At 67.8% G+C, this 55034-nt stretch carries 56 protein-coding genes and 1 tRNA gene (2 of these 57 running past the window's edge); 21 read left to right on the top strand and 36 right to left on the bottom strand.

What is annotated here, in order from left to right:
* The 3 genes from AC1HFW_RS02005 to metE form a co-directional block, all read right to left on the bottom strand.
* On the bottom strand, window positions 1-591 hold the 5' portion of the coding sequence (locus AC1HFW_RS02005; protein ID WP_035360118.1) for a DUF2889 domain-containing protein. It extends 12 nt beyond the left edge of the window; only the first 591 of its 603 coding nucleotides appear in the window; it begins with the start codon at window positions 589-591; the stop codon falls past the left edge of the window.
* Window positions 592-733: 142 nt separating this feature from the next.
* Window positions 734-4705, bottom strand: coding sequence for a Pls/PosA family non-ribosomal peptide synthetase (locus AC1HFW_RS02000; RefSeq protein WP_479281599.1), 3972 nt, complete (start codon window positions 4703-4705; stop codon window positions 734-736).
* A 187-nt stretch (window positions 4706-4892) separates the two neighbouring features.
* Window positions 4893-7190 (bottom strand): 5-methyltetrahydropteroyltriglutamate--homocysteine S-methyltransferase, encoded by a 2298-nt coding sequence (gene metE, locus AC1HFW_RS01995; RefSeq protein ID WP_479281598.1) that lies wholly within the window; start codon window positions 7188-7190, stop codon window positions 4893-4895.
* Between the two features lie 194 nt (window positions 7191-7384).
* On the opposite strand from metE, the gene AC1HFW_RS01990 reads away from it, so the two are divergent.
* Entirely contained in the window at window positions 7385-8302 is a 918-nt protein-coding gene (locus AC1HFW_RS01990; RefSeq protein ID WP_054433345.1) for a LysR family transcriptional regulator, read from the top strand.
* A gap of 83 nt (window positions 8303-8385) precedes the next feature.
* Here the strand turns inward: AC1HFW_RS01990 and recX are convergent, their stop codons facing one another.
* Both recX and recA read right to left on the bottom strand, forming a co-directional pair.
* Window positions 8386-9138 (bottom strand): recombination regulator RecX, encoded by a 753-nt coding sequence (gene recX / locus AC1HFW_RS01985; protein WP_241075818.1) that lies wholly within the window; start codon window positions 9136-9138, stop codon window positions 8386-8388.
* 99 nt (window positions 9139-9237) lie between these two features.
* Window positions 9238-10302, bottom strand: coding sequence for a recombinase RecA (recA, locus tag AC1HFW_RS01980; protein ID WP_006393746.1), 1065 nt, complete (start codon window positions 10300-10302; stop codon window positions 9238-9240).
* Window positions 10303-10674: 372 nt separating this feature from the next.
* Between recA and AC1HFW_RS01975 the strand changes: the two genes are divergently transcribed.
* The 3 genes from AC1HFW_RS01975 (at window position 10675) to AC1HFW_RS01965 (ending at window position 14831) form a co-directional block, all read left to right on the top strand.
* A complete protein-coding gene (locus AC1HFW_RS01975) occupies window positions 10675-11364 on the top strand; it encodes a response regulator transcription factor (protein WP_006393745.1) in 690 nt (229 codons plus the stop codon).
* 115 nt (window positions 11365-11479) lie between these two features.
* Window positions 11480-12856: a sensor histidine kinase N-terminal domain-containing protein gene (locus AC1HFW_RS01970; protein ID WP_479286446.1), complete on the top strand. Its 1377-nt coding sequence runs from the start codon at window positions 11480-11482 to the stop codon at window positions 12854-12856.
* A 313-nt stretch (window positions 12857-13169) separates the two neighbouring features.
* A complete protein-coding gene (locus AC1HFW_RS01965) occupies window positions 13170-14831 on the top strand; it encodes an MFS transporter (protein ID WP_061072049.1) in 1662 nt (553 codons plus the stop codon).
* Between the two features lie 387 nt (window positions 14832-15218).
* On the opposite strand, the gene AC1HFW_RS01960 is transcribed toward AC1HFW_RS01965, so the two are convergent.
* Complete coding sequence (locus tag AC1HFW_RS01960; protein ID WP_006388393.1) at window positions 15219-15428, bottom strand: hypothetical protein; 210 nt, start codon at window positions 15426-15428, stop codon at window positions 15219-15221.
* A gap of 151 nt (window positions 15429-15579) precedes the next feature.
* Between AC1HFW_RS01960 and AC1HFW_RS01955 the strand changes: the two genes are divergently transcribed.
* Window positions 15580-16479 (top strand): recombination-associated protein RdgC, encoded by a 900-nt coding sequence (locus AC1HFW_RS01955; protein ID WP_006393742.1) that lies wholly within the window; start codon window positions 15580-15582, stop codon window positions 16477-16479.
* Between the two features lie 81 nt (window positions 16480-16560).
* On the opposite strand, the gene AC1HFW_RS01950 is transcribed toward AC1HFW_RS01955, so the two are convergent.
* The 5 genes from AC1HFW_RS01950 to AC1HFW_RS01930 all read right to left on the bottom strand — a co-directional run bounded on the left by AC1HFW_RS01950 (window position 16561) and on the right by AC1HFW_RS01930 (window position 20600).
* Window positions 16561-17973, bottom strand: coding sequence for a diguanylate cyclase (locus AC1HFW_RS01950; protein WP_061072050.1), 1413 nt, complete (start codon window positions 17971-17973; stop codon window positions 16561-16563).
* A gap of 131 nt (window positions 17974-18104) precedes the next feature.
* Window positions 18105-19397, bottom strand: a complete 1293-nt coding sequence (locus tag AC1HFW_RS01945; RefSeq protein WP_006393740.1) for an aspartate carbamoyltransferase — start codon at window positions 19395-19397, stop codon at window positions 18105-18107.
* A 100-nt stretch (window positions 19398-19497) separates the two neighbouring features.
* Entirely contained in the window at window positions 19498-19911 is a 414-nt protein-coding gene (locus AC1HFW_RS01940; protein ID WP_061072051.1) for a hypothetical protein, read from the bottom strand.
* Window positions 19912-20337 carry a BPTD_2524 family lipoprotein gene (locus AC1HFW_RS01935; RefSeq protein WP_006393738.1) on the bottom strand — a complete coding sequence of 142 codons (426 nt, stop codon included), beginning with the start codon at window positions 20335-20337 and terminating at the stop codon, window positions 19912-19914.
* A 131-nt stretch (window positions 20338-20468) separates the two neighbouring features.
* Entirely contained in the window at window positions 20469-20600 is a 132-nt protein-coding gene (locus AC1HFW_RS01930) for an entericidin A/B family lipoprotein (RefSeq protein ID WP_006388387.1), read from the bottom strand.
* Between the two features lie 124 nt (window positions 20601-20724).
* Between AC1HFW_RS01930 and AC1HFW_RS01925 the strand changes: the two genes are divergently transcribed.
* Together AC1HFW_RS01925 and AC1HFW_RS01920 are read left to right on the top strand one after the other, a co-directional pair.
* Window positions 20725-21084, top strand: a complete 360-nt coding sequence (locus AC1HFW_RS01925; RefSeq protein WP_006393737.1) for a hypothetical protein — start codon at window positions 20725-20727, stop codon at window positions 21082-21084.
* A gap of 60 nt (window positions 21085-21144) precedes the next feature.
* Entirely contained in the window at window positions 21145-21546 is a 402-nt protein-coding gene (locus AC1HFW_RS01920; protein ID WP_006393736.1) for a hypothetical protein, read from the top strand.
* Here AC1HFW_RS01920 and AC1HFW_RS01915 read toward each other — a convergent pair.
* Together AC1HFW_RS01915 and AC1HFW_RS01910 are read right to left on the bottom strand one after the other, a co-directional pair.
* Window positions 21528-22838 (bottom strand): TIGR03862 family flavoprotein, encoded by a 1311-nt coding sequence (locus tag AC1HFW_RS01915; RefSeq protein ID WP_479281597.1) that lies wholly within the window; start codon window positions 22836-22838, stop codon window positions 21528-21530. The genes AC1HFW_RS01920 and AC1HFW_RS01915 overlap by 19 nt on opposite strands.
* Window positions 22839-23057: 219 nt before the next feature.
* Complete coding sequence (locus AC1HFW_RS01910; protein WP_006393734.1) at window positions 23058-23402, bottom strand: hypothetical protein; 345 nt, start codon at window positions 23400-23402, stop codon at window positions 23058-23060.
* Between the two features lie 321 nt (window positions 23403-23723).
* Here AC1HFW_RS01910 and AC1HFW_RS01905 point away from each other — a divergent pair, with 321 nt between their 5' ends.
* Window positions 23724-24059 (top strand): hypothetical protein, encoded by a 336-nt coding sequence (locus AC1HFW_RS01905; protein ID WP_006393733.1) that lies wholly within the window; start codon window positions 23724-23726, stop codon window positions 24057-24059.
* Window positions 24047-24547, top strand: coding sequence for a hypothetical protein (locus AC1HFW_RS01900; RefSeq protein WP_146075466.1), 501 nt, complete (start codon window positions 24047-24049; stop codon window positions 24545-24547). Before AC1HFW_RS01905 ends, AC1HFW_RS01900 begins: the two co-directional genes overlap by 13 nt.
* A gap of 129 nt (window positions 24548-24676) precedes the next feature.
* On the opposite strand, the gene AC1HFW_RS01895 is transcribed toward AC1HFW_RS01900, so the two are convergent.
* Window positions 24677-24753 (bottom strand) — tRNA-Met (locus tag AC1HFW_RS01895).
* A gap of 20 nt (window positions 24754-24773) precedes the next feature.
* Complete coding sequence (locus tag AC1HFW_RS01890; protein WP_479281596.1) at window positions 24774-25154, bottom strand: hypothetical protein; 381 nt, start codon at window positions 25152-25154, stop codon at window positions 24774-24776.
* Between the two features lie 169 nt (window positions 25155-25323).
* On the opposite strand from AC1HFW_RS01890, the gene AC1HFW_RS01885 reads away from it, so the two are divergent.
* On the top strand, window positions 25324-26763 hold the full coding sequence (locus AC1HFW_RS01885; RefSeq protein WP_006393730.1) for an aminotransferase-like domain-containing protein: 1440 nt from the start codon (window positions 25324-25326) through the stop codon (window positions 26761-26763).
* The gene (locus AC1HFW_RS01880) at window positions 26760-27323 is read left to right on the top strand and encodes a DedA family protein (RefSeq protein ID WP_006393729.1); all 564 of its coding nucleotides are present in this window, start codon (window positions 26760-26762) and stop codon (window positions 27321-27323) included. The genes AC1HFW_RS01885 and AC1HFW_RS01880 overlap by 4 nt, the downstream gene beginning before the upstream one ends.
* 12 nt (window positions 27324-27335) lie before the next feature.
* Here the strand turns inward: AC1HFW_RS01880 and AC1HFW_RS01875 are convergent, their stop codons facing one another.
* Together AC1HFW_RS01875 and AC1HFW_RS01870 are read right to left on the bottom strand one after the other, a co-directional pair.
* Entirely contained in the window at window positions 27336-27590 is a 255-nt protein-coding gene (locus AC1HFW_RS01875) for a hypothetical protein (protein WP_006393728.1), read from the bottom strand.
* 214 nt (window positions 27591-27804) lie between these two features.
* Window positions 27805-28050 (bottom strand): hypothetical protein, encoded by a 246-nt coding sequence (locus AC1HFW_RS01870; protein ID WP_006393727.1) that lies wholly within the window; start codon window positions 28048-28050, stop codon window positions 27805-27807.
* Window positions 28051-28170: 120 nt separating this feature from the next.
* On the opposite strand from AC1HFW_RS01870, the gene AC1HFW_RS01865 reads away from it, so the two are divergent.
* The 5 genes from AC1HFW_RS01865 (at window position 28171) to AC1HFW_RS01845 (ending at window position 31777) form a co-directional block, all read left to right on the top strand.
* The gene (locus tag AC1HFW_RS01865; protein WP_479281595.1) at window positions 28171-28782 is read left to right on the top strand and encodes a hypothetical protein; all 612 of its coding nucleotides are present in this window, start codon (window positions 28171-28173) and stop codon (window positions 28780-28782) included.
* 45 nt (window positions 28783-28827) lie between these two features.
* A complete protein-coding gene (locus AC1HFW_RS01860; protein WP_006393724.1) occupies window positions 28828-29286 on the top strand; it encodes an Lrp/AsnC family transcriptional regulator in 459 nt (152 codons plus the stop codon).
* A 77-nt stretch (window positions 29287-29363) separates the two neighbouring features.
* Window positions 29364-29672, top strand: coding sequence for a hypothetical protein (locus AC1HFW_RS01855; RefSeq protein ID WP_006393722.1), 309 nt, complete (start codon window positions 29364-29366; stop codon window positions 29670-29672).
* Between the two features lie 14 nt (window positions 29673-29686).
* Window positions 29687-30667, top strand: coding sequence for a 4-hydroxythreonine-4-phosphate dehydrogenase PdxA (pdxA, locus tag AC1HFW_RS01850; protein ID WP_081105054.1), 981 nt, complete (start codon window positions 29687-29689; stop codon window positions 30665-30667).
* Between the two features lie 132 nt (window positions 30668-30799).
* Window positions 30800-31777 carry a bile acid:sodium symporter family protein gene (locus tag AC1HFW_RS01845; RefSeq protein WP_006393720.1) on the top strand — a complete coding sequence of 326 codons (978 nt, stop codon included), beginning with the start codon at window positions 30800-30802 and terminating at the stop codon, window positions 31775-31777.
* A 67-nt stretch (window positions 31778-31844) separates the two neighbouring features.
* On the opposite strand, the gene AC1HFW_RS01840 is transcribed toward AC1HFW_RS01845, so the two are convergent.
* The 12 genes from AC1HFW_RS01840 to AC1HFW_RS01785 all read right to left on the bottom strand — a co-directional run bounded on the left by AC1HFW_RS01840 (window position 31845) and on the right by AC1HFW_RS01785 (window position 41999).
* Complete coding sequence (locus tag AC1HFW_RS01840) at window positions 31845-33227, bottom strand: replicative DNA helicase (protein WP_479281594.1); 1383 nt, start codon at window positions 33225-33227, stop codon at window positions 31845-31847.
* The gene (locus AC1HFW_RS01835; RefSeq protein ID WP_035360115.1) at window positions 33224-34063 is read right to left on the bottom strand and encodes an RIO1 family regulatory kinase/ATPase domain-containing protein; all 840 of its coding nucleotides are present in this window, start codon (window positions 34061-34063) and stop codon (window positions 33224-33226) included. The genes AC1HFW_RS01840 and AC1HFW_RS01835 overlap by 4 nt, the downstream gene beginning before the upstream one ends.
* A 153-nt stretch (window positions 34064-34216) precedes the next feature.
* Window positions 34217-34672 carry a 50S ribosomal protein L9 gene (gene rplI / locus AC1HFW_RS01830; protein WP_054433364.1) on the bottom strand — a complete coding sequence of 152 codons (456 nt, stop codon included), beginning with the start codon at window positions 34670-34672 and terminating at the stop codon, window positions 34217-34219.
* Between the two features lie 14 nt (window positions 34673-34686).
* Window positions 34687-34959 carry a 30S ribosomal protein S18 gene (gene rpsR / locus AC1HFW_RS01825; protein ID WP_006218308.1) on the bottom strand — a complete coding sequence of 91 codons (273 nt, stop codon included), beginning with the start codon at window positions 34957-34959 and terminating at the stop codon, window positions 34687-34689.
* A gap of 106 nt (window positions 34960-35065) precedes the next feature.
* The gene (gene priB, locus AC1HFW_RS01820; RefSeq protein ID WP_479281593.1) at window positions 35066-35389 is read right to left on the bottom strand and encodes a primosomal replication protein N; all 324 of its coding nucleotides are present in this window, start codon (window positions 35387-35389) and stop codon (window positions 35066-35068) included.
* 52 nt (window positions 35390-35441) lie between these two features.
* Window positions 35442-35816 (bottom strand): 30S ribosomal protein S6, encoded by a 375-nt coding sequence (gene rpsF, locus AC1HFW_RS01815; RefSeq protein ID WP_006393715.1) that lies wholly within the window; start codon window positions 35814-35816, stop codon window positions 35442-35444.
* A gap of 234 nt (window positions 35817-36050) precedes the next feature.
* Window positions 36051-36965 (bottom strand): DUF817 domain-containing protein, encoded by a 915-nt coding sequence (locus AC1HFW_RS01810; protein ID WP_116521241.1) that lies wholly within the window; start codon window positions 36963-36965, stop codon window positions 36051-36053.
* Window positions 36966-36972: 7 nt separating this feature from the next.
* Complete coding sequence (folE2, locus tag AC1HFW_RS01805) at window positions 36973-37770, bottom strand: GTP cyclohydrolase FolE2 (RefSeq protein WP_479281592.1); 798 nt, start codon at window positions 37768-37770, stop codon at window positions 36973-36975.
* Window positions 37771-37960: 190 nt separating this feature from the next.
* On the bottom strand, window positions 37961-39823 hold the full coding sequence (gene dxs / locus AC1HFW_RS01800; RefSeq protein ID WP_479281591.1) for a 1-deoxy-D-xylulose-5-phosphate synthase: 1863 nt from the start codon (window positions 39821-39823) through the stop codon (window positions 37961-37963).
* 53 nt (window positions 39824-39876) lie between these two features.
* Window positions 39877-40788 carry a polyprenyl synthetase family protein gene (locus AC1HFW_RS01795; RefSeq protein WP_061072057.1) on the bottom strand — a complete coding sequence of 304 codons (912 nt, stop codon included), beginning with the start codon at window positions 40786-40788 and terminating at the stop codon, window positions 39877-39879.
* Between the two features lie 7 nt (window positions 40789-40795).
* Window positions 40796-41062, bottom strand: a complete 267-nt coding sequence (locus AC1HFW_RS01790) for an exodeoxyribonuclease VII small subunit (protein ID WP_006393710.1) — start codon at window positions 41060-41062, stop codon at window positions 40796-40798.
* Between the two features lie 82 nt (window positions 41063-41144).
* Window positions 41145-41999, bottom strand: coding sequence for an IclR family transcriptional regulator (locus AC1HFW_RS01785; protein WP_479281590.1), 855 nt, complete (start codon window positions 41997-41999; stop codon window positions 41145-41147).
* A gap of 180 nt (window positions 42000-42179) precedes the next feature.
* On the opposite strand from AC1HFW_RS01785, the gene AC1HFW_RS01780 reads away from it, so the two are divergent.
* The 3 genes from AC1HFW_RS01780 to AC1HFW_RS01770 all read left to right on the top strand — a co-directional run bounded on the left by AC1HFW_RS01780 (window position 42180) and on the right by AC1HFW_RS01770 (window position 45868).
* Window positions 42180-43148: a Bug family tripartite tricarboxylate transporter substrate binding protein gene (locus AC1HFW_RS01780; RefSeq protein WP_006393708.1), complete on the top strand. Its 969-nt coding sequence runs from the start codon at window positions 42180-42182 to the stop codon at window positions 43146-43148.
* 219 nt (window positions 43149-43367) lie between these two features.
* A complete protein-coding gene (locus AC1HFW_RS01775; protein WP_116521242.1) occupies window positions 43368-44378 on the top strand; it encodes an acyltransferase in 1011 nt (336 codons plus the stop codon).
* A gap of 341 nt (window positions 44379-44719) precedes the next feature.
* Window positions 44720-45868, top strand: coding sequence for an aromatic ring-hydroxylating oxygenase subunit alpha (locus tag AC1HFW_RS01770; protein WP_479281589.1), 1149 nt, complete (start codon window positions 44720-44722; stop codon window positions 45866-45868).
* An 80-nt stretch (window positions 45869-45948) separates the two neighbouring features.
* Here the strand turns inward: AC1HFW_RS01770 and AC1HFW_RS01765 are convergent, their stop codons facing one another.
* From AC1HFW_RS01765 to AC1HFW_RS01745, 5 genes are all read right to left on the bottom strand, one after another.
* Window positions 45949-47079: a TIGR03364 family FAD-dependent oxidoreductase gene (locus AC1HFW_RS01765; protein ID WP_479281588.1), complete on the bottom strand. Its 1131-nt coding sequence runs from the start codon at window positions 47077-47079 to the stop codon at window positions 45949-45951.
* Window positions 47080-47166: 87 nt separating this feature from the next.
* A complete protein-coding gene (locus AC1HFW_RS01760; protein ID WP_054433374.1) occupies window positions 47167-48189 on the bottom strand; it encodes a putative 2-aminoethylphosphonate ABC transporter substrate-binding protein in 1023 nt (340 codons plus the stop codon).
* Between the two features lie 112 nt (window positions 48190-48301).
* A complete protein-coding gene (gene phnX / locus AC1HFW_RS01755) occupies window positions 48302-49123 on the bottom strand; it encodes a phosphonoacetaldehyde hydrolase (RefSeq protein WP_061072061.1) in 822 nt (273 codons plus the stop codon).
* A gap of 26 nt (window positions 49124-49149) precedes the next feature.
* A complete protein-coding gene (locus AC1HFW_RS01750; protein ID WP_428993858.1) occupies window positions 49150-50892 on the bottom strand; it encodes a putative 2-aminoethylphosphonate ABC transporter permease subunit in 1743 nt (580 codons plus the stop codon).
* Window positions 50893-50920: 28 nt separating this feature from the next.
* Window positions 50921-52051, bottom strand: a complete 1131-nt coding sequence (locus tag AC1HFW_RS01745) for a putative 2-aminoethylphosphonate ABC transporter ATP-binding protein (RefSeq protein ID WP_479281587.1) — start codon at window positions 52049-52051, stop codon at window positions 50921-50923.
* Window positions 52052-52199: 148 nt separating this feature from the next.
* On the opposite strand from AC1HFW_RS01745, the gene AC1HFW_RS01740 reads away from it, so the two are divergent.
* Window positions 52200-53063, top strand: coding sequence for a LysR family transcriptional regulator (locus AC1HFW_RS01740; RefSeq protein WP_006393699.1), 864 nt, complete (start codon window positions 52200-52202; stop codon window positions 53061-53063).
* A gap of 51 nt (window positions 53064-53114) precedes the next feature.
* Entirely contained in the window at window positions 53115-53684 is a 570-nt protein-coding gene (locus tag AC1HFW_RS01735) for a phosphonate degradation HD-domain oxygenase (protein WP_006393698.1), read from the top strand.
* A gap of 73 nt (window positions 53685-53757) precedes the next feature.
* On the opposite strand, the gene AC1HFW_RS01730 is transcribed toward AC1HFW_RS01735, so the two are convergent.
* Window positions 53758-54609 carry a sulfurtransferase gene (locus tag AC1HFW_RS01730; protein ID WP_241075017.1) on the bottom strand — a complete coding sequence of 284 codons (852 nt, stop codon included), beginning with the start codon at window positions 54607-54609 and terminating at the stop codon, window positions 53758-53760.
* 36 nt (window positions 54610-54645) lie between these two features.
* On the bottom strand, window positions 54646-55034 hold the 3' end of the coding sequence (locus tag AC1HFW_RS01725; RefSeq protein WP_061072065.1) for a DMT family transporter. The gene runs 466 nt beyond the window's last position; only the last 389 of its 855 coding nucleotides appear in the window; its start codon lies off the right edge, out of view — the gene reads right to left on this strand; its stop codon occupies window positions 54646-54648.

Below are 55034 nucleotides of genomic sequence, written 5' to 3'. Positions count from 1 at the left end.
AGAAAGAGAAGGTGAATCGGAGGTCGAATCGGCCGATGCCTCAGCGCTACCCCCGGTGTACCACTTGGGATAGTGCTCAGCCACCACCGGGCCGTCGGTGCTCAGCGCATGACAGCCGTCCAGTTGGAATGGACGCCGGTTCGGGTTGCTTTCCTGCCGCCGGCGGTTGGCCATGGTCTGCACCGCCGCGGTGGGAAGCACCTGCGACAGCTCGGTCATGTGCGTACAGCCCTCGACATGGCCGAAGCGCTCCTTGACCTGGCGACGGAACCCCTTGAGCAGGTTCATGCCGATCAGGTCAGCGTAGGCGGATTCGATGGCCATGCAGTGCTCGCCGTAGGGAGCGGCATCATAGACGGCCTGCGCCGCCACGATGGTGAAATCGCCATCGATGGTGATGCGCAGGTGCATATGGTGGATGGGTTGCCCCGCCTTGAACATCTCGCCGTCGCGCTTGGGAAAATCGTACGCCTTGACGTCGATGAGCTCGGCTTCCAGGTCCCACTTGCCGTCATCGCGCGCATACGACTGCACGCGTATGGAACGCGTGTGCAGCGGCTGGCGAGGACAATCCGGCGGTGGCAAGGGCATGCTTGGGGCCTGCGGGGCGAAGACGGCCGGCGCATGGTGCGCGGCAACAAAACCTTCAAAGTATAGCGCAGCCCGCCCTGCCCCGACCGTCAAAATGCGCGCCGCGAACGCCCGCCGCCCGGGCGGATCGCGCCGCGCCGCCTCAGCGTTGTGTCCACGGCGTGGCCGGACTGCCCATCCAGGCCTGCCCCGCCGGGATGCTTTCGCCCTTGAGCACCAGGGTCAGCGGCCCCAGGCGGGCGCCGTCCTCGACCCGGGTGTCGTACAGGATGGTGCTGCGCGGGCCGACATTGACGCCGTTGCCGATGCGGACCTGCCCGATCTTCATGACGCGATCCTCGAACAGGTGCGTCTGCGGTCCCGACCAGGCATGCAGCACGGCATCGTCCCCAATTGATACACAGTCGTACTCGGTGATGTCGGTGGTGTCCATGAACACCCGCTTGCCGATGCGCGCGCCCATGCAGCGCAGGGCCAGCGGCAGCCAGGGCGTGGCGCGCAGAAAGTTGAAGAAGTTCGGCACCGCGATCGACTCGTACAGGCTGGTCACCGCCTCGCTCTTCCACACGAACGGCGTCCACATCGGTTCGGCGTGCGGACGGTAGCGGCCGATCAGCAGCCACTTGAGCGCCACCAGGAACAGGAAGGTGCCGACGCCGTACAGCACGCCGGCCAGCATCAGTTCGTCGAACGCCGCCAGGAAACCGTCGCGCACCGCGATCGGGATGACCTTCATGACCGTCAGGTAGCCCACCGCGATCACCACCGCCAGCGGCAGGATCATGCGCATCAGTTCGACCGCGCCGCGCGCCACCTTGCGGCCCACGCTGGGGCGGAAGGTCAGGTGGTCGGGAAAGCCCGCCGCCTGTTCGCGCGCCGGCAGCGCCAGCGGCGGATTGCCCAGCCAGGTCTGGCCGCTGGCCATGCGGGCGTTGGCCGGCGCCCGGCTCTGCACCCCGATCAGCACGTCGTCGGGCAGGACCGAGCCATCCGGCACGTAGGCGCCATTGCCGACGAAGCTGCGGTTGCCGATGACGGTGGGCCGCATGGTCATCCAGCCGCGGTCGATCTCCTCGTCGCCCAGCATCACGCCGTCGGCGATGAAGCTGTCGCGGCCCAGCGTCAGCATGTCGGGCACGATGCCCATCGCGGTCGAGATCTCGGTGCCGGGCCCGACCTTGGCGCCCAGAAGCCGGTACCAGGTGCCGGCATAGATGGAGGCATACAGGCCGTGCAGCACGCTCAGGCTGGATTCCTGGATCTGGTTGGTCAGCCAGCGCCGCAGGTAGATCTGGCCATAGACCGGCCAGCGTCCGCTCGCCAGCCGCGGCAGCAGCGCCCAGCGCAGCATGGCGGACACCAGCACCGTCAGGAACAGCAGCAAGGCGCTGGCCGGCAGGGCCAGCAGCAGGTAGGCCAGGAAGGCGTTGGGCCACCAGACGCGCGAGCCCATCAGGTCGAGCCAGCGCGCGTCGATCCAGTCGATCAGCACGAAGCTGGGGAACACCGGCATGAAGAACAGCGCGGCGATCAGCGTGCCGCCGGCGGCGTAGGCCAGCATGTCCAGCCGCGCCCAGCGCCCTTCCCGCACCGGCCGCTCGGGCAGCTCGGGGGCGCGCGCCTGCGGATCGTGCCGCGCCGGCGCGCCACTCCAGATCTGGCCGGCCGGAATGCGCGAGCCGGTCGCCAGCGACGACAGGCCGTCGAGCCGGCCATCGTCCTCGATGGTCACGTCGCCCTGCACCACCGCGTACGAACCGACATAGGCGTTGCGGCCCAGCGTGATGGGCGCGACGTCCCAGTGCGCGCCGTGCACCTCGAAGTTCTCCAGGTTGACCGCCGCGCCGACGCTGGCGCCGTCGCCCACCGTCAGCAGGTCTGGGGCCCGCACCGAAATGCGGCTGATGGCGGTATCGCGGCCGATGCGCGCGCCCAGCGCCCGCAGATACCAGGCCTGCAACGGCGAGCCCGCCAGGAGGTGCGCCGGCGGAATGTCGAGGATGCGGTCTACCAGCCACCAGCGGTAGAACGTCCAGCCGTAGAGCGCATAGCGGCCCGCCTTGAGGCGGCCCAGGATGCCCCACTTGCAGACCACCGCCACGCCGAAGCTGAGCAGGTTGCAGGCCAGGTAGCTGGCGATCGACAGCGCCACCGCGCGCCAGACCGAATCGCCCTCGTCGCCGGTGAAGTAGTGATAGGTGAAGAACGGCGTCAGCCAGATCAGCATGCGCACGCCGATCAGGAGCGGCAGCACCGCCAGCTGCGCCAGGCCACAGGCCCAGCGGCGCCATTCCGGCGCGCGCTCGATCGGCGGCTGCTGGACCGGCGCCGCCGCGGCCGTCGATTCGGCCGCCAGCGCGTCGAGCCGCGCCGCCAGCGCGCCCAGCACGGAATGCTGGTAGAGCTCGTGCATGGTCAGCGCGGAAAACTGCGGATGCTTGCGCAGCGATGACACCAGCCGCGCCGCCAGCAGCGAATGGCCGCCCAGGTCGCGGAAGAAATCGCTGGCCAATCGCAACGGCTGGCCCGGGAACAACGGCCGCAGCGCCTCGAACAAGGCATGCTCGGCGGGCGAGACCGGCGTGTCGTCCTCGCCGCTGGGCTCGGACGCGGTAGCCAGCTCGCGCGCCTTCAGCGCCTTGCGGTCGATCTTGCCCGAAGTCAGGCGCGGCACTTCGGCCACCAGCTCGAAGCGGGCCGGAATCATGTAGGCGGGCAGTTCCGCGGCCAGCGCGGCGCGCAGCGCGTGCGGATCGAGCCGCGCGTCGCCCTCCGGCGTCAGGAACGCCACCAGCTGGTCGATGCCGGCCAGGTCGCGCAGCACCACGGCGGCGGCGCCAACGCCGGCCTGCCGGTACAGCGCGGCCTCGATCTCGCCCAGCTCGACCCGGAAGCCGCGCACCTTGACCTGGTCGTCGCTGCGGCCCAGGCACTGGATCTGGCCGTTCTCGTCGATGCGCGCCAGGTCGCCGCTGCGGTACATGCGGGTGTCGTGCTCGCCGCTGGGACGCGGATTGGCCAGGAACTTCTCGGCCGTCAGTTCGGGACGCCCCAGGTAGCCGCCGGCGACGCCGGGGCCGGTGATACAGAGCTCGCCGGTCTGCCCCTGCGGCAGCACCGCGCCATCGTCGCCGCGGATCAGCATGCCGTAGTTGGGCAGCGGCGTGCCGATGGTCACCGGCTGGCCGGGCAGCAATTCCGCCAGGCTGGCCGACACCGTGGTCTCGGTCGGGCCGTAGGTATTGAACAGGCGGCGGCCAGGCGTGGCCCAGCGCTGCACCAGGAATTCCGGGCACATCTCGCCGCCCAGGTTGACGATGCGCAGGCCGGGCACGTCGCGCGCGAACAGCGCCAGCAGCGTCGGCACCGCGTGCAGCACGGTCACGCCCTCGCGCACCAGCGCGTCGGGCAATGCCTCGGGATCGGTGGTCAGCATCTTGGGCGCCACCCACAACGTGGCGCCGACCAGATAACTGATCCAGATCTCCTCGAACGACATGTCGAAGGCCACCGAGAAGCCCTGGTAGACCTTGTCGCCATGGCGCACGCCCAGCACTTCGTTCTCGCTGCGCAGGAAATGGCAGATGCTGGCCTGGCTGATCGGCACGCCCTTGGGCTTGCCGGTGGACCCCGAGGTGTAGATCACGTAGGCCGGATGCTCGGGCAGCAGCCCGTCACGCCGGCGCAGCGGCGCATCGACCGCCACCGACAGCTCCCAGGTGGTCCAGGTGATCATGCCATCCAGGCGCACGTCGCCGCCCGCGACCAGGCCGCGCGCGCCGGCGTCCTGCAGGCACACCAGCATGCGGTCGGGCGGCGTATCGGATTCGAACGGCAGCCAAGCCGCGCCCGCCTTGGCGATGGCGGCCTGCATGACCAGCAGGTCGTCGCCGCGCGGCAGGCACAGGCCGACGATGTCGCCCGGCCGCACGCCGGCCTCGATCAGGTGGTGCGCGGCCAGATCGGCGCGCCGCCCGAGCGTTTCGTAGGTGAGGGTTTGATCCAGCCAATGAATGGCCGCGGCGGTGGGATACCGCAGGATCGTGGCTTCCAGAATATCGGGCAGCGTCTCCGCTTGCAGCAGATCCGGCCGATAGGGGCCTTGGAGAATCATAGGTACGGCGACAATCCAGCAGAAAGGATGTTGTCCCTATTGACCCACACGGCGCGATTTCGTTCAAGCGCCAATGAAAAAAACCCCTATGGTGTGCATCCCGCGCACAACACAGGGGTTCCGGGCCGCCGGACCCGGAAGGCCGGCCCGGACGCATCCGGGCCGAGGCCCGACCGGCCGCCGCCGCTCAGGCGGCGTCGCGCAGCGCGCGGGCGGCTTGCACCATGCCGATCAGCGCGGCTTCGGTTTCAGGCCAGGCACGCGTCTTCAGGCCGCAATCCGGGTTGACCCACAGCCGCTCCTTCGGCAGGCGGGCGGCGGCCTTCTGCATCAGGCCGACCATCCAGTCCACCTCGGGCACGTTGGGCGAGTGGATGTCGTAGACGCCCGGGCCGATGTCGTTCGGGTAGCGGAAGTCCTCGAACGCCTTGAGCAGTTCCATGTTGGAGCGCGACGTCTCGATCGTGATCACGTCCGCGTCCATGGCGGCGATCGATTCGATGATGTCGTTGAACTCCGAATAGCACATGTGCGTGTGGATCTGCGTCTCGTCGCGCACGCCGGCGGTCGACAGGCGGAAGCAGTCCACCGCCCAGTCCAGGTACGCCTGCCAGTCGGCGCGGCGCAGCGGCAGGCCTTCGCGGATGGCCGGTTCGTCGATCTGGATGACGCTGATGCCGGCGGCTTCCAGGTCCACCACTTCGTCGCGCAGCGCCAGCGCCAGTTGGCGGCAGGTCTGTTCGCGCGGCTGGTCGTCGCGCACGAACGACCACTGCAGGATGGTGACCGGACCGGTCAGCATGCCCTTGACCGGCTTGTCGGTCAGCGACTGGGCGTACGAGGACCAGCCCACCGTCATCGGCGCGGGACGGGCCACGTCGCCGAAGATGATCGGCGGCTTGACGCAGCGCGAGCCGTAGCTCTGCACCCAGCCGTTCTTGGTAAAGGCGAAGCCGGCCAGCAACTCGCCGAAGTACTCCACCATGTCGTTGCGCTCGGGCTCGCCATGCACCAGGACATCCAGGCCGACCTTTTCCTGGAAGCGGATCACTTCCTCGATTTCCTTGCGGATAGCGGTCTCGTAGCCTGCGTCCGTCAGCGCGCCCGACTTCCAGTCGCGGCGCAGCGCGCGGATCTCGGCGGTCTGGGGAAACGAACCGATGGTGGTGGTCGGATAGGCCGGCAGCCCCAGTTCTTCCTGCTGGCGGGCGATGCGGCCGGCGAACGGCGCGCGGTCGCGCGACACGCTGGCCGACGCGGCCATGCGTTGCGCCACGGCGGGATTGTGGATGCGGGTCGACGAGCGGCGCGCGGCCAGGGCGGCGCGCTGCCTGGCCAGTGCTTCCTGCACGCCGGCATCGGCGGTGCCTTCCAGCGCGCGGCCCAGCAGGCTCAGTTCATCCAGCTTCTGCGTGGCGAACGACAGCCAGCTCTTGAGCTCGGCGTCCAGTTCGGTTTCGTTGGCCAGGTCCACCGGCACGTGCAGCAGCGAGCACGACGGCGCCAGCCACAGGCGGTCGCCCAGCTGCTGCCTGACCGGCGCCAGCGTGGCGATGGCGGCATCCAGGTCGGTGCGCCAGATGTTGCGGCCATTGATGACGCCGGCGGACAGCACCTTGTCGGCGCCCAGGCCGGCCAGCACCTCGGCCAGTTGCTCGGGCGCGCGGACCAGGTCCACGTGCAAGCCGGCCACCGGCAGGTCCAGCGCCGTGCGCAGGTTGTCCTTGAGGCCATCGAAGTAGGTGGCGATCAGCAGCTTGACCGGGCTGGCCGACAGCGCGGCATACACCTGCTTGAAGGCGTCGCGCCAGGCCTGCGGCAGGTCCAGCACCAGGATCGGCTCGTCGATCTGGACCCACTCCACGCCCAGCTTGGCGAAACGCGCCAGCACTTCTTCATACACCGGCACCAGGTTGGCCAGCAGTTGCAGCTTGCCGGCGTCGGCCGCGCCGTCGGCGAAGGCGTCGCCCTTGCCCTGGAACAGCCAGGTCAGCGGGCCCGGGATCACCGGCTTGACGGCATGGCCCAGCGCCTGCGCTTCCCGGATCTGCTCGAACAGCGATTCACGGGCGATGCGGAAGGTCTGGCCCGGCACCAGCTCCGGCACGATGTAGTGGTAGTTGGTGTCGAACCACTTGGTCATTTCGCACGCGGCGGCGGGCTTGCCCGACGGGGCGCGGCCGCGGCCCATGCGGAACAGCGTGTCCAGCGAGACCGGCTCGCTGTCCTTCTGGCCGAAACGCGCGGGCACGGCACCCAGCAGCGTGGTCCATTCCAGGATCTGGTCGTACCAGGCGAAATCGCCCACGGGCACGAACTTGACGCCGGCGGCGGCCTGCACCTTCCAGTGCTGGGCGCGCAGTTCGCGGCCCGTCTGTTCCAGCGCCTCGCCGCTCTGCTTGCCAGCCCAATAGGCTTCGACAGCGCGCTTCAGTTCCCGCTGGGCACCAATGCGGGGGAACCCCAAATTATGAATCGTAGTCATGGCAATCCCGTCGTTAGACAAAATTTGTTCAAGTGACGGCTATTCTGCGGCCAAACCAAAATGAATCAAAATCAATGTCTACATCCATAAGATGAAGAAATCTCATAAAATACAAGTTCATTCCCTCCGGGGCCGGCTGCCCCGGCCGCTGGATCGCCGCGCCATCCTCATCCCATCCTTGCCGTTACCGCCCCATGCTGGAAATCCGCCATCTCGAAACGCTGACCGCCATCCGTGAAGGCGGCAGCCTGCAGGAAGCCGCCGACCGCCTGCACCTGACCCAGTCAGCGCTGTCACACCAACTGCGCGATCTGGAGACCCGGCTGGGCACGCCGCTGCTGAACCGCCGCACCCGTCCGGCGCGCCTGACCACCGCGGGCCTGCGCGTGCTGGCGCTGGCCGACGAAGTGCTGCCGCGCATTCGCGCCACCGAACGGGAACTGCAGCGGCTGGCCGCCGGCCGCACGGGCCGCCTGCACCTGGCCATCGACTGCCATTCCTGCTTCCAGTGGTTGATGCCGGCGCTGGACGCGTTCCGCGTGCAATGGCCGGACGTGGCGCTGGACCTGTCGGCGGCGTTCTCGTTCGCCCCCCTGCCCGCGCTGGTGCGCGGCGACCTGGACCTGGTCATCACGTCCGATCCCCAGCAACTGGACGCGGTCGAATACCTGCCGCTGTTCAAGTACGAACTGGTGCTGGCCGTGTCCGAATCGAATCCCCTGGCCGGCAGCAAGTTCGTCATGCCGGACCAGCTGGCCGACCAGACGCTCATCACCTATCCGGTGGACAAGCAGCGCCTGGACATCTTCACGGCTTTCCTGGATCCCGCCGACGTCGAGCCGGCCGCCATCCGCAAGGCCGAACTGACGCCCATCATCGCGCAGCTGGTGGCCAGCAATCGCGGCGTCGCGGCCCTGCCCAACTGGGCCCTGACCGAATACATGAACCAGGGTTGGCTGCGCCTTTGCCGCCTCGGGCCACAGGGCGTGTGGCGCACCCTGTACGCGACGGTGCGCAGCGAGGACACCGACGCCTCGTACATCGACGAGTTCCTGACGCTGACGCGCGACGTCTGTTTCAAGACGCTCAGCGGCATCAAGTCGGCGAAATAAGCGCGGCGGAAAAACAGGCGTGGCGGCAAGGCATGCGGCGGCCGGCGCATGCCGCCGCGCGCCGCGCCAGGCACGCGGGCGACTCAGTCGTCGTCGCCCGCCCCCAGGATGCGGCGGATGACGTCGTGCGCGAAACCGCGGCTGGCCAGGAAGCGCGCCTGCTTGGCATAGGCGGCGCGATCCTCGGGTTTGGCGCCGAAGCGCTTCTGCCAGACCTCGAGCGCGCGCGGGTATTCAGTGGCGCGCAATTGCTCGCGCAATTCGGACACCTGGGTGTCATCGACGCCGTGCTGGCGCAATTCCTGCACGATGCGCGCCGCCCCCTGGCGCGAGGCACGGCGATGCACCAGGCTTTGCGCGAAGCGCTCGGTCGACAGCCAGCCTTCCTTTTCCAGCGCATCCAGCACGCGCTCGACCTCGTCGGCGTCTTCGGCGTGGGGCGCGAGTTTTCGCGCCAGTTCGTCGCGGGCGTGCTCGCGCCGTGACAGATAACCGACCGCGCGCATCTTCAGCGATGGCCCCTTGGGCGGGGTGCGGGGCTTGTCTTCCGACGACGGCGCGCCCTCGCCCGCCGTATCGGCGTCAGCGCCCCGGCCACGCCGGCCGCGCCCGCCGGCCGCGCGCCGCTCGGAACTGCGCTGCCACTGCGAGGCCGGCGCGCCCCCGTCCTGCGGCGCCGGGCCGTCCGGGTCAGGGCCGGACGAGGCGGCGGATTCAGCGGCCCGCCGCAAGTCCGACGTGCGGCGCAAGCCCTCGGGCTTGGCCACGGTTTCGAACTCATCGTCCAGCTTGGCGCGCAGGCGGTCGGCGGACGTGACGGGCGGTTTCCAGCTCATGCGCTTCCTCTATGTGCCAGCGGCAGGCCTCCCGGAAAGGGAGCCTGCCGCTGGCGACCGGGCTGGCGGGACCGGTGCGATCCGATGATGGCGTGACGATTACTCGTCGCTGTCGTCTTCGGCGGTGGGCACGAATTCCGCGGCGCGGCTGACGATGCCCTGGTTCTCACGGACCCGGTTCTCGATCTCGATCGCAAGTTCCTTGTGTTCCTTCAGGTATTCACGGACGTTGTCCTTGCCCTGGCCGATGCGGTTGCCGTTGTAGCTGTACCACGCGCCGGACTTGTCCACCACGTTGGCGGCCACGCCCAGGTCGATGATTTCGCCTTCGCGCGAGATGCCGGCGCCGTACATGATGTCGAACTCGGCCTGCTTGAACGGGGGCGCGACCTTGTTCTTGACCACCTTGACGCGGGTTTCGTTGCCGACGACCTCGTCGCCCTTCTTGATCGAGCCGATGCGGCGGATGTCCAGGCGCACCGAGGCGTAGAACTTGAGCGCGTTGCCGCCGGTGGTGGTTTCGGGGTTGCCGAACATCACGCCGATCTTCATGCGGATCTGGTTGATGAAGATGACCATGCAGTTGGTCTTCTTGATGGTGGCGGTCAGCTTGCGCAGCGCCTGGCTCATCAGGCGGGCCTGCAGGCCGGGCAGCGAATCGCCCATTTCGCCTTCGATTTCGGCCTTGGGCACCAGGGCCGCGACCGAGTCGACCACGATCAGGTCGACCGAACCCGAGCGCACCAGCGCGTCGGTGATTTCCAGCGCCTGCTCACCCGTGTCCGGCTGCGAGATCAGCAGGTCGGCCAGGTTGACGCCCAGCTTCGAGGCGTATTGCACGTCCAACGCGTGTTCGGCGTCGACGAAGGCGCAGGTGCCGCCGATCTTCTGCATTTCGGCCACGACCTGCAGGGTCAGCGTGGTCTTGCCCGAGGATTCCGGACCGTAGATTTCCACCACGCGGCCGCGCGGCAGGCCGCCGACGCCCAGCGCGATGTCCAGACCCAGCGAGCCGGTCGACACCACCTGGATGTCGTGCGAGACCTCGTTGTCGCCGTAGCGCATGATCGAGCCCTTGCCGAACTGCTTTTCGATCTGCGAGAGCGCGGCGGCCAGCGCCTTGGCTTTTTCCGAAGCGGCGGCCTTGGTGGTTTTGTCGTCCATGTAGTGTCCTGTCGGGTCTAGGTCTGTAACGTATCGGGTGTCGGGCGCGGCACGGATACCGGTCAGCGCGCGGGTTGTCGCAAGGGATTGATCGAAACGGTGCCGCAGCGGCGGATCCAGGCTGCAATCGGCACCGATCAGAAAGCGATAGCGCAGATTATGGCATCGGATTGTACTGTACAAAAAACCAGTGTGCCACAGTTTTCCACGTATTCCCTGAGTGGGCAAGCACGGTGTCGTATGACAGAATCGTGGAAAAAACCGGCGCTATGTCCCCATTGCGCCTCCCCGGCCCGCCGCCCCGGCTATCCGCCCCAGGGCGGCATGCGCGCGCCGCTCACGCGTCGCGCTTCTCCTTCTTTTCGACAGCCCATGCGCATCCTGATCGCCGAAGACGACAGCATCCTGGCCGACGGCCTGTCACGCTCGTTGCGCCACAACGGCTACGCGGTCGACGCCGTGCGCGACGGCCTGGCGGCCGATTCGGCGCTGGCGGCCCAGGCCTTCGACCTGCTTATCCTCGACCTGGGCCTGCCGCAACTGGCCGGCCTGGAAGTGCTGCGGCGCCTGCGGGCCCGCAACTCCGCCCTGCCCGTCCTGATCCTGACTGCCGCCGACAGCATCGAGCAGCGCGTCAAGGGGCTGGACCTGGGCGCCGACGACTACATGGCCAAGCCGTTCGCGCTGTCCGAGCTGGAAGCCCGCGTGCGCGCCCTGACGCGGCGCGGCGCGGGCGGCGGCGCCACCCTGCTCAAGCACGGCCGGCTGGTGTTCGACCAGACCGGGCGCGTGGCCATGGTCGACGACCAGACGCTGGACCTCTCTGCGCGCGAAGTCAGCCTGCTGGAGATCCTGCTGACCCGCAGCGGCCGCATGGTCAGCAAGACCCAGTTGGTCGACCACCTGTGCGAATGGGGCGAGGAAGTCAGCACCAATGCCATCGAAGTCTACGTGCACCGCCTGCGCAAGAAGCTCGAACCGAGCGGCGTGAAGATCGTGACGGTGCGCGGCCTGGGCTACTGCCTGGAGCGGGATCAGGGTGCGGCCTACCTCGCCAGCTGAACCGCCCCAGCCGGAGGCGCTCAACCAGGAAGCGCTGGATGTGATGCAGGCCGGGGCCCGCGGCCCCAGCTTCGCGCCGCCGCAGCGCTCGCTGCTGGGCGAGATCCTCGACTGGATGCTGGCGCCGCTGTTCCTGCTGTGGCCGATGAGCGTCGCCATCACCTACGTGGTGGCGCAAAACATCGCCAACGTGCCCTACGACCGCGCCCTGGCCAACAACCTGCACGTGCTGACGCGCCAGGTCCACGCGCAGGACGGCCGCGCGGTGCTGCGCATGACCGATCCGGCGCGCGACGTGCTGCGCGCCGACGAGACCGACAGCGTGTTCTGGCTGGCGCTCGGCAGCCGCGGCGAATACCTGGGCGGCGACCGCGCCCTGCCCCTGCCCGCCTCGGTCGGCCAGCCGCGGCCCGGCGAGGTCCAGTACGAGGACGACACCCTGCGCGGCTTCGGCGTCCGCCTGGCCTTCACCTGGGTCGACCTGAACCAGCCCAATACCCAGCCGGCGCTGCTGATCGTGGCCGAGACGGTCGAAAAGCGCACCCAGCTGGCCAACGACATCATCAAGGGCGTGATCATTCCGCAGTTCGTGGTGCTGCCGATCGCGGTGCTGCTGGTGTGGTTCGGGCTGTCGCGCGGCGTCGCGCCGCTCAATGCGCTGCAGCAGCGGCTGCGGGCGCGGCGGCCGGACGACCTGTCGCCGATCGACGAACGCGCCGCGCCTTCCGAGATCGCGCCGCTGGTCGCGGCCATGAACGACCTGCTCGACCGGCTGTCGGACAACGTGCAGGCACAGCGCCGTTTCGTGGCCGATGCCGCGCACCAGTTGAAGACCCCGCTGGCGGGCCTGCGCACCCAGGCCGAACTGGCCCTGCGCGACGCCAGCCCCGAGGAAATGCAGGCCAGCCTGCGCCAGCTGGTGACCGGCTCCGAGCGCGCCACCCGGCTGGTGAACCAGCTGCTGCTGCTGGCGCGGGCGGAAAACCCCAGCGCCATCGGCCTGGCCGCCACCGACCTGAACGCCATCGCCTACGAACAGGCGATGCACTGGGTGCCGCAGGCGCTGTCGCTCGGCACCGACCTGGGCTTCGAGGGCTCCGAGACCCCGGTCGAGATCAACGGCAACCCGCTGCTGCTGGCCGAGTTGCTCAACAACCTGGTGGACAACGCGCTGCGCTATACGCCGCGCGGCGGCCACATCACGGTGCGCGTGCAGGCGCAGGGCGACCAGGGCGTGCTGGAGGTCGAGGATTCCGGCCCCGGCATCGCGCCGGAAGAGCGCGAGCGCGTGTTCGACCGCTTCTACCGCGTGCTGGGCACGCTGTCGGACGGCAGCGGACTGGGCCTGGCCATCGTCCGGGAGATCGCGCAGAAACACCAGGCGACCGTCGTCGTCACCGACCACCCGACCCCCCACTCGAACCTGCCGGGCACCCGCATCCGGGTGGTCTTCCCGCTCTACGCCGAACCCGCCGACGACCTCGGCGACTGAGGCCGGCCAACCCCGCCTGAAACCCTGACGGGCGCCTCGCTCCGGCCCAGGCGCTTTCCTGCCCGGCGCAGCCGCGCGCGGCGCTCGCCGCCACGCGAGTTCCCCGTTCCGTCCCTAGGACTATCCCTAGCCTCCCCAGGGATGTTTACTTTTTGTTTCAAATTTAAGATTCAGGTAAGGGTCTCGTCAGAACCTCGTCAGCCTCGCGCCCCAACCTTGCGATAGCTCGATGTCGGCCTCGCCGGCGGAGGGTCAAGCACGGCGGAAAACCGCCGGCCAGAAAAATCGAGGAGACATCATGAGCACAACTACCATGGCAGGCCGCGGTCCATCCGCGGATCCGCGCCCGATGACCAAGGATGAACGCCGCGTCATCTTTGCCTCGTCGCTGGGCACGGTGTTCGAGTGGTACGACTTTTATCTGTACGGTTCGCTGGCGGCCATCATCGCCCAGCACTTCTTCTCCGGCGTGAACCCGACCGCGGGCTTCATCTTCGCGCTGCTGGCCTTCGCCGCCGGCTTCGCGGTGCGCCCGTTCGGCGCGCTGGTGTTCGGCCGCCTGGGCGACCTGGTCGGACGTAAATACACCTTCCTGGTCACCATCGTGCTGATGGGCCTGTCCACCTTCCTGGTGGGCGTGCTGCCCAGCTACGCCAGCATCGGCCTGGCCGCTCCCGCCATCCTGATCGTGCTGCGCCTGCTGCAAGGCCTGGCGCTGGGCGGCGAATACGGCGGCGCCGCGACCTACGTCGCCGAGCACGCGCCGCACGGCCGCCGCGGCTTCTACACGTCGTGGATCCAGACCACCGCCACGCTCGGCCTGTTCCTGTCGCTGCTGGTGATCCTGGGCATCCGCACGGTCATGGGCGAAGACGACTTCAAGGCCTGGGGCTGGCGCATTCCGTTCCTGATCTCGGTCGTGCTGCTGGGCATCTCGGTGTGGATCCGCCTGCAACTGAACGAATCGCCCACCTTCCAGCGCATGAAGGAAGAAGGCAAGGGCTCGAAGGCCCCGATCGCCGAATCGTTCGGCCAATGGAAGAACCTGAAGGTCGTGATCCTGGCGCTGCTGGGCCTGACCGCCGGCCAGGCCGTGGTCTGGTACACGGGCCAGTTCTACGCGCTGTTCTTCCTGACGCAGACGCTGAAGGTCGACGCCAACACCGCCAACATCATGATCGCGATCGCGCTGCTGATCGGCACGCCGTTCTTCGTGATCTTTGGCGCGCTGTCCGACAAGATCGGCCGCAAGCCCATCATCATGGCGGGCTGCCTGATCGCCGCGGCGACCTACTTCCCGATCTTCCAGGGCCTGACGCACTTCGCCAACCCCGCCCTCGAAAAGGCGCAGGCGACTGCCCCGGTCACGGTCATCGCCGATCCGACCACCTGCTCGTTCCAGTTCAACCCGGTGGGCACCTCGTCATTCACCAGCTCGTGCGACGTGGTCAAGTCGTTCATGGCGCGCAATTCGGTGAACTACAAGAACGAAGCGGCCCCGGCCGGTTCGATCGCCAAGGTCAAGATCGGCAACGACGAGTTCGCCTCGTTCGACGGCAAGACCATGGCGCCGGCCGACTTCAAGGCCAAGGCCGCCGAGCTGGACAAGGCCCTGACCACCGCGATCCGCAGCCACGGCTACCCCGCCAAGGCCGATCCGGCGCAAAGCAACAACGTCATGGTCGTCGTGCTGCTGACCATCCTGGTGATCTACGTGACCATGGTGTACGGCCCGATCGCGGCGATGCTGGTGGAAATGTTCCCGACCCGCATCCGCTACACCTCGATGAGCCTGCCGTACCACATCGGCAACGGCTGGTTCGGCGGCTTCCTGCCCCCGGTCGCCTTCGCCGTGGTGGCTGCCACCGGCAACATCTACGACGGCCTGTGGTACCCGATCATCATCGCGGTCATGACCCTGGTCATCGGCACGCTGTTCGTGCGCGAATCCAAGGACAACGACATCAACGCCTAAACGACCATCCCCCGCCGGGCGGGACTGCTGCGCCTGCCCGGCCTTTCAAAAGCTCCCCTGGGAGCTTTTTTTTTGCGCGCGCGAAATGGCGGACTCGCGACTCCCCTGATTCAGGACGCTGTCAGACCCCCGCCGTTAGACTGGCGCCTCAGATTACGGCCTTGCGCCTGATCGCCCGGCGATTGATCCCCCTGCCAGGCGGTTGCAGGGCTAGTGTTCTGACACCGATACCGCGTTCCCCGCGAGCCTTTTATGACGCGGTATTGTGTGCTCCCGTACCGGCCCGGCCTCTATTGAGCCGGGCCGCTTTTTTTTCCGGGCGCATTTCGCGCGCCCATGAAAAAGGCGGCCTCGCATCGGCCGCCCGGATACTGCGCGCAACGCGCCTCAGCGGCGCATGCCCACGCCGATGACCAGCACGCCGGCCACGATCGCGGCGATGCCGGCCCACATGGGAATCGGCACGGACTTCTCGGTCTCGGCCGTGGCCTTGACCGAACCGACCTGCAGCACGGTTTCCTCGGACTTGTAGCTGAAGCCCTTATACGCCAGGGCGGCGATGCCCAACACGATCAGGATGGCGCCGACGATCTTCATGCTTCTTCTCCTATTGCACACGGGTGCCGCGGACATTACCGCATGGCCGCGCGGCTGTCAGTGACAGAACGTGTCGCCTGGCCCCATCGTATTGCACCGCTGCGGCAAAGCCGCCCGCGTCGTATAGAATCTACCCTTTTGGCCGACGCTCATGTGGTTCAAGAATCTCAAGATTTACCGTCTCTCCTCGCCGTGGACGCTGACCGGCGAGCAGCTTGAAGAAACGCTTGCGCGGCATGCCTATCAGGCCGGCAACAACCTCGAAATGCAAAGCCTGGGCTGGGTCCCGCCGCGCGAGAACGGCGGGCTGGCGCACGTCGTCGGCGGGCAGATCCTGCTGAACCTGCGCGCCGAGAAGAAGCTGCTGCCCAGCACCGTGGTCAACCAGGTCGCCAAGGCGCGCGCCCAGGAGATCGAAGAGCAGCAAGGCTACAAGCCGGGCCGCAAGCAGATGAAGGAAATCAAGGAGCGCGTCACCGACGAGCTGCTGCCGCGCGCCTTCAGCGTGTACCGCGACACCCGCGTCTGGATCGACCCGCAGAACCACTGGCTGGTGATCGATGCCGCCGCTTCGGCCAAGGCCGACGAAGTCATCGGCCTCCTGGCCAAGTGCGTGGATCCCTTCCCGCTCGAGAACCTGTACGTGGCCCAGTCGCCCGCCTCCGCCATGACCGGCTGGCTGGCCGAGGACGAAGCGCCGTCCAACTTCAGCATCGACCAGGACACCGAGCTGCGTTCGTCCGGCGAAAGCGGCGCGGCCATCCGCTACGTCAAGCACTCCATCGACGCCGATGACGTGCGCCGCCACATCCAGTCGGGCAAGCAGTGCACCCGCCTGGCCATGACCTGGGCCGACCGTATTTCGTTCGTGCTGACCGAAGGCCTGGACGTCAAGCGCGTCGCGCCGCTGGACGTGCTCAAGGAAGGCAACGACACCGTCGCCACCAATGACGACGAAAAGTTCGACTCCGACATGATGCTGATGACGGGCGAGCTGGCCAAGATGCTGGCCGAGCTGGTCGACGCGCTGGGCGGCGAAAAGAAGATCTGAGCTCCACGCTCCGGCTTCACCGCGACGGGCCGCTCCTCAGGGAGCGGCCTTTTTCATGGCGCGGAGGGCGTGCGGTCGCCGTCAGGCGGCGACGCTGCGGTCGCGGCCCAGCTGCTTGGCCTGGTAGAGCGCCTTGTCGGCGCGATCGATCAGGTAGGCGTAGTCCGGGTGCCCATCGAAGGCCGCCACGCCGATGCTGGCGGTGATGCGCAAGGTGCCCACTTCCGGAATGGTGAAGGCGTGGCGGCGGATCTCGGCGCCCAGCTTCTCGGCCACCAGCAGGGCCGCGTCGCGCGCCGTGTCCACCAGCACCACCAGGAATTCCTCGCCGCCATAGCGGAACACGAAATCGCTCGAACGACAGGACTGGTGCACCACCTCGGCGAACTGCCGCAGTATCTGATCGCCACCGGCGTGGCCATGCTGGTCGTTGACCGCCTTGAAGTGGTCGATGTCCAGCAGCAGCACCGAGAACGTCGACCGTTCGCGCGTGGCGATCAGGATCTCGCGGCCGATCACCGACGGCAAAAAGCGCCGGTTGAGCACGTTGGTGAGCGGGTCGCTGCCGCTCTCGATCTCGGCCACCATGTCGAACAGGCCGTTGAGCAGGTGCTTGATGCGCGCCACCAGTTCCTGCAGTTCGCGCACCTGGTCCGGCAGCCCCGCCAGGTCGGCCTGCAACAGACCCGGCAACACCACGTCGTCCAGCCGCGCCACCGCCTCGGTGATCTGCCGCAGCGCCGGCGCGCTCTCGAACAGCACGCCGCCCTTGTGCTGCAGCCACAGGCCGAACTCGGAGGCCGCCAGGCGCGGCAGCACCTGTTCCGGCGCGCGATAGTGCAGGCCGATCAGCACCGCCTGGCTCCATTCGAGCAGGGCGGCGCGCTGGCGCTCGCGTTCGGTGGAAATGTTCTGGCCCAGCGCGAACAGCCGGTAGGCCTCGTCGTTGCGGGCGCCGCGGTTGATGTCGCGCATGAAGGCGCGGCTCATCTGCTCGATCGCCAGGTCGAACAGGTTGCAGACGTACTGGGTCGCGATCGATGCCGCCACGCCATCCAGGTCGCTGGCGCGCAGGCGCAGCGCGATTTCGTTCTTCAGGATGCGGGCGCCGGCCATCACCAGGTGGATCGGGATGTGCACGCGCGCGTGCACCTCCCCCACCTTCTTCTGCACCGCCATCAGCGCCGCGATGTCACCCTGCTCGCGCACGCACAGCAAGCCCTTGAGCCAGCCCTTCATGCCCTTGTGCAGGCGGGTGGCGACGATCTCGTGCGACAGGCGCGGGCCAGCCTCGGCATCGGCCAGCAACGTGGAATAGAAGGCGTCGACCAGCTCGTTGGCGCTGTCGGACACCACTGCCGCGACCTGGCCGCGGGTATAGGCATCGACCGACGAATAGACCGCCTGCCAGGCCTGGACATTGGACGCGCTCAGGTAGCACGCCTGCCCGGCGGGATCAGGAGAAGACGGGACCGCGCGACTGCTCGAAGACATAAGACCATCCGACCGAAGATTCCATGGCGTGTCTCGGAGCGACACGCGACAGGAAAAACCAGCGCGGATTATGCTTGAAATCGCCGGCGTCGGCCGTCATGACGGCCGCGCCACGCTGCCCCGCGAACGCCTTACTCCAGGCCGTGGAACACGGAGTCGTCCGGACCGATGTGCGACGGGTGCTGCCAGGTCACATCGCGCAGCGAGTGCTGCACCAGCCCTTCCACGCCCAGCAGCACCGCGAAGATGGCCATGCGGATGGGGATGCCGTTGTCGGTCTGGCGGAAGATCGCCAGGCGCGGATCATGGTTCAGGTCCACGCTCAGGTCGTTGGCGCCCGGCCGGCTGTCGCGCGGCAGCGGGTGCATGACGATGGTGTCCGGGCCGCAATAGGCGTCGATGATGGCGCGGTTGATCTGGAAGTCGGGCGTGTAGCCTTCGTTCTCTTCGTTGGCGAAACGCTCTTTCTGCACCCGCGTCGCGTAGATCACGTCGGCGCCCGCCAGGCCTTCGGCCAGCGAGGTCTTCTGCTCGATGATGTTGCCGTTGCGGCTGGCCTGCTCGATGATGTACGAAGGCATTTCCAGGCCCTTGGGCGACACCAGCGAGAACTTGACGTTCTTGTACAGCGCCATCAGCTTGATCAGCGAATGCACCGTGCGGCCGTACTTCAGGTCGCCGACCATGGCGATATGCGCGCCGTCGAGCAGCTTGCCCAGGCGCGAGAACTCCGTGAGGATGGTGTACAGGTCCAGCAGCGCCTGGCTCGGATGCTCGCCAGGACCGTCGCCGCCGTTGACCACGGGGATGTTGGTGGCGCGCGCGAATTCGGCCACCGAGCCCTGGTCGGGATGGCGGATCACCATCGCATCGACGTAGCCGCTCATGACGCGGCTGGTGTCGTAGATGGATTCGCCCTTGGCCATCGACGAGAAGGTGAAGCCGGTGGTGTCGCAGACCGAACCGCCCAGGCGGCAGAAGGCCGAGCCGAAGCTGACGCGGGTACGGGTGCTGGCCTCGAAGAACAGGTTGCCCAGCACCGCGCCTTCCAGCACGCGCGAGACCTTCTGGCGGCGCGCGATGGGCTGCATCATGTCGGCCACGCGGAACAGGTCCTCGACCGATTCGCGGGTGAACTGGTCCACCGACAGCAGCTGGTTCTTGCCCTCGACCGCGATCCGCTCACGCAGCGGGCCATCTTGTACGCTTTGCGTATATTTTTCGAGCAGCACGCCGTTCTGGACGATCTCGCTGACGAAACGCTGCACCACTTCCGGCATCGCGCGGAATTCCTGCGAGCCTTCCGGCAGCAGCCAGGTATCGAGCGCGCGGCGTTTGACGCCGATCCGGGTCGCGAACACGTCGCGCGTGAGATTCAGGCGGCGCATCGCATCGCGCAGGAAAGCTTGCTGGGAAATGGTCATGACAGGTCCCGAAGAAAGGGTTTATATACGCACTGCGCATATTATTCCCAACGCAAGTGCATGTCCAACACTTTTGCGCACACGGGTTTACCCTCGAAACTCAGCGTCGAGCGTAGGTCGTCATCTGTGGCGCGGCATCCGTCGTGCCCTGCCCGGCCGCCAGCCAGCAGCCGGCGCAGAACGCCAGGGCGCTGACGAGGTAGCAGAGCATGGCCAGCACCTGCGCCGGCAGGTGCGCGCGGGTCACATGGCCGGTGTAGCCCTGGCGCAACAGGCTGACCTGCGCCAGGTAGGCGAACAAGACCCCGAGGCAGGCCAGCAGCAGGCCGGCCAGCAACAGCAGCAGGGGCAGTTGCAGGTCGGGCGCGGCGATATCGCCCCCGACGATGCCCAGCGAAAACGCCGCCAGCCCCAGCGCGGCGCCGCCGTTCAGCCACCCCAGGAAGCGGAACGCGCCCGCCAGCAGCGCGAACGGCAGGCCGGCGGCGCGCAGCTGCTGGGCGCGCGGGTCCATTTAGTCTTCCTTGCGGCAGACCGGCGTGGCGGTCTGGATCGAGGCGCGGGCGGCGGCGATCTCGGCCGCGTTCCAGCGGCCCTGGCCCAGCACGGTCACGGTGACCTTGGCCTTGGCCGGGCCGTCGGACTCGGCCGAAATCAGCTCGAGGATCTTGGCGGTTTCGCCCACCTTGTAGACCTGGACTTCGTCCGGCGCGCCCTTCTCGCCGAGGACGTGCTTCCAGGCATACGCCACGTTGTACGGATGCTGCACGTTCACATGGCAGGTGCGCACGTATTCCCCGGCGCGGCGGAAGGCCGCCTGGTAATTGGTATCCACGCTGAAGGTTTCCTTCAGCACGGTATCGGCCTCGTAAACGCCCGTGCTGGCGCAACCGCCCAGCAACGCCATCAACGAGACACCCACCCACACAGACTTGCGCATGATTCTTCCTGCCATCGGATTCGGATTCCCGCGATTATGCCAGCGGCCGCAAAAAGGCCACGCCCGAAATGTCGCGACATTTCTGCGTGGCCCTGGGCGCGCCCGGGGGCGCGCGGAACGCCCGGCACCCTTTACTTGGTCGCGGCGCCCTCGATCTTCTCGCCGCCGCGCTGGATATCCTTGCCGGCGCCGGCGACGGTATTGCACCCCGCCGACATGGCGGCAATCGAAAGCAGCATGACGAGAATCACTTTGTTCTTCATGGGCATCTCCTGTCGAGGCGTGAAAACCGAAGCCAGCATACCGCAAAGGCCACCGTTTGCGCAGGGTGCGCCCCCTCCCCCGTACGCCTGTCGCGTATTTGGCGGCAATGGATTAGGATGCGCTATGAACAAGAAACACCTATCGGAAAACGCGGGCGGCACGCCCCAGGCATGGGGCTGGGAACAGCCGCAGTGCCGCGGACAGGCGGCGCTGGCGCTCTTCATCGACGATCTGCACCGCATCCTGCAGAACTACACCGCCGGCAAGCTGGCCGCCAGCGGCACCCTGGCCGACGCCCAGGAACAGGTCGACCAGCTGCTGGCCCGATACAACGAGATCGCCGCCGCCCCCGAGATCTTCCTGGGCCAATCGGTCCAGCTCAAGGAAGGCGTCGATCGCAGCGGCGTCTCGCACACCGTACCCATTTTTTCCGCGCGACTGAAGCAGTCCCTGGTCGCGATGCTTGGACAAGGACCCGGCTGACCCCACCTCCGGCGCGCGCAACGCCGGACAGAACCACTCAAAAGAGAGGGAGACCGAAGCATGAATACAGACAATGTCGTGGAGTTTCTCCGCCTGCTGTCGCTGGATGTCTCGCTGGGCGCGGCCGCCCAGCACGCCGCGAGCCAGGCGGATGCGCCTCTGGCGTTGGCCCGCCTGGCCACCGCGCACGGCTTGCCTTGCAGCGCCTCGGACTGGTCGATGTTCACCCGCGACTGCCTCGATGCCGCCGGCAGCGCCGAAAGCGAAGCTTTCTCGGGCGACGCCAAGATCTGGCAGCTGGTGCAGGATCCGGGCCAGGGCACCAGCATGCCGGCCAGCGCCATCACCCGCGTCATGGGCATCGCCACGCAACCCGATGGCCCGACCGTGGTCGGCCACGTCGTCAACGACCTCGCGCCGCGTCCGGCCCAGGGCGCCTCGCCCTATCCCGGCAGTTCCTGAGCCGGCTCTCCGGCCATCCCCAGAAACGCCGCCACGCCGTTGGCGGCCACCACCCCGCTGGCCATGCACGCGGTCAGCAGGTAACCGCCGGTCGGCGCTTCCCAATCCAGCATTTCCCCCGCGCAGAACACGCCCGGCGCCTGGCGCAGCATCAGGCCGGGCTCAAGCGCGTCGAACGCCACCCCGCCCGCGGTGCTGATGGCCTCGTCCATCGGACGGGTGCGCAGCAGCGTGAGCGGCAAGGCCTTGATCAGGCGGCCCAGGCGCGCCGCGTCGCGGAAATCATCGGCGCCGGCGCACTCGCGCAGCAGCCCCGCCTTGACGCCGGTCAGCCCCAGCCGGCTCTGCAGGTGGCTGGACATCGAGCGCGCGCCACGCGGATGGGTCACGGCCTCCAGCACCCGCTCCTGTGTCCAGCCAGGCGCCAGGTCGAGCAAGGCGACCGCCTGCCCCGTCGCCTCGATGCGGTCGCGCAGCGGGGCCGACAGCGCATAGACCAGGCTGCCCTCGATGCCGTTTTCCGTGACGACGAACTCACCCTGGCGGGCTGGCCCCGGTCCCGACTCGCCAACGCAGCGCAGCGTGACGGACTTGACCGGCTGGCCGGCATGGCGCTGGCGGAAGTGTTCGGACCATGCCACGTCGAAGCCGCAGTTGGCCGCGCGCAGCGGCGCCGTGGCGATCCCATGCGCCGCCAGTCCGGGCAGCCAGGCGCCATCCGACCCCAGCTTGGCCCAGCTGCCGCCGCCCAGGGCCAGCACCACCGCATCGGCCGCGCAGGAGCGCAGGCCGTCGGGCGTGTCGAAGCGCAGATCGGCCGCGCCGGGCGCCTCGCCCGACGGCCAGCCGAGCCAGCGATGGCGCATGTGGAAGCGCACGCCGCTGGCGCGCAGGCGCGTCAGCCAGGCGCGCAACAGCGGCGCCGCCTTCATCTCGGCGGGAAAGACGCGGCCCGACGAACCGACGAAGGTCTCGATGCCGAGTTGCGCCGCCCATTCTCGCAAGCCATCGGCGTCCAGCGCGCGCAGCCAGGGCGCGATCTGGCCCGCGCGTTCACCATAGCGCGCCAGGAACGGCGCCGCGGCCTCGCTGTGGGTCAGGTTCAAGCCGCCGCGCCCGGCCATGAGGAACTTGCGGCCGACCGACGGCATCGCGTCGTATACGTCGACCTGCGCGCCCTGCGCGGCCAGCCCCTCGGCCGTCATCAGGCCGGCCGGCCCGCCGCCGATAACGGCCACGCGCTTGGCGGACGGACTCATGGCGCCCGGGGGCGGATGCGGGTTGGAATGCATGGCAGCGGAATTCAGGAGGGCCAGGGCGGGACGGGCCGCCGGGGCTGCGATTGTCGCACGCGGCGGCGCCACGCCCGGCCACCGCCCCCGCGGGACAAAAAAAAGCCCCGGATGGGGCATTTTTTCATCGCTGCGGCCAAGCCATTGATATTGCGGCGATATTGCGACATGCGCAACGCCTATCCCAAGGCTTGTCCACAGTCGCTGTGGGTAACTGCGCTAGGCGTTGCCGGCGGCCTGCATCGGCCCGGACCAGGGTTCGGCATCGAGTTGGAAGCGCAATTCCTGGTATTCGCCGTCGACCCCCACCGAGCGCAGCAGGCCCGAGCCCAGCGCCTGCCCCATGGCGCGCCGGCACAGGGTTTCGGGATCATCCGGCAACGACTGGAACACGCCATCGGGAATGCGCAGCCGCAGCAGCGCCTGGGGATCGCCGCGTTCGGCGGGCCGCCCGATATGGATGTGGGCCGGATAGCCGTGCGGGCACCAGATGCCCACGTGGTACTTGCCTTCGCTGCCGGTATCGGCGACGTAGCCGGGATGATCGTATTTTGCCGTGCCCATGGACCCTCCTCTTGTGCGGCGGATTCGCGCGCTTGAGCCATGGTAGCGCAGCGCCCGCCGCCTGTGCGGGCCCGCGCCCCCGGGAAACTCCGGACTGGAACGCCGGCTTGATGCAAGGCAAGCGGGGAACGAAAAAAAACCGCGACGATCGTCGCGGTCTTTTTGAAGCGCTGGCGGCGGCGGGAACCATGGCCAGACCATCCGTGGAGAACCGTGCTGATTCTGCGTCGCGGGTTGCCCTCTGCCGTCATTCGAGAGCTATCGTAGCGGCAACGACCTTCGCAGCATGCGATCCCCAACATCTCCCCTCAAGCGCCGCCCATGCCTCTCTACCATCGCCTGGCCAGTTCGACCCAGCGACTCGACATCGCCTTCCATCAGACTCACAGCAAGGAAGTCTGGGGTACAGGCGCTTTCCTTACCGGAATTGCCTGCGTCAAGGCATACCTCGGCCCCCTGCCCGCCGGCGACGATGGGATCGAATTCGAAACCAATATCGCGCCCACGCCCGGTACCAGCACCCTGACCGTTGCGTACTGGTACCAGGGACAGGCCCAGGCGGCCGCGAAGTCCGGATTCGTCATGATTCCGGTTAGCATGAGGAAGGTTGCCTACACACAACCCGCCAATCTCGGGGCAGCATCATGCGTCTTTTGACCGTTGAACACATCCCTCCGGCTCGCCGACGAACCGTCCCCATCTGGTATCCCGCCGTCATGCTCAGCTTGTCCGGCGAAGCGTTACGTCGCACGGGACTCGATTTCGAGACGGCGCAGGATGATCTCGACGCGGTCACCTTTGCGTATGCCGAGGTCGAGAGAATTCCCATCATGTTGATGCGCCACGCGTCCGAGCCCAAGCACGTCTACACGCTGATGGTGGATGCGGAAAGTGAAGCGAATGACCGTGGCTGGGGCGTCCTGAGCTTCGCGTCGGGCGTATTGGCCAGCCTGCACGTGGGACCTGGAGAAGTGATCTGGCGCAACGACGAACTGGACAGGCTGTTTCCTGCCAGGCTGAATCTCAAGCCGGGCAAATCGGCTTTCGAACAGCTCGACTTGAACCATATCGAACCGGTGTCGCTTGACGATGCAAGTCCATCGTCCGGGCCCGCCCACACGCCGCCGGCAAAAGCCAGGTTCTGATTCGCGCCGGCGGTGCGGGGTGTCGCGGCACTCTGCTCCCCCGCCAGAAAGGGGGCGAATCACCCTCAACAAGGGGGCCCGGAAAGCAAAAAAGCCTTGATTTCGTCATGAAATCAAGGCTTCGAATGCTGGTTGCGGGGGCAGGATTTGAACCTACGACCTTCGGGTTATGAGCCCGACGAGCTGCCAGACTGCTCCACCCCGCGTCTGATGTGTGAATCATACATCATTTTGAAATCTTGTGCAGCGCACCCAGCGCATTGGGCCGATTATTTTTGCTTTCCGGGCCAAAAAAACCCGTCGCGAGCGCCGCGACGCGCGCCAGCAGGCTGGGCGGATCCAGGCAGATGGCCTGCGCCTGGCCGACCGCCGTCAGCGTCAACGGACCGCCTTCCGGCAGGCAATGGCTTTCACCCGCGTTCAGGCGCATTGGCGGCGGCAAATAGCGGCCTGGCGGCATATCCGAGCGATACGGCGGCTCGGCCACCATCAGGCTGCCGCTGACGCAGACGATAAGCGCCCCGCCGCGCAGGCGCACCTGGCGGCTGGCGCCGGCCAGCAGATCAAACCGTTGCGAACGGGGTTCGGGGGCGGGAAACAGGACCATGGGAATCTCCAATCTGACCCCTACAGGCTACGTCCGCCCTGTTTTGCGCAACAGCCACACAATCTGGCTTTCTGTACCGATGCAGCCTCTCGATTTCGGCACTGTTATGGTGTACTTTGCGTGAATCTGTGCCTACCCTCAACCCAACCTCGGGGAGCATGATCGGCGCATGGACCCGCAACCGCTATACCTACGCCTGGCGAACCACTACCGGCGCGCCATCCAGACCGGGGTCCTGGCCCCGGACCAGCGCATGCCGTCCGTGCGCACGCTGGTGCGCACCCACCACGTCAGCCTCTCGACCGCGCTGCAGGCCTGCCGCCTGCTCGAGGACGACGGCCTGATCGAGGCCCGCCCCCGCTCCGGCTACTTCGTCCTCAAGCCGCGCCGCAACAGCATCCCGCCCGTCAACGAACCGGACATACGCCAGGCGCTGGGCACGGCCCAGTACGTCGGCATCCACGATCGCGTCTCGGACTTCATCGCCAAGTGCGAGGCCCATCCCGTCAGCGCCAACTTCGCGCTGGCCGCGGCGGTGCCGGAAGCCTATCCGATGGAAGACCTGAAGCAGGCGATGATCCGCGCGCTGCGGCAGTCGCCCCAGGTGCTGGTCAGCCCGGTGCCGCCGCAGGGCCACCCCGACCTGCGCACGGTGCTGGCGCGGCGCGCGCTGGCCAACGGCATCAACGCCACGCCCGATGACGTCATCGTCACGCATGGCTGCATCGAGGCGCTGAACCTGGCGCTGCGCGCCGTGGCCCGCCCGGGCGACACCATCGCGGTCGAGTCGCCCACCTACTTCGGCCTGCTGCAGATCCTGGAAAGCCTGGGCATGCGCGCGCTGGAGATTCCCACCAGCCCGCAGCACGGCCTGTCGATCGAGGCGCTGGATCTGGCGTTCCAGACCCACGGCAACATCCGCGCGGTGGTGGTGGTGCCGAACTTCCAGAACCCGCTGGGCTGCGTCATGCCCGACGCCGAGAAGGCGCGCCTGGTGGCCCTGTGCGAACGCCAGCAGGTGCCGCTGATCGAGGACGACACCTATGGCGCGCTGAACGACGACGACACGCCGCTGGCCGCGGCCAAGTCCTGGGATCCGACCGGCAACGTCATCTATTGCTCGTCGCTGCACAAGACGCTGGCGCCGGGCATGCGGCTGGGCTGGCTGCTGGGCGGCCGCTGGAAGGCCCGCATCGCCATGCTGAAGTTCGCGCAGAGCCGACCCAACGAACCGCTGGCGCAGATGGCGGTGGCCGAATACCTGGGATCGCGCGCCTACGACCGGCACCTGGCGCGGCTGCGCCGGCAACTGAAGACGCAGCGCGAGCAGACCGCCGAAGCCATCGCCGCGCATTTCCCGCGCGGCACCCGCCTGAGCATGCCGACCGGCGGCATGCTGCTGTGGCTGGAGATGCCGGACGGCCGCTCGGGGCTGGATGTCTTCGAGGCCGCCCTGCAGCAGGGCATCCGCGTGGCGCCGGGCGCGATGTTCTCCAACGGCACGCGCTACAACCATTTCCTGCGCATCAGTTGCGGGCAACGCCACACCCCCGAGATCGCGCGGGCGCTGATGGCCCTGGCGCGCATCGTCGGCGAGCGCCAGCCATGAATCCGCACCTGCATCAATTCATCGTCGACTACGGCCTGTGGGCGGTGCTGGGCGGCACCCTGCTCGAGGGCGAAAGCGTGGTGGTGCTGGCGGGCTTCCTGTCGCACCAGCGCCTGCTGCACCTGCCCTACGTGATGCTGTGCGCGTTCGCCGGCTCGTTCATCGCCGACCAGGCACTGTTCTATTTGGGCCGCCGCTACCGTGAGCACCGCTACGTGCGGCGGGTGCGGGCCCAGCCCGCGTTCGGCAAGGCGCTGGCGCTGGTCGACCGCTATCCGCACGGCTTCATCCTGGCGTTGCGCTTTCTCTATGGGCTGCGCACGGTGGGGCCGGTGGCGCTGGGGGTCTCGCAGGTCTCGTCGCTGCGCTTTCTGGCGCTCAATGCCATCGCCGCCGCGATCTGGGCGGTGTGCTTCAGCCTGGTGGGATATGTGTTCGGGCAGACCATCGAGTCCCTGCTCGGCCGCCTGCATGGCGTGGAGACCAAGCTGGCGGTGGCCGCGGTGATCGGCATCGCGACCTGGCTGGCCTATTGGCTGTACGCGCGGCGGCGCCGGTAGCCGTCGCGCCGCTCAGAAGACCAGCTTGCCGCTGGCGCGCAGCACGTGCCGGCGGCGCGCCTTGCGATACAGCGGGCCGATGAACGGCAGCAGGGCCAGCCGCCGCAGGATGGGATGGCGCTGGTCGAAGTCGTGCCAGGCCTTGAAGCCATGGCCCAGGCGCTCCCAGCTTTGGCGCGCCTCGGGAGAAAGTTTGCCGGGGTCGAACGCCGCCAGCTTTGCCGCTTCCGAAACCCGGGCCGCGAGGCCACGATTCCGGTATTCCAATGGATACTGATTCCGCATGGGGCGGCATATTACCCGGCTTGCGGGACCTCTGCCGGCCCCTGTCGCGCGGCGGACACAGGCGGTTTTGGCGCCGCCTTTGACCGCACTTTGCAAGCCGTTGTAATTAAAGGAAAAAGGCTTTCTATGCCCGCGCTATCCCAAGGCTTGTCCACAGAAGTTGTGGGTAACTTCGGCGGACCGCGGGGGCCGGCGGCTATTTCAGCGCGGCGATGATCTGGTCGCGCACGCTCTCGAAACCCGCCACGTATTGCGGGTTTTCCGAACGGGCCAGCAGGCTGGAATAGTTCTGCTCCAGTTGCGCCTCGATCGCCTCGCGCAGGCCGGGCGAGCCCTTGGCCAGGTGCAGCATCGTCAGCAGCGCCGAGTTGAGCGCGTCGATGCGGCCGCCCTGGTGCGAAATGGTATGCACGATGACCGCGATTTGTTCCTGGATGTCCATGGAAAAGCCTCCTGGCAATGAATATCGGCGCAAATCCTAGCATGGGCCGGCCGGGCCGCTGGGCAAGCGCGGCCGCGCGCGCTAGCATCAAGCGTAGCGCGGCATCAACGGAGCGTGCCCATGAAGACGATCCACGACTATGTGCCCCCCGACGCGGCATCGCTGCGGCGGCTGCAGGAACGGCTGGGATACAGCGATGCGCAGATGGCCGAGCTGGCCGGCCTGGACGCCGCGGTGCCCTGGTCCAGCTACATTGGCGGCCCGCAGCCGCGCGCGCTGGGGCAACAGCGGCTGCTGGGCATCGCCGCCCGCCTGACGCTGGACGAGTCCGCCTGGCAGGGCGTGCTCGCGGCCATGCGCGAGGCCGGCGCGCGCTTCGACTACGATTCCAACGGCGCGCCCCGCGCCGCGCCAGCGCCGGCCGCCCCGCCCGCCGCCCTCGAGGAAGACAAGTTCGGCATGCGGCTGGTCAGCGACCACGGCGCCTTCCACGAGATGGAACAATTGCGCGAGTTCGCCCATCACGTGCACGAGTTCGGCGTCAGCGATCTGGTGCGCGAGGCGCGCTACGACAGCGCCGCCGACCTCTGCCGCTTCACGCTGGCGCCGGCGCGCGAACCGGACGCCGCCCGCCGCGACCGGGTTTTCGACGCGGCCTCCCGGACCATCACCCGCTTTGCCTTCGACGGACGCGTCTATCAAGGCGGCATTCCGCCCGAATCCGACGGCTGAGCTGCGCATTGACTTGCGCCGCGTCGCCCCTGTATGGTCGGGCGCATGAATGAACGCCTAGACGCCATCGACCGGCAACTGCTCAGCCTGCTGCAGGCCAACGCCCGCGAACCGGCCGCCATCCTGGCGCGCAAGCTGGGGCTGGCGCGCACCACCGTGGTGGCGCGCATCGCCCGACTCGAGCGCGAGAGCATCGTGGCGGGCTACGGCGTGCGGCTCGGCCGCCTGCTCGAAGAGGCCGCGGTGCGCGCCTACTGCTTCATCAGCGTCCTGCCCAAGACGCCGGCGGCGGTGATCCGCGAGCTCGAGAAGATGCCGGAGGTCGAGGAAGTGTCCTCGGTCAGCGGCCCGTACGACTACCTGATCTTCCTGCGCTGCGAAACCCATGAGCAGCTCGACGAGCTGCTGGACCGCATCGGCCTGATCGAAGGCGTGAAGCAGACGCAGACCTCGATCGTGCTCAGCCGCAAGGTCGACCGCCGCAGCGCGGTCGGCGCGCCCTAGGGCGCTGTCCCCTCCCCGGCGGGCGGCGGGGGCGGCATAATGTTGTAATGTGGCCAATTGCCTTTTACGGATCTCCCATGCTCGCACGCCTTGCCTTCGTCTCCGCCATGCTCGCCCTGCTGACCGCGTGTTCAAGCATGAGCGAAGTGACGCCCACCGGCAAGAATGGCTATAGCGTCACCTACAGTTCCGGCACGCAGCTGCTGACCTGGGTCGAAATCAAGAACCAGGCCTTGCAGCGCGCCGACCAGTACTGCCAGTCCATCGGACGCAAGCTGCAGAAGCCGTCGGTGACGTCCAACCACGCCACGGGCCTGGGTTCCAAGCGCGCCACGGTCACGTTCGAGTGCGGCGAGATCGGAACGCCGAAGGACACCAAGCAGTAATCCTGGAACACATCGTGAATACTCCCCCGCCCGTGGGCATCACCATGGGGGATGCCGCCGGCATCGGCCCCGAAATCGTCGTCAAGGCCTGCGCCCAGGGCCTGAATGCGCCTTGCGTGGTCTACGGCGACGCCGGCGCCCTGCGCCGCGCCGCGAGCGCGCTGGGGGCGCGCCTGGAGATCACGGAAATCGCGCACGCCGGCCTGGCCAGCGGCGACGCCAGCCGCATCGAGGTCATCGCCTGTAGCCCCGCGCTGCCGCCCGACCTGCCCTTCGGCCGGGTCAACGCCGCGGCCGGGCGCGCCGCCTACGAGTACGTCTGCGCCGCCATCGACGACGCCCAGGCCGGACGCATCCGCGCCATCGTCACCGCGCCGCTGAACAAGCAGTCCATGCACGAGGCCGGCATCGACTATCCCGGCCACACCGAAATCCTGGCCGAGCGCTCGGGCACCGACGACTTCGCCATGATGCTCGCCAACGACGAACTGCGCGTGCTGCTGGTGACCATCCACGTCGCCCTGGCCGACGTCATGGCGCGCATCACGCCCGAGGCCGAGCTGACCGCCATGCGGCTGGCCGACCGCGCCTGCCGCCAGATGGGCATCGCCCATCCGCGCGTGGCGGTGGCCGGCCTGAATCCGCACGCCGGCGAAGGCGGCAAGTTCGGCCGCGAGGACCTCGACATCATCGAGCCGGCCATCCGCCGCGCCCGCGACGAAGGCATCGACGCCAGCGGCCCGTGGCCCGGCGACACCGTCTTCATGCGGGCCCGCCGCGGCGAGTTCGACATCGTGGTGGCCCAATACCACGACCAGGGCCTGATCCCCGTGAAGTACCTGGGCGTGGACCATGGCGTCAACGTCACCGTCGGCCTGCCGTTCGTGCGCACCAGCGTCGACCATGGCACCGCCTTCGATATCGCCGGCAAGGGCGTGGCCGACCAGGCCTCGCTGATCGCCGCGTTCGACCTGGCGCTGGCCATGACGCCCTGAGCCCCAGGGGGCTCAACAGGCGGACACCCGCCCGGCCCGCCAGCGGCCTGCAAGCCCCCGGGGTCTACAATACGCCCCGATTCCGGCGCGCCAGGCGCGCCGCCGCTTTCCGTCATCCCCCTACCCCCCTCCATGTCACGCCTTGTCCGTCTCCTGCCCGACCGCTTCACCCTCTACCTGATCTGCACCGTCATCATCGCCAGCATCGTGCCCGCCCACGGGCAGGGCGTGGTGGTGTTCGGCTGGATCACCAACATCGCGGTCGGCCTGCTGTTCTTCCTGCACGGCGCGCGCCTCTCGCGCGAGGCCATCATCGCCGGCCTGACCCACTGGAAGCTGCACCTCACGATCTTCTCGGCCACCTTCCTGATGTTCCCGCTGCTGGGCCTGGCGCTCAAGCCGGTGCTGGAGCCGCTGGTCACCCCCGAGCTGTATCTCGGCATCCTGTTCCTGTGCTGCCTGCCGGCCACCGTGCAATCGGCCATCGCCTTCACCTCGATGGCGCGCGGCAACGTGCCGGCGGCGGTCTGCAGCGCCTCGGCCTCGAGCCTGCTGGGCATTTTCCTGACGCCGCTGCTGGTGGGCACCGTGGTCGCCAACGCCGGCAGCGCGCCGATTTCGTTCGACGCCGTCGGCAAGATCATGCTGCAGCTGCTGCTGCCGTTCGTGCTGGGACAGTTCGCCCGCCGCTGGATCGGCGCCTGGGTCCACAAGCGCAAGGCGATGCTGAAGTTCGTCGACCAGGGTTCGATCCTGCTGGTGGTCTACACGGCGTTCTCGGAGGCCATCAACGAGGGCCTGTGGAGTTCCACGCCGATCCCGGCGCTGCTGGGCCTGGTGGTGTGCTGCGCCGTCATCCTGGCGCTGGCGCTGGGCCTGTCGGCGCTGGCCGGCAGGATGTTCGGCTTCAACCTGCCGGACCGCATCACGCTGCTGTTCTGCGGCTCCAAGAAGAGCCTGGCCAGCGGCATTCCGATGGCCCAGGTGCTGTTCGCCGGCCACGCGGTGGGCGCCATCGTGCTGCCGCTGATGCTGTTCCACCAGATCCAGCTGATGGTCTGCGGCGTGCTGGCCGCGCGCTACGGCAAGCGGCCCGAAACGGAGGAGTGAATCCGCCCCGCCGCCATGAAAAAACCGCGCCCTGGGGCGCGGTTTTTCTTGGGTCGGCGATACACCCTCAGTACAGGTCCCGCGGCTGCGCGCCGGAGAAGTTCAGGAAGCGCGTGCTCGACCCCTGGAAGGTCAGGCGCACCGAGCCGATGGGGCCGTTACGCTGCTTGCCGATGATGATCTCGGCGGTGCCCTTGTCCGGCGAGTCGGGGTTGTAGACCTCATCGCGGTAGATGAACAGGATCACGTCCGCGTCCTGTTCGATGGCGCCCGATTCGCGCAGGTCGCTCATCACGGGGCGCTTGTTGGGACGCTGCTCCAGGCTGCGGTTCAGCTGCGACAGCGCGATCAGCGGGCAGTTCAGTTCCTTGGCCAGGCCCTTGAGCGAACGGCTGATTTCCGACACTTCGGTGGCGCGGTTCTCGCCCGAGCCGTTGCCCGACATCAGCTGCAGGTAGTCGATGATGATCAGGCCGAGCTGGCCGCACTGGCGCGCCAGGCGGCGCGCGCGGGCGCGCACTTCCATCGGGCTGAGCGCGGGCGATTCATCGATGTAGACCTGCGCGTCCTGCATCAGCTGCACGGCGTGGGTCACGCGCGGCCAGTCCTCGGCGATCAGCTTGCCGGTCCGCATGCGGTGCTGGTCGAGCAGGCCGACCGAACCGAGCATACGCATGGCCAGCTGCACCGCGCCCATTTCCATCGAGAACACCGCCACCGGCAGGCCCTCTTCGATGGCGACGTGCTCGCCGATGTTCATCGAGAACGAGGTCTTGCCCATGGACGGGCGGCCGGCCACGATGATCAGGTCGCCGCCATGCATGCCCGAGGTCATCTTGTCGAGGTCGGTAAAGCCGGTGGGCACGCCGGTCACATCAGAAGTGCTCTCGCGGTGGTAGAGCTCGTCGATGCGTTCCACCACCTGCGTCAGCAGCGGCTGGATTTCCTGGAAGCCGGCGGCGCCGCGCGCGCCTTCCTGGGCGATCTGGAACACCTTGGACTCGGCCTCGTCCAGCAGCTGGCGCGCTTCCTTGCCCTGCGGGTTCATGGCGGCCGAGGAGATCTCGTCGGCGATCGACACCAGCTTGCGCAGCATGGCGCGCTCGCGCACGATTTCGCCGTAGCGGCGGATGTTGGCGGCCGACGGCGTGTTGTGCGCCAGCGCGTTCAGGTAGGCCAGGCCGCCGGCGTCGTCGGCCTTGCCGGCGCTGACCAGCGATTCGTGCACGGTGATGACGTCGGCCGGCCGCGCCAGCCCGATCAGTCGGGCGATGTGGTGCCAGATGAGCCGGTGGTCGTGGCGGTAGAAGTCTTCTTCGACCAGCACGTCGGCGATGCGGTCCCAGGCTGCGTTGTCCAGCAGCAGGCCGCCCAGCACCGACTGCTCCGCCTCGATGGAATGAGGGGGAACGCGCAGGTATTCGAGCTGGGAGTCGGCAGGTGTGTTCATGGCTTCAATAATAACGGCTGCAGGATATCCGCGACGCGGAAGAAACCCTGCACATCGCGCGACGGCAGGCGGCCCAGCAGGGGCCGCAGCGGCGTGGCGATGAAGGAAAGCACCCGGGTCAGGCGGCGCAGGCGGGCCTTGACCTCGGGGTCGGGATTGCATTCGAAATAGACGTCCAGCGCCAGTTTACCCAGCGTGCGGCCGACGTCGTCGGGCAATTTACGCAGCGATGCCAGCGAGGCCAGCATCTGGAACAGATCATAGGCCTGAGCCAGCGGACGCGACAGCGTCGAGCCGATGTTCTCTTCGAAATCGATGCGCCACAGTTCGCCATCCTGCAGGGTGATGTTGCGGATCTGCGCGCCGCCGTGCCACAGCCCGCGGGCGTGGAAGGCGGCCAGGTCGGTGGCGGCCGCGCGCGTCAGCCACAGGCGCGAGGTGGTGTCCTCGTTGCGGATCAGGTCGGCCAGGTCCTCGCCGACGAATTCCAGCACCAGCAGGCCCTGCTCCTGCCACCAGACCTCGGGCACGCGGCAGCCGGCCTGCAACAGTTGGTTGAGGCGCCGGGCCTCGTGCTCCAGGCCATTGCGCAGCAGGATGCCGGGACGCGGGAATTCGCCCAGGAACAGCTTGCAGCCCACCCCGAGGAACAGCGCGCGCGCATAGCGCAGCACATAGCTGACCCCGCTCGCCAGGCTCGGCCGGCGGCGCTTGATGATGCAGCGCACCCCATCGATGGTGGCGTCCCGCACCGACGGCTCGCGCTCGGCGTCCAGGCTGTCGAGCCAGGCGCGCAATCCGGGGGGGGCGTTGTGGTGGACGGGCGGCTGGGTCAAGAGGTCCTCGGTGGCAACAGCGTGGAAGGTGGGCATGCAGCCCGAAAGACTACACGCAAACACCGGATGGCAAAGCGGGGAAAAGCAACCGCGCCGTGAAAAGAAAAAAAGCCGGCACGCGGGCCGGCTTTCCTTCCTGGCGAGGAGTCCGGTTTAGGACAGTTCGCCTTCGACCAGCACCGTGACGTCGACGACGACGTCGGCGTGCAGGGCGACCTGGATCGGGAACTCGCCGACGGCCTTCAGCTGGCCATTGGGCATGCGCACTTGCGACTTCTCGATGCCTTCGAAACCGGCCTTCTTCAGACCTTCGGCGACGTCGGCGTTGGTGACCGAGCCGAACAGACGGCCGTCGACACCAGCCTTCTGGACGATCTTCAGCTGGTAGCCGTTGACGCGTTCACCCAGAGCCTGGGCGGCGGCCAGCTTCTCGGCCTGGATCTTTTCCAGTTCGGCGCGGCGGGCTTCGAATTCCTTCAGGGCGGCGTCGGTTGCGCGACGGGCCTTCTTCTGGGGGATCAGGAAGTTGCGGGCGTAGCCATCACGCACGCGGACGACTTCGCCGAGGTTACCCAGGTTGACGACTTTTTCGAGCAGAATAACTTGCATTTCAGTGCCCCGGATTAGTTGTGGTTGTCGGTGTAAGGCAACAGGGCCAGGAAGCGCGCGCGCTTGATGGCGGTGTCCAGCTGGCGCTGGTAGATTGCCTTGGTGCCGGTCAGACGAGCCGGGATGATCTTGCCGTTTTCTTGCACGAAGTCGCGCAGGGTGTCCAGATCCTTGTAGTCGATCTCTTCGACGCCGGCGGCGGTGAAGCGGCAGAACTTACGACGCTTGAAGAGCGGGTTCTGCTGCGTGAATTTGCGTTTTTCCTTGCGTTTTCCGAAGAAAGCCATGATATGTGCCTTATGTTTGAGAGGACCGGGTCTACCTTGATCGGGCCCGACTCCCCGTAACCTATCCGTATTCAGAAGGCGCTCTCGCGCCCGTCACCCATTCCCGTCAAGCCACCAGCGGATCGCGTCCTGCGCTGCCGCTGATCCTGCGCGCCTGCTGCAAATGCAGCTTGAACTTCACGGAGTCCTTGCGCACCGGGGCCAGAAACCCCTGCACGTGCAATTCGGCCCCCAGCGCCGTTCCTTTCAACAGCAACGCCAGATCGCCCAGTGCCACGGCCGAGATCGTCAGTTCGACACGGCGCGGATGGCCGGCTTCGATGACCTCAGATTCGTGCGCCAGCACCATTTCCAGGGCTGGCAGACCGGCGGGAGTGTGGCGCAAAGGCTCGCATTCGAGAACGCGGGCGCTGAGTTCCAGCTTGTTCATCCTGCCAGGCACCGAGGGGACTTCATGGGATGGGCTCTCGCGTGAGCCCTGCTTACTCGGCCTGAGCCGCGACAGCTTCCGCCGAAGCCTTGCGGGCTTCTTCGCGCTCGACCGACTTCATCATGATCGAGGGCGTGGTCTGGGCCTTCTTGGTCTTGATGACCAGGTGGCGCAGAACGGCGTCGTTGTAGCGGAACGAGTGTTCCAGCTCATCCAGCGTGGCTTGGCCGCACTCGATGTTCAGGCAGACGTAGTGAGCCTTGACGAGCTTCTGGATCGGGTAGGCCAGTTGACGGCGACCCCAGTCTTCCAGGCGATGCACCGAGCCGCCTTGGCCCGTGACCAGCGCTTGGTAACGCTCGACCATGGCGGGCACTTGCTCGCTTTGGTCGGGGTGAACGATAAACACCACTTCGTAGTGACGCATGAGTAAAACTCCTTGAGGATGTCTTGCCCGCCGTCCGCCTGACACCGTCCTCAGCCCGCATTCACATCGTGTTCGCGGTCAGTTCCGGCTTTCCAGTGCTTTCTCTATCACTGGTCTTTTTCTTCAAGGCGTATGGCTTGCAAGGGGCAGCCCGCTACCCAAAAAACATGGGCGGTCGAGCAAGAAAGCTCTCGATTATCGCCGATCGGACCGCTGGACGCAAGCCAGCGACGCTCAGGAAATCGGGGACGCGTTACCCGGCCCCGCCGGACGCGGCGTATCGGCCACACCGATCTCCTGCGGCCGGCTGACTACGCTGACCATCACGTAGCTGATGATCATGAGCAGGAACCACGAACCCAGCTTGTTGATCGAGACCAGCTCCCAGCCCTGCGACTGGTTGGGATAGCGCCAGGCGTTGGCGAAGGTGCCGATATTCTCGGCGAACCAGATGAACAGCGCCACCAGCACGAAACCCAGCAGCAGCGGCATGCGGCGATAGTCGCGCCAGATGCGGAAATAGACCCAGGTGCGGGCGAACAGCAGCGCCGTCAGGCCGAACAGCGCCAGGCGGAAGTCGACGATGAAATGGTGCGCGAAGAAATTCACGTAGATCAGCACCGACAGCGCCACGGTCGCGGCCAGCGGCGGATGGGCGCGGAAGCGGAAGTCGAACAGGCGCCAGACCCGCGCCAGGTAGCTGCCGACCGCGGCGTACATGAAGCCGGTGAAGAGCGGCACGCCGCCGATGCGCAGCACGCTCGCCTCGGGGTAGATCCAGGAGCCGGCCGCCGTCTTGAACAATTCCATGCCGGTGCCGACCACATGGAACATCAGGATGACCTTGGCCTCGTCCCAGGTTTCCATGCGCAGGGCCAGCAGCGCCGCCTGGATCGCCAGCGCCGCCAGCGTCAGGAAGTCGTAGCGCGCCAGCCAGGCGTCCTGCGGATACCACCAGTGCGTGCCCAGCAGCAGCGCGCACATCAGGCCGCCGAACAGGCAGGCCCAGGCCTGCTTCACGCCGAAGCGGAAGAACTCGTAGCAGGCGACGCCCAAACGACCGCGGCCGGCCAGATGATCGGCCAGCCGCGCTTCCCACCCTTGCAGTCTCGCGATGAGCGGCCAGTCACTGGCCGCCGGATGCCGCACGGAGGACTCAGCCTTCCACCACGGCGTAGGCCGAGTGGTTGTGGATCGATTCGAAGTTCTCGGCCTCGACGCGGTAGCGGGCGATGCCGGGATGCGCGTTCAGGCGCGCCGCCACGTCGCGCACCAGGTCTTCGACGAACTTGGGGTTGTCGTAGGCGCGTTCGGTGACGTACTTCTCGTCGGGGCGCTTGAGCAGCCCCCAGAGCTCACACGAACCTTCGTCTTCGATCAGGCGGATCACGCCATCCATGCTGATGTCGGATTCCAGGATGGCCGAGACCGTCACGTGCGAGCGCTGGTTGTGCGCGCCGTATTCGGAGATGGCCTTGGAACACGGGCACAGGCTGGTCACCGGCACCTGCACCACCAGCTCGAACTCGACCTGGTCGCCCTGGGCGCGGGCGATCCACTGCACTTCGTAGTCCAGCAGGCTCTGCACGCCGGAGATCGGCGCCGACTTGTTGATGAAGTACGGGAAGGCCGCGGTGATGTCGCCGCCCTCGGCATGCAGCAGCGGCAGCATGTCGGCCGCCATGGCGCGGAACAGCGTCGGCGTCATGGGGGTGCTGCGGTACTTTTCCAGCAACGCCACGAAGCGGGACATATGCGTCCCCTTTTCTTCGGGGGGCAGCGCCACCGTCAGGGTCCAGTTGGCCACGGTGCCCTGGGGCGAACCGTCGGCGCTCTCGACGAGCATGGGGTGGCGCACGCCACGGATGCCCACGCGCTGGATTGGGATGTGCCGCGTATCCGCCGAACTCTGGACGTCGGGCATCACGATGGCGGGGTCGATCGGAGAATTCATTTCGGCTTACCTGTCTGGGCGACGAGCGTGGCGTAAACACGCAGACCCAGGAATCTTTAGGAGGGGGCCATTATCGCCCAAAGTCCCGCCAGCGCCAGGGAAAACCCTTTCATTCGTAGGCTGGCGGGGCCGGAACACACTGTTTCGCCACACGGACCAAACCGGCGGTTCGGTCCGTGCGTGGCTGGAATCAGGCCAGCAGCGAGGCGTAGCGCGCCCGGATCGATTGCTCGATGCCGGCGGCATCCAGGCCGATCCCGGCCAGCAGCGCCAGCTGGTCGCCGTGGTCGATGAATTCGTCGGGGAAGCCCAGCTGCAGCACCGGAATCGCGATGCCTTCGGCGGCGAGCACTTCCAGCACGGCGCTGCCGGCGCCGCCCATGATCGCGGCGTCCTCGATCGTCACCAGCGCGTCGTGGCGGCTGGCCAGGTCCAGGATCAGCGCGCGGTCGATCGGCTTGACGAAGCGCATGTCGGCCACGGTGGCGCCCAGCTTTTCGGCCACCACCAGCGCCGGCTGCACCAGCGTGCCGAAGCCGAGGATGGCGATCTTGCGGCCTTCGCGGCGCACCACGCCGCGGCCCAGTTCGACCGTGCCCAGGCCGGCCGTTTCGGCCGCGCCGCAGCCCGCGCCGCGCGGATAACGCACCGAGGCGGGGCCGGGATACTGATAACAGGTGGACAGCAGCAGGCGGGTTTCGTTTTCGTCCGACGGCGTGGCCACCACCATGTTCGGCACGCAGCGCAGGAACGCGGTGTCGTAGTTGCCGGCGTGGGTGGCGCCGTCGGCGCCGACGATGCCGGCGCGGTCGAGCGCGAAGGTGACGTCCAGGTTCTGCAGCGCCACGTCGTGGATCAGCTGGTCGTAGCCGCGCTGCAGAAAGGTCGAGTAGATCGCCAGCACCGGCTTTTGCGCCTCGCAGGCGATGCCGCCGGCGAAGGTCACGGCGTGCTGCTCGGCGATGCCGACGTCGAAGTAGCGCTGCGGGAAGCGTTTCTCGAATTCGACCAGGCCGCTGCCCTCGCGCATGGCGGGGGTGACGGCGACCAGGCGCGAATCCTGCTCGCCCATCTCACACAGCCAGTCGCTGAACACCTGGGTGAAGGTGCGCTTGCCCGGCGCCTTCGATTGCTGGATGCCGACGGCCGGATCGAACTTGCCCGGGCCGTGGTACAGCACCGGATCGGCCTCGGCCAGCTTGTAGCCCTGCCCTTTCTTGGTGACCACGTGCAGGAACTGCAGGCCTTGCAGCGCCTTCAGGTTCTGCAGCGTCGGCACCAGCGCGTCGAGGTCGTGGCCGTCGATCGGGCCGACGTAGTTGAAGCCGAATTCCTCGAACAGCGTGGCCGGCGTGACCATGCCCTTGGCGTGTTCCTCGAAGCGGCGCGCCAGTTCGAGCACCGGCGGCACGTGCTGCAGCACGGCGCGGCCGACGTTCTTGGCGGCGGCGTAGAAGCGGCCCGACATCAGGCGCGCCAGGTAGCGGTTCAGCGCCCCCACCGGCGGCGAGATCGACATGTCGTTGTCGTTCAGGATCACCAGCAGGTTGATGTTGGCGGTGACGCCGGCGTTGTTCATGGCCTCGAAGGCCATGCCGGCGGACATCGCGCCATCGCCGATCACGGCGATGTGCTGGCGCTGCACGCCGGCGTTGCGCGAGGCCACCGCCATGCCCAGCGCGGCCGAGATCGAGGTCGACGAATGCGCGGTGCCGAAGGCGTCGTACTCGGATTCGCTGCGCTTGGGAAAGCCCGAGATGCCGCCCAGCTGGCGCAGCTTGGCCATGCCGGCGCGGCGCCCGGTCAGGATCTTGTGCGGATACGACTGGTGGCCCACGTCCCAGACGATGCGGTCATGCGGCGTATCGAAGACCTGGTGCAGGGCCAGCGTCAGTTCCACCGTGCCCAGGTTCGACGACAGGTGGCCGCCGGTCTTGGAGACCGACTCCAGCACGAAGCCGCGCAACTCGTCGGCCAGGCGCTTGAGTTCGCGACGATCCAGGCGTTTGAGGTCTGCCGGGGATTGGATGCGGTCCAGTAATTCTGTCGTCATGCTTGTATGGGGTTCGTATGCCCGGCCTGCGGCCAGCCCGGACGGGTCACGGTTCAACGGTCTCGGAGGACGATGAAATCAGCCAGCTCGGCCAGGCGCTTGCCGGCGTCGCCCAGCGGCTCGAGCGCGGCCAGCGCGGCTTCGCGCAGTTCGCTCGCGAACGCGCGGGCCTCGTCCAGGCCCAGCAGCGAGACGTAGGTCGGCTTGTTCTCGGCCGCGTCCTTGCCCGGCGTCTTGCCCAGGCTGGCGGAATCGGCGGTCACGTCGAGGATGTCGTCCACCACCTGGAACGCCAGGCCCATGGCCTGGGCGTAGATGTCCAGCGCCTGGCGCGAGGCCGAGCTGGCGCCGGCGACGATGCCGCCCAGCGCCACGCTGCAGGCCAGCATCGCGCCGGTCTTCATGCTGTGCATCTGCTGCAGTTCGTCGCGCGACAGCCGGTGGCCGACGCTGAGCAGGTCGATGGCCTGGCCGCCGGCCATGCCCTGGCTGCCCGCCGCGCGCGCCAGCGACTGCGTCGCCTGCACGATCAGGGCCGGGGCGATGGGCATCGAGGCCAGCAGTTCGAAGGCCAGCGGTTGCAGCGCGTCGCCGGCCAGCATGGCGGTGGCTTCGTCGAACTGCACGTGCGTGGTGGGACGGCCGCGGCGCAGGACGTCGTCGTCCATGCAGGGCAGGTCGTCGTGCACCAGTGAGTAAGCGTGGATCAGCTCCACCGCCGCGGCGGCGCGGTCCAGCGAGGCCTCGACGGCCAGCACGCTGCCGCTGACCGGGCAGGCTTGGCCGGCGGCGTAGACCAGCGCGGCCCGCACCCGCTTGCCGCCGCCGAGCACGGCGTAGCGCATGGCTTCATGCAGGCGGGCGGGCACGGCGTCGGCGGGCGGCAGGAGATCGTCGAGCACGTCTTCGACGTGCCGCACGCGGCCCTGCAGCCACTCCGGGAAAGCGAGTTGTATTTGCTTCATCCGATTCTTATTCGTCATCCAGCGCCGCGGCATCCAGCGGGCGCAGCAAGTCGCCCTCCAGGACCTTGACCTGCTGTTCGGCCTGGGCCAAGCGTTCCTGGCAGACGCGCGTCAGGGCCACGCCGCGCCGGTAGGCGGCGAGCGACTGCTCCAGCGGCAGCGAACCGTCTTCCATGGCCGCGACCAGCGATTCCAGTTCGGCCAGGGCCGTTTCGAAATCCTGGGGCAAGGGACGGTCGTCGGTCTGCGGATCGGCTTGTGAAGGTTTGGCCAAACGGGCCTCCGGGGGCACTAGGGGTGGATCAATCCGTGAATTGTACGAGATACCACGGCCCCGCCACGACGCGCCGCCGCGCTCAGGCCGGAGCGCCCGCCAGGCCCGCGATGGCGGCCCGCAGCGCCGGCGCCACCTGGGTGCGCAGCCCGGCCTCGGGCAGCAGGCCCTCGGGACCGCCGCAACTCATGACGAACACGCCCTCTCCGGTGATGGACGTGAACGGCACCGCCACGGCGTTGATGCCCGACTGCCACTCGCCGATCGCGAAGCAGCAGCCGGTGTCGCGCAGTTCGGCGCGGGCGCGCTCGATGGCGTCCGGCGCCGGCGCGGCCGGCCCCAGCCGCTCCAGCACGTCGGCGCAGGCCGCCGCCGGCAGGCTGGCCAGGTAGGCGCGGCCCATGGCGCTGTCCAGGCTGGCGCGGTAGCCCACCGGCAGGCGCAGGTACAGGGCGGACGAGCCGTGGATGGCCTCGACGTAGGTCATGGCGTCGCCGTCGAAGGCGCCCAGCGCCACCGCGCCGCCGGTCTCGCGCGCCAGGTCGGTCATCGAGGCCTTGGCCAGTTCGCGCACCTCCAGCCCGGCCAACAGGCCGAAGCCCAGCGCCAGCACGCCGTAGCCCGGCGAATACTTGCCGGTGTCCGGGTGATAGCGCAGGTAGCCCAGCTCGGTCAGCGTGTAGGTGATGCGGCTGATGGTGGGCTTGGGCAGGCCGGTCAGGCGCGCCAGGTCCAGGTTGCCCAGCGCCGCGACGCCGGGCCGGAAGCAGCGCAGCACTTCCAGGCCGCGCGCCAGGGCGGTGATGAAGTCGGGCGACACCGGCCCCTCGCCCACGGCGCCGGCGCGCTTGCGGCGCGCGGGGGCGCTCAGCGCCAGCTTCTGGTCGGGCTTGGCCGCGGGGTGGGGGATGCGCTTGGGGTCAGAAAAAGATTGCATTTCTATTCGCTTCGTTTTTATAGTTTATTCCGAATAACAAAATTAAATTCCAATTAACGGAATTTAAATGATCCATGAAGACCTGGCAAGCCCTGCCCGCCCCCGCCCTCACCGGCAGGCGGACCGGGCCGAGCCGGGCCCGGCCGACCACTCTCAAGCACGCGATTTCAAGGGGAAAACATGATTCGCAAGCGCTACCCGTTCCTGGCGGGTCTACTGCTCAGCCTCGCCGCGCTGGGCGCCCAGGCAGATACCTACCCGTCCCGCCCGATCAAGGTGGTCTCGCCGTTCCCGGCGGGCGGCGCCACCGACGTGCTGACGCGGGTGCTGGCCGAACGCATGGCCAAGACGCTGGGCCAGCCCATGATCGTCGAGAACAAGGCCGGCGCCGGCACCTCGATCGGCGCCGCCTTCGTCTCGCGCGAAGCGCCGGACGGCTACACCATCCTGATGGCCACCAACTCCACGCTGGTCACCAACCGCTACCTGTATAAAGAGCTGCCCTACGATCCCGACGGCTTCGCGCCCATCGGCATGGTCGGGATCGGCCCGCTGGTGCTGCTGTCCAGCCCCAAGCGCCCGTTCAACAGCACCGCGGACGTGGTCGCCTACGCCAAGCAGAATCCGGGCAAGCTGACCTTCGCCACCTTCGGCGCCGGCACCTCGTCGCACCTGGCGGGCGAACTGTTCAAGGAACGCGCCGGCGTCGACATCCTGCACGTGCCGTTCAAGGGCGCGACGCAGGCCCTGCCGGCCCTGATCAGCGGCGACGTGGACCTGTTCTTCGACATGGTCGCCACCGGCATGCCGCAGGCCGAGGCCGGCAAGGTCAAGGTATTCGCGATCACCAGCCCCACCCGCCTGGCCACCGAGCCGAAGCTGGCGACGCTGGCCGAGCAAGGCTATCCGGCCTTCGACATGACCGCCTGGTTCAGCTTCGTGGCGCCCAAGGGCACGCCGGCGCCGGTGCTGGACAAGCTGCAGGCCGCCCTGGCCGAGACGCTCAAGGACGAGGCCGTGAAAAAGCGCATGCTCGACATGGGGATCGAGCCGCGCTCGGGCAGCGCCGCCGAACTGGACAAGCAGGTCAAGAGCGAACAGCCCATCGTTTCGCAGCTGATCAAGCAGGCCAACATCGTCCTGCAATGACGGCTGCATCCGTTTCGTGACAAAACGTTCGCGGCGCCGCGCCCGCCCGCGAACCCTTGGCCCCGCGGGGCCAGCGACCGACAGCGCCTTGCAGGCCCTGTCGGTTTTTCATGCGCCCCCTAACCCCTGGATACAGAACCCGCATCGCCCCGGCTGCTAAGGTGAAAAGCGAGGATGGCCGCCGCGCCCGCCCCCGCCACACCTTCACCTGGGAGCCCGATGCCACTGACCGATGACCGCTACGCCCGGCTGGATGCCGCCCGCTGGCTCGCCGCCGCGGCGGTGGTGCTGCTGCACAGCGCCGCCCTGATCGTCAGCGACCCGTCGGCCTATGGCAACGGCGCCTGGCTGGCCGCCAATCTGTATGACTCGGCGGCCCGCTGGTGCGTGCCGGTGTTCGTGATGGTCAGCGGCGCCCTGCTGCTCGATCCCGACAAACCGCAGGACGCGCGGCGCTTCTACAGCAAGCGGGTGGCGCGGATCTGCACGCCGCTGCTGTTCTGGACCCTCTTCTACCTGGCCTGGCGCACGGGACTGGACTGGTGGGACGACGGCCACGTCGACTTTTCGTTCTGGCCGCGCAAGGTCGCCCAGGGCGAGCCCTACTACCACCTCTGGTACCTGTACATGATCGTGGGGCTGTACCTGTTCGCGCCGCTGGTGCGCCTGCTGTACGTGCGCAGCACGCCGCGCTCGCGTTCGCTGTGGGTGGTGGGCATCCTGGGCCTGGCCATCCTGGATGCGCTGTACCGCCGCGCGCTCGGCGCCCAGCCCGGCTTCTTCCTGACCTGGTTCCTGCCCTACCTGGGCTATTTCGTCGCCGGCCGCCAGATATTCGATGGCGAGCTGCGGGTGCCGCGCCCCGCGCTGATGCTTGGCGCCAGCGTCGCGGCCACGGCTCTGGGCGTGTACGCCATGTCCAACTCGCGGACACTGGATACCTACTTCTACGACTACTTCAGCCTGACCGTGCCATTCATGTCGCTGGCCGCGTTCCAATGGATCGTCTCGTCGCCGCGCCTGCCGCGCCTGGCCTCGCTGGCGCCGCTGACGTTCGGGGTCTACCTGATCCATCCGCTGTTCCTGGACGTGGCGCACCGGGCCGGCGCCATCGGCGGCGGGCGTCGCGACGCCTGGGTCGTGCCCTTGCTGACGCTGGCCGTGTTCGCCCTGTCGGCGGCCAGCAGCTGGCTGTTGCGACGCCATCCCGCCACCCGCAGACTGGTCTGAAAAACCTACGGAGCGAAGGGTTAATCACGATTTGCGCGGACTCAAACCGCGGGGGCCGAATCTTCACCAAGCTTCACCGATCTTCACGGGCGGGGGGAATGGGGTTGGGGTACAATTCACGGCTTACTTGATCGGCCAGACACCGATTTTTCTTCGCGCCAGAACGGATTTAGCCATCCCCTTCCGAACAGCTAGGGCGTGGTGAAGCTCAAGCCGTCCTGGCTTTTTAACGCCGGGCCGCCCCAAGAAAGAGGCCCCCATTGAGGGCAGCCCGCCCACCGCGTACGCAGTACTGAGTGGGCACGGCGTTGGGGGAAATATTCATCCGAGCGGAGGGAATCATGACCGACATCGGTCGGATGGCACATGTTGTGCCAGCTCGCACCCAGCTACCCGTCAGTGCTTACTTTGACGAAGCCCTCTTTGCCCGCGAGCAAGAATTCATTTTCAAGCAATCCTCGCTGTACGTCGGCCATCAGAAACTGGTGCCCGAAATCGGGGATTGGCGCACGTTGGCCCAGGAAAATGGAGGGCGCGTGCTGGTTCGCAACCAGCAAGGCGTTGAACTCATCTCAAATGTCTGCCGCCACCGCCAGGCATTGATGCTGGGCGGCGAAGCCGGCGACGTGACCGGCCACTGCAATTCGCACGGCAGCCTCAAGGCCACCGGCGGCAACATCGTCTGCCCGCTGCACCGCTGGACCTACAACAACCAGGGTGAGCTGCTGGGCGCGCCGCAGTTCGACACCACGCCCTGCATGAACCTGCAGAAGTTCCGCCTGCGCGATTGCCACGGCCTGCTGTTCGAAGGCCCGCGCGATCCGGCCTCCGACATGGCGCCGCTGTTCGCGCGGCCCGAGTTCGACTTCGGCGACTACGTGCTGGACCACGTCGAAGTGCACCAGTGCAACTACAACTGGAAGACCTTCATCGAGGTGTATCTGGAGGACTACCACGTCGGCCCGTTCCACCCGGGCCTGGGCCGCTTCGTCACCTGCGACGACCTGACCTGGGAGTTCAACGACTGGTACAGCCTGCAGAAGGTCGGCGTGCACAACGCGCTGGCCCAGCCGGGTTCGGACGTCTACAAGCAATGGCACGACCGCCTGCTGTCGTTCCGCGATGGCGACGCGCCCGATTTCGGCGCGGTCTGGGTGACGTATTTCCCGACCCACATGATCGAGCTGTATCCGCACGTGCTGGTGCTGTCGACGCTGTACCCGAAGAGCCCGCAGGAAACGGTCAATGTGGTCGAGTTCTACTACCCCGAGGAAATCGCCGCCTTCGAGCGCGAGTTCGTCGAGGCGCAGCGCGCGGCCTACATGGAAACGGCGATCGAGGACGACGAGATCGCCGAGCGCATGGACGCCGGCCGCAAGGCCCTGATGCTGCGCGGCGTGAACGAGACCGGCCCCTACCAGTCGCCGATGGAAGACGGCATGCAGCACTTCCACGAGTGGTACCGCCGCATCATGCAGGAGCGGCTCTGAGGCCACCACACGCATGAAAAAGGGCTCGCCATCGCGAGCCCTTTTTTTCGCCCTGCCGGGGCCGCCTAGGCGGCGCGCGGTCAGCGGCCCAGCGCCCCGGCGACCGTGCGTTCGCCGATGGCCAGCCCGACCGTCATGCCCACGCCCGAGTGCATCACCGCCACGGTGGTGGCGGCGTCCACCGGCATCACCGAGAACGGCGCCGGGCCATGCGTGCCATAGACGCCCTGCCAGCGTTCCAGCACCCGCAGCCGCGAGCCCAGCGCCTGCGACGCCAGGTCCAGCATGGCGTTGTCGACGGCCTCGTCATTGAACGGGAAGGCATCCTGGCCATAGCGATGCGAATCGCCGATGATCAGCTCGCCATAGGGCGTGGGGCTGATCAGCAGGTGGATGCCGTTTTCCAGCAGCATCGGCGTGCGCGCCTGGATCTGGTCGCGCAGCGCCAGCGCCGACGGCAGGTCCGAGAAGGCGCCGTAGTGCACGCACGACAGGCCGGTCAAGAGCGGACGGTCCAGCGCCATGGGGCGCGTCTCGAAGGCCGCGCGCAGCATCTGCAGGCGCGTCACTTCCAGGTTCAGCGGCGCGAACCGCTCGGGCAGCAGCGTCAGGTAATCGTGGCCGGGGCAGACGAACACGTGCGAACCGGCGAAGTCGCCCGCCGTGGTCGCGACCTGGCCCTGCTCGACGGCGCGCGCCAGCGTGCCGGTGATGAAGGCGACGCCCAGCGATTCGGCCAGGTAGCGCGTGATGGCCGGCAGCGCCTCGCGCGAATAGATCTGCAGGTCGTCCTGTCCGCGCAGCGCGGCGCAATGGTGCGCCAGCTGGCCGTCGTACAGCTTGGCCACCTCGCGGCCCGACAGCAGTTCGGCGCGGTAGCCTTCCTGTTGCAGGCGGGTCTGGGCGAACTCGTCCAGCACGTCGGCTTCGCCGGCGTCGCGCGCCAGCACCAGCGCGCCGTTGGCGCGCACATGGAAGCCGGCCCTGGACGCCAGATCCAGCCACAGCTCGCGCGCCTGCTGGGCGTGCGACAGCATCATGCCGGGGGCCTGGCCGGTGACGATCACCTGGCCGAAATTGCGGATGGTCGCGCCATGCGCCTGGCGGCTGCGTTCGATCACGGCCACGGACAGGCCACGCTTGGCGGCGGCCCAGGCGTGGGCGATGCCGAGCATGCCGGCGCCGACCACGACTACGTCGAATTTTTTCATTTGGAAAGCGAGGTAGAAAGGTTGCGCGGGAGGCGCCCGCCCGGGCGCCTTCCCTGCCGCGGCGGCGTGGCCGCCGCGGTGGCCCGATTACTTCTTCTTGGGCTCGGACTTGCCGTCGTAGCGGCGGGTCCACTCGGCGATGATGCGATCGCGGTTGGTGGCGGCCCAGACGAAGTCGTTCTTGATCATGCGCTTGGTCAGGTCGGCCGGCAGGTTGGGGTTGGACGTGGCGATCGAGGGAATCGCCAGCACCGCGAAGTTGGTCTTGTACAGCTCATTGGCTTCGCGGCTGGCCGAGAAGTCGGCCAGCTTGCGCGCGGCTTCCAGGTTCTTGGTGCCCTTGACGATGGCGGTGGCTTCGACTTCCCAGCCCAGGCCTTCCGACGGGAACACGGCTTCGACCGGCGCGCCGTCGGCCTTGAGCTTGGCGGCACGGTAGTCGAACGACACGCCGATCGGGAACTCGCCGGCGGCGGCCATGTTGCAAGGCTTGGAGCCCGAGTGCGTGTACGAACCGATGTTCTTGTGCAGGGCGTCCATGTAGGCCCAGCCCTTCTCTTCACCGAAGATCTGCAGCCAGGCGCTGACGTCCAGGAAGCCGGTGCCCGACGAGGCCGGGTTCGGCATGACGATCTTGCCGGCGTAGACCGGCTTGGTCAGGTCCTGCCACGATTCGGGCTTGGGCAGCTTCTGCTTTTCGGCTTCGACGGTGTTGAAGCAGATGGCGGCGGCGAAGCCGTCCATGCCGACCCAGGTGGGCTCGGCCTTGGCATCGCGCATGTTGGCGGCGATCTGGTCCAGGCCCTTGGGGGCGTAGGGCTGCAGCATGCCTTCCTTGTCCATCAGGCCCAGCGAGGTGCCGGCCAGGCCCCAGATCACGTCGGCCTTGGGGTTGCCCTTTTCGGCCAGCAGCTTGGCGGTGATGATGCCGGTGGAGTCGCGCACCCACTGGATCTTGATGTCGGGGTTGGCCTTCTCGAAGGCGGCCTGGTAGGCCTTGATCTGGTCGGCTTCCAGCGCCGTGTAGACGGTCAGCGTGGTCTCGGCGGAAGCGGCGCCGGTGATGCCGGCGAAGGCGGCGGCCAGGGCAAGCAGCGTGAAGCGTTTCATGAAGGTACTCCGTGGGTGAGCGGAAAAAGGGTGAGTCGGGTCGCCGCGGCCGGCGGATGCCCGCCGCGGTGTGTTGCGAAAAAAGGAGGATTCAGGGTCGGCGGTCGCAGCCTCAGGGTCGCTGTCCCGCCGCCAGGCGGGATTCGATATCGGCGATGACGCCGGGCAGGTCGGCCACGGTGTCGATCAGGTAATGCGGCGCGGCGGTCGACAGCTCGCGGCCGGCGCGTTCGCGGGCCGCCTGGCGGCCGTCGTCGTCCAGGCTCAGGTACTCGTCCAGCGTCAGGCCGGCGGCGTTGCCCGACAGCAGCAGGCCGACGGTCCACATGCCGGCGCGGCGGCCTTCCTCGATGCCGGGGGCGGTGTCGTCGACCTTGACGCAGCCGGCCACGTCCGCCAGGCCCAGCTCCACCACGTTCTTGAGCGCCATGGCCGGCGCCGGGCGGGCACGCGGCACGTCGTCGCTGGCGACGATGCAATCGGGTTGCAGGCCTTCGCCGGCGGCGCGTTCCACCACGCGGCGCATCACGCTGCCGGGGTAGCCGGAGCACGAACCGATCTTCAGGCCGCGCTGGCGCAGCGCGCGCAGCAGCTCGGCCGCGCCCGGAATGGCCCCCGAGTACTGCGCCACCTTGTCCAGCTGCATCGGCAGGAAGCGCTCGTAGATCGCGGTGACGTCGTCGTCGGTCGGCAGGCGGCCGAACTGGGCCTGGTACTGATTGGCGATGGCGGGCTCGTCGCACAGCGCGCGGATGTGGTCCCACTTGCCCACGCCCATCGGGCCGCGGGCCTGCTCCAGCGTGACTTCCATGCCGAACTCGGCGAAGGCGTCGACGAACACCTTGGTCGGCGCGAACGAACCGAAGTCGACCAGCGTGCCGGCCCAATCGAAGATCACCGCTTCCAGGCGGACGGGCAGAGTCGAAACAGTCATGAGGGTCTTCCTTGCAGAATATTCAATCAAAGGGCCGCGGGCCGGCGCCAGGCCTGGCTGCGCGCCACCAGGGCGCGGCTGGCCAGGTGCAGCAGCAGCGCGGCGACCGCCGAGCTGGCCATGATCACGCTGCACATGGCGGCAGCCGGGCCGATGAAGCCGGCGTCGTCCATGTTCAGCACCGCGACGGCGGCCAGCACCGTGGACGGGCTGTACAGGAACACCACGGCCGACACGGTGGTCATGGCGGAAACGAACAGGTAGCGGGCGACGTCCAGCGCGGCCGGCAGGCACATCGGCAGCGTCACGCGCAGGAAGGTGGTCAGGCGCGGCACCTTGAGCGAGGCCGAGGCGGCCTCGAACTCGGGATCCAGCGCGTTCAGCGCGGTGGCGGCAGTCAGGTGCGCGCTGGTGTAGAAGTGCACCACCGTGCACAGCACCAGCAGCGGCATGGTGCCGTACAGCACGTTGAGCGGATTGGCGGCGCCGTTGAAGAAGAAGATGTAGCCCAGGCCCAGCACCAGCCCCGGCACGGCCATCGGCATCAGCGCCAGCATGCCCAGCACGCCGCGCAGGCCGCGCGCCGAGGCGCTGCGGGCCGGCACCTTTTCCATCATCCAGGCGCCCAGGAACACCACCACCGTGCCGATCACCGCGGTGCAGAAGGCCAGTTCCAGGCTGTTGCGCCAGGCCAGCCAGCCGCCGCCATCCATGTTGTCGAAGTCGTACGAACGCAGCGACAGCGACAGGTTGTACGGCCACATCTTCACGAACGACGCCCACACCGCCACGCCGATGATCAGCAGCAGGAACCCGGCCATGGCGCCGGCCAGCAGCAGGAAGGCCGTGTCGCGCCGGCGGTTGGCGCCGGCCGCGTAGGGCTGGGCGCGGCCGCTCAACTGGGCGCCCTGGCGGGCCCGCAGGCGGCGGTCCAGCACGAAGGTCAGCAACGCCGGCAGCAACAGCAGGATGCCGATGGCGGCGCCCTTGGGGAAGTTCTGCTGGCCGACCACCGCCTTGTAGGCCTCCATCGCCAGCACGTTGTAGTCGCCGCCCACCACCTTGGGCACGCCGAAGTCGGTCACGGTCAGCGTGAACACCACGCAGCAGGCCGAGAACACGGCGTAGCGCGTGCCGGGCAGCGTCACCGTCATGAAGGTGCGCAGCGGCCCCGCGCCCATGGCCCGCGCCGCGTCGTAGAGGCGGCCGTCGGCCAGCGTCAGGCCGGTTAGCAGGATCATCAGCGCGTGCGGGAAGGTGTAGAACGCCTCGCCCACCACGATGCCCCAGAAGCCATAGATGGTGGCGCCGCCAAACAGGCCTTTCAGCAGGCCCTGGTTGCCCAGCAGGTAGACCAGCGCGATGCCCGGCAGCAGCGACGGCGCCAGCAGCGGCAGCAGCGCGATGGTGCGCAGCAGGCCCTTGCCGGGAATGCGGCTGCGCGTCAGGGCGTAGGCGAAGGCGTAGGCGCACGGCACCACCAGCATCATGGTGACCACGCCCACGGTCAGGCTGCGCCCGACCATGCTCAGGAAGCCATCGGCGCCGATGATGCCCAGCACCACCGACAGGCCGGCCCAGTCGCCATTGGCGTCGGTGACCGATTTGGCCAGGATGGCCACCAGCGGCAGGGCCAGGAACAGCGCCAGGCCCAGCGCCAGGGCGCCCTGCCCCAGCGTCAGCCCGAAGGCGCCGACCCAGGCGGGCAGCGGCCGGCGGCCCAATGACGGGGCGACGGGCACGGCGGACGTGTCGGCGGGCACGGACATGGCGGCGGGAGCGGGGCTCGAGGCCGGATCAAGCGTAGGCGCGAATCGCATGGCGCGGCAGCTCCACCCAGCAACGGCTGGCAGCGTGAGGACCCAGCAGGGCGTCTCCGGTTTCGGGGGACACGATCGAGTGCACGGTGGCGCCGGGCACGCCTTCCAGGCGCAGCGCCAGGCGGTAGCCGCGGCCCAGGAACACGCCGTCCAGCACGTCGGCCAGCATGCTGTTGGATTGCTCCGGACGCGCCACGCTCACGCGCACCGCCTCGGGCCGCACGAACAGCTTGCCGGTGTTGCGCTCCAGCGCCTCGTCCACCGCCAGCTCCTGGCGGCCGACGCGGGCGCGGTGCGCGTCGATGCGCTCGAACGGCAGCCAGTTGGCCTCGCCGACGAAATCGGCGATGAAGGCCGAGCCCGGCTGGCGGTACAGCTCGCGCGGGGTGCCGAATTGCTCGATGACGCCGCCGTTCATGACCGCGATGCGGTCGGCCATGACCATGGCCTCTTCCTGGTCGTGCGTCACCATCAGCGTGGTGATGGACAGGCGCTTCTGCAGCGCGCGCAGTTCGATGCGCAGGTGTTCGCGCACCCGGGCATCCAGCGCCGACATCGGCTCGTCCAGCAGCAGCAGGGACGGCGACGGCGCCAGCGCGCGGGCCAGGGCGACGCGCTGCTGCTGGCCGCCGGAGATCTGTCCCGGATATTTATGGGAAGCGCCGGCCAGGCCCACCAGCGTCAGCATTTCCTCGACCCGGTCGGCCACGTGCTTGCGATGGGCGCGCTTGCCGCTCAGGCCGTAGGCCACGTTCTGGGCCACGGTCAGGTTGGGAAACAGCGCATAGGACTGGAACAGGATGCCGTAGTCGCGCTCCTGCGGCTCGGCATGAGAGATGTCGCGGCCCGACAGCAAAATGGTGCCACTGTCCTGGCGCTCGAGCCCGGCGATGGCGCGCAACAGCGTGGTCTTGCCGCAGCCCGACGGGCCCAGCAGGCACACCAGTTCGCCGGCGCGGATATCCAGCGACACATCCGACAGCGCCGTGTGGCTGCCGAAGCGCTTGACGAGATTGCTGACCGAAAGAAAGCCCCCGCGCTGCGCTCCGGGCTGGGGCGCGGCGCCCGTCGGAACTGTGTTGGTATCGCGTTGGAGCTGTTGGGCCATGGGGCCTCCGGTCTGGGAACGAAGGCAGTATGGAAGGCGCGTATTGAGTGTTTATGACACTTCGCGCAAATGCAGTAATAAAAACATCAAATTATTTTGGTGTACTGGCGGTCTTGCGCATTGCGTCCATTTACAGGCCCCGTACACCGTGCTCGTCGCCGAACTCAAATCCTTCTATGCCGTGGCTCGCTGCGGTACCGTCACCAAGGCCGCCGCCCAGCTGGGCGTGAGCCAGCCCACGGTGACGGGGCAATTGCGCCAGTTGGAGTCGCGTTACGGCGTCGAGCTGTTCCACCGCCAGGGCCGCGGCATGCGGCTGTCGGACGCCGGGCACAGCCTGATGCCGATGGTGGAAAAGCTGGTGCAGCAGGAAACCGAGATCGATTTCCGGCTGCGCGACGCCAGCGACCTGCGCGAGGGCAACCTGCGCATCGGCGCCACCGGCCCGTACTACATCATGGACACGGTGCGCCGCTACAACCAGCTCTACCCCGGCATCGACCTGACCGTGGCCATCGGCAACTCGCAAAGCATGCTGCAGGCGCTGCATGACTATCGCATCGAGATTGCCACGTCCTCGTTTCTGATGGATGACAAGCATTTGTACCGCCGCATGATCGCGGCCGACCCGATCCGCGTGGTGACGCATCGCGACCACCCGCTGGCGCGGCGCGGCAAGGTGGCGCTGGCGGACCTGGCCGACCACGCGCTGCTGCTGCGCGAGCCCGGCTCGATGACGCGCCAGCTGACCGAAGAGGCGCTGCGGGCCGCCGGCGTATCGGTGCGGCGCACCCTGGAAATCGGCAGCCGCGAATCGATCCGCCAGGCGATCCTGTGCGAGCTGGGCATCAGCCTGATCCCGTCGCGTGAAATCCCGTCCCATCCCGAACTGGCGGCCCTGGACATCGAGGGCGCCGACGTCGTGATGCATGAATACCTGTACTGCCTGCGCGAGCGCCAACCGGTGCAACTCATCGCGCGCTTTCTGGAGATGGCGCCGGCAGCCGGATGATCCTCGGATCACTGCCCGCCTCTTCCCCTTGCGGCCACTCAGGAGACAACCATGGCCTTGACCTTGCAGGATATCGAACAGCTTTTCCTGGAACGCGGGCACCGTTCCTACCATGGCGAATCCGTCAGCCACCTGCGGCACGCGCTGCAGACCGCGGCGCTGGCCGAGCGCCACGGCGCCAATGCCCAATTGATCACCGCCTGCCTGCTGCACGACCTGGGCCACCTGATCGCGGACCATCCGGACACGCCCACCCTGCGCGGCATCGACGACAAGCACCAGTACTTCGTGCTGCCGTTCCTGCGCGGGTTGTTCAGTTCGGCGGTACTGGATCCGATCCGGCTGCACGTGGAGGCGAAACGCTACCTCTGCTACGTGGAGCCGCAGTATGAAGCGACGCTTTCGGCGGATTCGAAACGCAGCCTGGCGCTTCAGGGGGGCAGCTTCGATGCGGGCCAGGCGGTGGATTTCGCCAGCATGCCGGGCGCGCCGGATGCGATCCGCCTGAGGCGCTGGGACGACATGGCCAAGGTGCCGGGGCTGGCCACGCCACCGCTGGACCACTTCCTGGAGATCGCCGAAAGCGTCTCGGGGCGGGTCAAGCTGGCCGCGGTCTGGTAAGGCCGCCACCGGCGCCGTCGGGACACCGCGGCGCGGCTTCAGGCCCGGCTTGCAGCCGGGCCGGACAAGGCGCTCATTCGCCCTTGGCCACCGGCCGGGACGGATCGCTGCACCACTCGCTCCACGAGCCCGGGTAGAGGCGCGAGCCGGCCAGGCCGGCGATTTCCATCGACAGCAGGTTGTGGCAGGCGGTGATGCCCGAACCGCACTGGTGCACGATGGCCGCGGGGTCGCGGCCGTCCAGCAGCGCGGTGAACTCCTCGCGCAGTTGCGCCGCGTCCTTGAAGCGGCCATCGGCCTGCAGGTTCTGGCCGTTCGGGCGGTTCAGCGCGCCCGGAATGTGGCCGGCCACCGGATCCATCGGCTCGACCTCGCCGCGATAGCGGTTGGCCGCCCGCGCGTCGATCACGGTGAAGGCCGGACGGGCGATGTTGTCCAGCACCGCCTGCGCGTCGACGCTGCCGACCCGCGGCGCGGCCGGCGTCACCGGCGCGCCGACCTGCACCGGCGCGGCCGCCTCGGTGGACGTCGGCAGCCCGGCCGCCTGCCAGGCCTGCCAGCCGCCGTCGAGCACAGCGACGCGGTCGTGGCCCAGCCAGCGCAGCATCCACCACAGGTGCGCCGCGTACATGCCGCCGCTGGCGTCATAGGCCACCACCAGGGTCTGCGGCGTCACGCCATGCGCCGCCATCAGGGCGCCGAACTGGCCGCGATCGGGCAACGGATGACGGCCATTCTTGCCGGTGCGGGGGGCGGCCAGCTCGGTTTCGTGGTCGAGGTAGCGGGCGCCGGGGATGTGGCCCGCGGCGTAGGCGTCACGGCCGGCCGCGTGGTTGGTCAGGTCGTGGCGCACGTCGAACACGCGCACGTCCGCCGCGCCCAGGTGCGTGGCCAGGTCGGCCGCGGAAATCAGGGTCATGCTCATCGGGAAAACTCCTCTGATGGGATCGGGTTCGCGCGGTCAGACCGGCTTGGGATCGCGCATGGTGCGCCAGACCGACAGCAGGCCCGCCGAAATGATCAGGCCCATGCCGGCCCACGCCAGGCCGTCCAGGGTATCGCCCCAGAAGCCCATGCCGAGCAGGGCCGCGAAGATGATCGTGCTGTACTGCAGGGCCGCGGTCAGCAGCGCCGACCCCAGGCCGAACGCCCGCGTCATGGCCAACTGGCCGAACAGGCCGGTCACGCCCACGCCCAGCAGGGAGCTGTAGCCGGTCCAGTCGGCGTGGCCCCAGCCCTCGAAGCCCAGGCCGGCGAAGCTGGACGCGCACACCGCCACCGAAAAGAACAGCACGGTGCGCCATTCAGGCTCGCCGATGCGGCCCAGCTGACGGATCTGCATCATGGCGA

This window comes from Achromobacter sp. ISS7 (assembly GCF_056523125.1).
Note: the sequence above shows the minus strand (reverse complement) of the source record. Positions and strands in the feature narration are given on the sequence as shown.

Coding starts and splice junctions, on each gene's coding strand:
- AC1HFW_RS01905 (WP_006393733.1), top strand. CDS start 23,724: ATGCCTCTCTACCATCGCCTGGCCAGTTCGACCCAGCGACTCGACATC.
- AC1HFW_RS01795 (WP_061072057.1), bottom strand. CDS start 40,788: ATGAAGCAAATACAACTCGCTTTCCCGGAGTGGCTGCAGGGCCGCGTG.
- AC1HFW_RS01745 (WP_479281587.1), bottom strand. CDS start 52,051: ATGGCCCAACAGCTCCAACGCGATACCAACACAGTTCCGACGGGCGCC.
- AC1HFW_RS01865 (WP_479281595.1), top strand. CDS start 28,171: ATGAAGACGATCCACGACTATGTGCCCCCCGACGCGGCATCGCTGCGG.
- AC1HFW_RS01990 (WP_054433345.1), top strand. CDS start 7,385: ATGCTGGAAATCCGCCATCTCGAAACGCTGACCGCCATCCGTGAAGGC.
- AC1HFW_RS01935 (WP_006393738.1), bottom strand. CDS start 20,337: ATGCGCAAGTCTGTGTGGGTGGGTGTCTCGTTGATGGCGTTGCTGGGC.
- AC1HFW_RS01940 (WP_061072051.1), bottom strand. CDS start 19,911: ATGGACCCGCGCGCCCAGCAGCTGCGCGCCGCCGGCCTGCCGTTCGCG.
- recX (WP_241075818.1), bottom strand. CDS start 9,138: ATGAGCTGGAAACCGCCCGTCACGTCCGCCGACCGCCTGCGCGCCAAG.
- AC1HFW_RS01930 (WP_006388387.1), bottom strand. CDS start 20,600: ATGAAGAACAAAGTGATTCTCGTCATGCTGCTTTCGATTGCCGCCATG.
- AC1HFW_RS01880 (WP_006393729.1), top strand. CDS start 26,760: ATGAATCCGCACCTGCATCAATTCATCGTCGACTACGGCCTGTGGGCG.
- AC1HFW_RS01960 (WP_006388393.1), bottom strand. CDS start 15,428: ATGAAGATCGTCGGCGCCATCCTGATCGTGTTGGGCATCGCCGCCCTG.
- AC1HFW_RS02000 (WP_479281599.1), bottom strand. CDS start 4,705: ATGATTCTCCAAGGCCCCTATCGGCCGGATCTGCTGCAAGCGGAGACG.
- AC1HFW_RS01860 (WP_006393724.1), top strand. CDS start 28,828: ATGAATGAACGCCTAGACGCCATCGACCGGCAACTGCTCAGCCTGCTG.
- AC1HFW_RS01925 (WP_006393737.1), top strand. CDS start 20,725: ATGAACAAGAAACACCTATCGGAAAACGCGGGCGGCACGCCCCAGGCA.
- AC1HFW_RS01785 (WP_479281590.1), bottom strand. CDS start 41,999: ATGCAATCTTTTTCTGACCCCAAGCGCATCCCCCACCCCGCGGCCAAG.
- AC1HFW_RS01840 (WP_479281594.1), bottom strand. CDS start 33,227: ATGAACACACCTGCCGACTCCCAGCTCGAATACCTGCGCGTTCCCCCT.
- AC1HFW_RS01915 (WP_479281597.1), bottom strand. CDS start 22,838: ATGCATTCCAACCCGCATCCGCCCCCGGGCGCCATGAGTCCGTCCGCC.
- AC1HFW_RS01770 (WP_479281589.1), top strand. CDS start 44,720: ATGACCGACATCGGTCGGATGGCACATGTTGTGCCAGCTCGCACCCAG.
- AC1HFW_RS01910 (WP_006393734.1), bottom strand. CDS start 23,402: ATGGGCACGGCAAAATACGATCATCCCGGCTACGTCGCCGATACCGGC.
- priB (WP_479281593.1), bottom strand. CDS start 35,389: ATGAACAAGCTGGAACTCAGCGCCCGCGTTCTCGAATGCGAGCCTTTG.
- AC1HFW_RS01760 (WP_054433374.1), bottom strand. CDS start 48,189: ATGAAACGCTTCACGCTGCTTGCCCTGGCCGCCGCCTTCGCCGGCATC.
- AC1HFW_RS01950 (WP_061072050.1), bottom strand. CDS start 17,973: ATGTCTTCGAGCAGTCGCGCGGTCCCGTCTTCTCCTGATCCCGCCGGG.
- AC1HFW_RS01965 (WP_061072049.1), top strand. CDS start 13,170: ATGGCAGGCCGCGGTCCATCCGCGGATCCGCGCCCGATGACCAAGGAT.
- AC1HFW_RS01750 (WP_428993858.1), bottom strand. CDS start 50,892: ATGTCCGTGCCCGCCGACACGTCCGCCGTGCCCGTCGCCCCGTCATTG.
- AC1HFW_RS01870 (WP_006393727.1), bottom strand. CDS start 28,050: ATGGACATCCAGGAACAAATCGCGGTCATCGTGCATACCATTTCGCAC.
- AC1HFW_RS01765 (WP_479281588.1), bottom strand. CDS start 47,079: ATGAAAAAATTCGACGTAGTCGTGGTCGGCGCCGGCATGCTCGGCATC.
- AC1HFW_RS01855 (WP_006393722.1), top strand. CDS start 29,364: ATGCTCGCACGCCTTGCCTTCGTCTCCGCCATGCTCGCCCTGCTGACC.
- recA (WP_006393746.1), bottom strand. CDS start 10,302: ATGGACGACAAAACCACCAAGGCCGCCGCTTCGGAAAAAGCCAAGGCG.
- AC1HFW_RS01890 (WP_479281596.1), bottom strand. CDS start 25,154: ATGGTCCTGTTTCCCGCCCCCGAACCCCGTTCGCAACGGTTTGATCTG.
- phnX (WP_061072061.1), bottom strand. CDS start 49,123: ATGACTGTTTCGACTCTGCCCGTCCGCCTGGAAGCGGTGATCTTCGAT.
- AC1HFW_RS01730 (WP_241075017.1), bottom strand. CDS start 54,609: ATGAGCATGACCCTGATTTCCGCGGCCGACCTGGCCACGCACCTGGGC.
- AC1HFW_RS01735 (WP_006393698.1), top strand. CDS start 53,115: ATGGCCTTGACCTTGCAGGATATCGAACAGCTTTTCCTGGAACGCGGG.
- folE2 (WP_479281592.1), bottom strand. CDS start 37,770: ATGAATTCTCCGATCGACCCCGCCATCGTGATGCCCGACGTCCAGAGT.
- AC1HFW_RS01780 (WP_006393708.1), top strand. CDS start 42,180: ATGATTCGCAAGCGCTACCCGTTCCTGGCGGGTCTACTGCTCAGCCTC.
- AC1HFW_RS01920 (WP_006393736.1), top strand. CDS start 21,145: ATGAATACAGACAATGTCGTGGAGTTTCTCCGCCTGCTGTCGCTGGAT.
- dxs (WP_479281591.1), bottom strand. CDS start 39,823: ATGACGACAGAATTACTGGACCGCATCCAATCCCCGGCAGACCTCAAA.
- AC1HFW_RS01970 (WP_479286446.1), top strand. CDS start 11,480: ATGCTGGCGCCGCTGTTCCTGCTGTGGCCGATGAGCGTCGCCATCACC.
- AC1HFW_RS01845 (WP_006393720.1), top strand. CDS start 30,800: ATGTCACGCCTTGTCCGTCTCCTGCCCGACCGCTTCACCCTCTACCTG.
- rpsR (WP_006218308.1), bottom strand. CDS start 34,959: ATGGCTTTCTTCGGAAAACGCAAGGAAAAACGCAAATTCACGCAGCAG.
- metE (WP_479281598.1), bottom strand. CDS start 7,190: ATGACTACGATTCATAATTTGGGGTTCCCCCGCATTGGTGCCCAGCGG.
- AC1HFW_RS01945 (WP_006393740.1), bottom strand. CDS start 19,397: ATGACCATTTCCCAGCAAGCTTTCCTGCGCGATGCGATGCGCCGCCTG.
- AC1HFW_RS01775 (WP_116521242.1), top strand. CDS start 43,368: ATGCCACTGACCGATGACCGCTACGCCCGGCTGGATGCCGCCCGCTGG.
- rpsF (WP_006393715.1), bottom strand. CDS start 35,816: ATGCGTCACTACGAAGTGGTGTTTATCGTTCACCCCGACCAAAGCGAG.
- AC1HFW_RS01885 (WP_006393730.1), top strand. CDS start 25,324: ATGGACCCGCAACCGCTATACCTACGCCTGGCGAACCACTACCGGCGC.
- rplI (WP_054433364.1), bottom strand. CDS start 34,672: ATGCAAGTTATTCTGCTCGAAAAAGTCGTCAACCTGGGTAACCTCGGC.
- AC1HFW_RS01955 (WP_006393742.1), top strand. CDS start 15,580: ATGTGGTTCAAGAATCTCAAGATTTACCGTCTCTCCTCGCCGTGGACG.
- AC1HFW_RS01975 (WP_006393745.1), top strand. CDS start 10,675: ATGCGCATCCTGATCGCCGAAGACGACAGCATCCTGGCCGACGGCCTG.
- AC1HFW_RS01900 (WP_146075466.1), top strand. CDS start 24,047: ATGCGTCTTTTGACCGTTGAACACATCCCTCCGGCTCGCCGACGAACC.